The sequence below is a fragment of the Uliginosibacterium gangwonense DSM 18521 genome (assembly GCF_000373965.1).
GTDB lineage: Bacteria > Pseudomonadota > Gammaproteobacteria > Burkholderiales > Rhodocyclaceae > Uliginosibacterium > Uliginosibacterium gangwonense.
This window is the reverse complement of the sequence record NZ_KB892868.1, coordinates 54903-112313: the sequence shown is the minus strand read 5'-3', so window position 1 is coordinate 112313 and position 57411 is coordinate 54903. Positions and strand designations below refer to the sequence as shown.

Here is a 57411-nt window from a genome sequence, read left to right as displayed (position 1 = left end):
TGCAAAGTGATGTCCAAGATGGGCATCTCTACCTATATGTCCTACTGTGGTGCGCAGATTTTTGAAGCCATTGGTCTGAACAAGGCGCTGATCGACAAGTATTTCTCCGGCACCCCCTCGAATGTCGAAGGCATCGGCATCTTTGAAGTGGCTGAAGAAGCCCTGCGTCTGCACGCTGATGCATTCGGTGCCTCCCCCCTGTTGGCCGATGCGCTTGATGCGGGTGGCGAGTACGCCTTCCGTATCCGTGGCGAAGAGCATATGTGGACGCCGGACGCGATTGCTAAGCTGCAACACTCCACCCGCACCGGTAACTTCCAGAACTACAAGGAATATGCTCAGATCATCAATGATCAGGGCAAGCGTCACATGACGCTGCGCGGCCTGTTCGAATTCAAGATCGACCCGGCCCGTGCGATTCCCCTGGATGAAGTCGAATCCGCCAAGGATATCGTCAAGCGCTTTGCCACCGGGGCCATGTCGCTGGGGTCTATTTCTACCGAAGCCCACTCGACCCTGGCCATTGCGATGAACCGCATTGGCGGCAAGTCCAACACCGGTGAAGGTGGCGAAGACCCGAATCGTTACAAGAAGGAGATGCAGGGCATTTTCATCAAGAAGGGTGAAATGCTCTCCAGCATCATCGGCAAGGATCGCATTGAGCGTGATATCGAGCTGAAGGAAGGCGACTCCCTGCGCTCCAAGATCAAGCAGGTGGCATCTGGCCGTTTCGGTGTAACCACCGAATACCTCACCTCTGCCGACCAGATCCAGATCAAGATGGCGCAGGGCGCCAAGCCTGGTGAAGGTGGTCAGTTGCCCGGGGGCAAGGTCTCCGAGTACATCGGCATGCTGCGCTTCTCGGTGCCGGGCGTCGGCCTGATCTCGCCCCCGCCGCACCACGACATCTATTCGATTGAGGATCTGGCCCAGCTGATCCACGATCTAAAGAACGTCAACCCGAAGGCTTCCATCTCCGTGAAGCTGGTGTCCGAAGTCGGCGTCGGCACGGTGGCAGCAGGTGTGGCCAAGTGTAAGGCTGACCACGTGGTGATCGCCGGGCATGACGGTGGCACGGGCGCGTCGCCCCTGTCTTCGATCAAGCACGCCGGTTCGCCGTGGGAACTCGGTCTGGCTGAAACCCAGCAGACCCTCATGATGAACGGCCTGCGTAGCCGGATCGTGGTGCAGGCTGACGGCCAGATGAAGACCGGTCGTGACGTTGTCATCGCAGCACTCCTCGGTGCCGATGAAATGGGCTTTGCCACGGCGCCGCTGGTGGTGGAAGGCTGCATCATGATGCGTAAATGCCACCTGAATACCTGCCCGGTCGGTGTGGCCACGCAAGACCCCGTGTTGCGCGCCCGCTTCTCCGGCCAGCCGGAACATGTGGTGAACTACTTCTTCTTCGTGGCTGAAGAAGTGCGCGAACTGATGGCCCAACTGGGTATCCGCAAGTTTGAAGACCTGATCGGTCGTGCTGACCTGCTCGACAAGAAGCGTGCGATTGAACACTGGAAGGCTCAAGGGCTGGACTTCTCCCGCGTCTTCCATGTGCCGCAAGTGGACTCGCCGCGTCGTGTGGTGGACGTACAAGATCATATGCTGCAAAAGTCGCTCGACAATAAGTTGATCGAGAAGGCACAACCGGCACTGGAAAAGGGCGAGCGCGTCTCCTTCATCCAGCCGATCATCAACGTCAACCGCTCAGTGGGGGCGATGCTCTCCGGTGAAGTCGCCAAGCGTTATGGCTTCGCAGGTTTGCCGGATGACACCATCCACGTGCAATTGACCGGTACGGCCGGGCAGAGCTTCGGCGCCTTTCTGGCTCACGGCGTGACCCTGGATCTGGTGGGCGACGGTAACGACTACGTTGGCAAGGGCCTGTCCGGTGGCCGTGTGATCGTGCGCAGCCCCAACGATTTCCGTGGTTTCGGCCCGGAACACATCATCGTCGGCAACACCGTACTGTTCGGCGCGATTGCGGGTGAAGCCTACTTCAATGGTGTAGGGGGCGAGCGTTTCGCGGTGCGCAACTCTGGCGCGGCAGCGGTGGTGGAAGGCGTGGGTGACCACGGCTGCGAATACATGACCGGTGGTACGGTGGTGGTGCTTGGCGAGACGGGGCGCAACTATGCAGCAGGGATGTCGGGTGGTGTGAGCTACGTGTATGACCCGAAGGGCCAATTCCCGGCACGCGCCAACACCACGATGGTGGATCTGGAGCCAGTGCTGTCCGCAGCCGAGCAGGCCGAGAAAATCCACCGTGACGAGTGGCATGCCGTAACGCGTGGCAGCGTGGGCGAGGCCGATGAGGTGATCCTCAAGCAGCTGATCGAAAACCACTTCCGCCATACCGGCAGCATGCGTGCCAAAATTCTGCTGGAGAGCTGGGGGGAAACCCGCCGCGCCTTCGTCAAAGTAATGCCGAAGGAATACCGCCGCGCATTGAAGGAATTGGCAGCCGCCGCACGCGCCAAGTCTGAAACCGTTGCAGCCTGAGCCTGCGGAACTGAGCGAGGAATTACTGAAATGGGAAAAGTAACAGGCTTTCTTGAGTTTGAGCGTCAGGAAGAGGGCTACGAAGCGCCCGAATCGCGCAAGAAGCACTACAAAGAGTTCGTCATGCATCTGACGGACGAGCAGGCCAAGATTCAGGGCGCACGCTGCATGGATTGCGGCATTCCGTTCTGCAACAACGGCTGCCCGGTCAACAACATCATTCCGGACTGGAACGATCTGGTCTACAAAAACAGGTGGCGTGAAGCCATTGATGTGCTGCATTCGACCAATAACTTCCCGGAGTTTACCGGGCGTATTTGTCCGGCTCCGTGTGAGGCTGCATGCACCTTGGGTATCAATGCGCCGCCAGTGGGCATCAAGTCCATCGAGCACGCCATCATCGACAAGGCCTGGGAAAGTGGCTGGGTGATCCCCAAGCCCGCTGCCCAGAAAACGGGTAAGAAGATTGCTGTGGTCGGCTCGGGCCCCTCCGGTCTGGCCGCTGCCCAGCAGCTGGCCCGCGCGGGTCATGACGTAACGGTTTTTGAAAAGCGTGACCGCCTTGGTGGCTTGCTGCGTTATGGCATCCCCGACTTCAAGCTCGACAAGGGTTTGATCGACCGTCGCGTCAAGCAGATGGAAGCCGAAGGCGTGGTCTTCAAGACCAGCGTCTATATCGGTGAGGCTGATCTGCCCAAGGGCGTGGGGACGGATGCCAAGGAAAAGATCACGCCGAAGAAGCTGCTCAAGGATTTTGATGCGGTCGTCATCTGTGCAGGTTCCGAAACCCCGCGTGATCTGCCGATCCCCGGCCGGGAACTGGAAGGCGTGTATTTCGCCATGGAGTTCCTGCCCCAGCAGAACAAGGTCAATGCCGGTGACAAGCTGCGTGACCAGATCAAGGTAAGTGGTAAGAATGTTGTTGTCATCGGTGGCGGCGATACGGGTTCTGACTGCGTGGGCACCTCCAACCGCCAGGGTGCGAAGAGCATCCTGCAAATCGAATTGCTCTCCAAGCCCCCGGTGCAGGAAAACAAGTCGGTGACTTGGCCGTACTGGCCTAATAAGCTGCGTACCTCCTCGTCGCATGACGAAGGTTGCAGCCGCGAATGGTCGGTGACCACCAAGGAATTCCGGGGTGAGAACGGCAAGCTCAAGTCGATGGTGACGGCGCAAGTCGAGTGGAAGCGCGACGAGAAAACCGGCCAGATGAAGATGAGCGAAGTTGCGGGCTCCGAGCGCGAAGTCCCCGCAGAAGCCGTGTTCTTGGCGATGGGCTTTGTCAATCCGGTGGCAAGCTTGTTGGAGAGCTTCGGCGTCGAGAAGGATGCGCGTGGCAACGCCAAGGCAACGACCGATGGCGTGGGCTGCTATGCCTCCAACGTGGCAAAGGTTTTTGTCGCAGGCGATACCCGTCGTGGCCAATCGCTGGTGGTATGGGCGATCCGCGAAGGGCGTCAGGCCGCACGTGAGGTGGATGCGTTCCTGATGGGGGCAAGTGTGCTGCCGCGCTAATAATCTGTCCTGATCTTACGCTACAGATCAGAAACAGGTTCTAAAAGGTGTGTGTTGTGTCTGACGGGAAAGGCGCCTTCGGGCGTCTTTTTCGTTAACCCGGCCGATCATTGTTCAAGTCTTGAATACGCTGACTTCGTTTTGCAGACGGGCGGACATGGATTCGAGTTCCTTGATCTGTTCGCTCACGGCTGTAACGCGTTGGCTGGCTTGTTCGATGCGGCTACTCATGTCATCAATGATCTGGGCAATCTGCTGGCTGGCGGTGCTTTGCTCCTTGATGGCAGCATGAATGCCGCTGATAAAGCCTGCGACCTCGGCGGATGATTCGTCGATACGCGCGACCGCCTCACCCGCCAGACGTGCGTGTGCCACGCCTGCCTGGGCTTCAGCGCTGACTACGGCAATGGTCTCCACGGTTTCCTGCGTCTGCCTTTGCACCGTGCCAATCATCTCGCCGATCTGCAAAATGCTTTGCGTGGTGCGTTCAGCCAGTTTGCGCACCTCATCGGCCACCACCGCAAAGCCACGCCCCTGTTCTCCGGCACGGGCCGCTTCAATGGCGGCATTCAATGCCAGCAGGTTGGTCTGATCGGCAATCTCACGGATCACATTCAGGATTTCAGAAATCCGTTGCGACTGCTCGCCCAATGCCTGCACGGCAGTGGTGGCGGCGGTGATACGGTCTGCCATGTCATTCATGGCACTCACGGCTTCATCGACCTTGGTGCAGCCTTCCAGCACCAGACTTTGAGTGGATTTTGAGCGCGCATCCACCTCCTGCACGTTAGACGCGATCGAATCGATCGATACGCTGATCTCCTCAATTGTCGCCGCTACCGACTGCGACTGCGAGCTTTGCGCATGCGACGAGGATTCGATATCACGCACATGATCGGCAAGTGTCACAACGGCATGATTGACCACGCCTGACTCATGCACCACCCCTTCGACAACTGCGGACAGATTGGTCAGCATCTGCTGGAAGGCGTGGCTGATGTCTTGAATCTCCCTGCTGCCTTCCATTGGGACGGCGACCCGCAGATTGCCTGTCGTGGAGACTCCGGCCATGATGCTGCGCAGCCGCTCCAGCGGTCCGGTGATGACGCGGGCAATAAACAGCGTCGCCACTGTCAGGATGACGCAGGCGATCACGATCATGATCGCAGCTTGGCCAACATTCTTGCGGTAGGCCGTATCTACGTCATCCACATACAGGCCGCTGCCAACCACCCAGCCCCAGGGGGCGTACAGTTTGGAATAGGCGATCTTGGGCAGCGCTTCCTTGCCGTTGGGTTTGGGCCACAGGTATTCCACAAATTCGCCCTTGCCCCGCTGTGCGGCTGCAACCAATTCCTTGACCATGAAGACGCCATTGGGGTCCTGGAGCTGGGACTGATCCTTTCCGTTCATTTCAGCCTTGATTGGATGCTGGACCATATAGGCGCGGGTGTCGTAGAGCGAGAAGTAGTTGGTCCCCTCGTCGTAGCGCATCGCACCCACCCCCGTTTTGGCGGCTTTTTGTGCGTCGGCCACGCTCATGGCGCCTGATGCAGCTTGCTTGCCGTAATACTCGATGACCGAGTAGGCGTTATCGATGGCGACACGCGTGGCGTGCTGCCGATCCACCAGCATCTGGCTGCGCATATTGGCTAGAAAGTAGCCGGTGATGCCAATGATGGAAAGCATCATCAGCCCGATCAGAAGATAGATCCTGCTTTTGACGGTTGTAGCCATGGTCTGCTCTTTGGATATCCCAACTCTGCATGTTGGTATACCGGGCAGGCACAGGCATCAAAAACAGACTTTTGTCTGTCAGGCCAAATCGGGCAGGGTCATCACAGGGACGTGGCGTCTAAACCTCGCCGATTTCTTCCAGTTCGCTCTGGATTTCCAGCCAGCGTTCCTCTGCGGTATCGATCTGTTGCGCCAGTTCCCCCTGGCGTTTGAGCAGCGCCTGCACGCGGGTACTATCACCACTGGCATAAAGATCCGGATCAGCGACTTCGTCGTCGATCTGTTTTTTATCCTTCTGCCAAGTAGCCAGCCGACCCTCCAGTTGCTCCAGTTCCTTGAGCAAGGGGCGGCGGCGGGTAAGCTTGGCTTGCCGCTCTGCCTTATCGGCTTCGCGGGCAGCTATACGGGCAGCCTTGTCGTCCAGTGCCTGGGTATCCTGGCGGGCGTCGGCCTCGCGGCTGCGGCGTGCTTCCAGCCAGAGCAGGTAATCGTCCACATCGCCATCAAAAGGCATGGCGACCCCATCGGCCACCAGCAGGAAGTCATCGCAGACGGTGCGGAGTAGCGCCCGGTCGTGACTCACCAGTACCATACTGCCGTCGTATTCCGAGAGCGCCTTGGTCAATGCATGGCGCATTTCCAGATCAAGGTGGTTGGTCGGCTCGTCGAGCAAAAGCAGATTGGGTTTGTGACGGATCAAGAGCGCCAGAGCCAGTCGGGATTTTTCCCCACCGGAGAAGGGGCCGACAGGGGTATCGACCATGTTGCCCCGGAAGTCGAAACCACCCAGGTAATCGCGCAAGTCCTGCTCACGGGTCAGCGGCTCCTGGCGAACCAAATGCTGTAGCGGAGACTCGTCCGGGCGCAGCTGTTCAAGCTGATGCTGTGCAAAGTAGCCCAGCACCACGCCTTTGCCGAGCAGGGAGCTGCCTTGCTGGGGCGCCAGATCACCGGCCAGATGTTTGATCAGGGTGGACTTCCCGGCCCCGTTCGGCCCAAGCAAGCCCAGACGCGCGCCAGGGCGCAGTTCGAGCTTCACATTGCGCAGGATGGTCTTGTCTTCGTAACCCAGTTGTAGGTCTTTGAGTGTGACCAGCGGATCAGGGGCGCGATCTGGCTCCGGGAAGGAGAAATCGAAGGGGGTATCAACGTGAGCGGCAGCGATCCGCTCCATGCGATCCAGTGCCTTGATGCGGCTTTGTGCCTGCCGGGCCTTGGTGGCTTTGGCGCGGAAGCGGTCGATATATTTTTGCAGGTGGGCCACTTCGCGCTGCTGCTTGTCAAACAGCGCCTGCTGCTGCGCCAATTGGGCGGCGTGCTGATCCTCGAAGGCGTCGTAGTTGCCGGTGTAGAGCGTGAGCTTTTGCTGATCCAGGTGGGCGATGTGGGTGACGCAGGCATCCAGAAAATCGCGGTCATGCGAAATCAGCAGTAGCGTGCCACGATAGGCCGCCAGCCATTTTTCCAGCCACACCACGGCATCCAGATCGAGGTGGTTGGTGGGCTCATCCAGCAACAGCAGGTCAGAGCGGCACATCAGCGCCTGGGCCAGATTCAGGCGCATGCGCCAGCCGCCGGAAAAATCCGATACCGGGCGGTTGAAGTCCGCATCCCCAAACCCCAGGCCGTGCAGCAGGGTGCTCGCCCGGGCGGTGGCCGAGTAGCCATCGATTTCCTGCAGCCGGGTGTGCAAATCGCCGATCAGATGCCCATCGTGTGCGGTTTCGGCCTCGTCCAGACGGCGCTGGATGGTGCGCAGTTCAACGTCTCCATCCAGCACGTAATCTAGTGCCGAGCAGGGCAGCGCGGGGGTTTCCTGGGCAACGTGGGCGATGCTCCAGGTGGACGGAATGTCCAAATCCCCCGTATCCTGATGGAGTTCTCCACGCAGCAGGGCAAACAGGCTGGACTTGCCTGTGCCGTTCGCCCCCACGACGCCGAGGCGCCAGCCGGGGTGGATTTGCAGGGAAAGATTGTCGATCAGGCGACGGGCGCCACGCGCAAGGCTGAGGGAGCGGAACTGAATCAAGGCAAAAGAAGTCAGAAAAGTGGGAAAATCCGGTGCGTATTCTACGCATCTTGAACAACCTTGGCTGGATAGCACATGAAATCGATGATCTTTGCCCTCCTTTTGGCTGCTTTAAGCCCGGCTGTATGGGCTGCAGATACGCAGGCAATGGAAGTGGGTTTGTTGGCACAGCGGGAGCATGCCGAGCAGTTGCGCAATGAAGCTGGGGAGATCCGCCATCGCGCCGAGACGGCCTACGTGCAGGAGGACGCGGGATGCATGCGCAAGATTCTGGTGAATGCCTGCCGGGACAGTGCGCGGGAACACTATCTGAAGGATATCGCCCAGGCCCGCAAGAAAGAGATCGAAGCCAACCGTATCGATACGGAGGCCAAAACCGGCTTGAACCGGTTGCATGAGTCAGAGCTGAAGGCCAAGCGGGCCAACCAGGCATCCATCCACATGAATTCCCCCAGATCGGCACCGAAGCCCGCGGCGTCTGAGGCTGCCGCTGCCGCCTCTGAGCCCGTGCGGATCGCCCCGCCGGCGCTGTCTGCCGAAAAAACGGCCAAATTTGAAGCCCAAAAGCAGCAGCGCAGGCAGGAGGCCGACGCTCGCCACGCCAAGGAGGCGGAGCAAGCCAAGATCCGAGCCGACAAGGCAAAAGCAGATGCGGCCAAATACGAGGTACGCGCTCGTGAGGTGGCCGAACGCAAGGCCAAGCGGGCTGAGCAGTCGTCGCCCGCTCCGCATTCATTGGCCCGATAGGCGTCCGTCAGTCAATCTTGTGAGTTGCTGCGACAATAATGCGGATTGGATTTTCCGCAATCGCCTATTGGGGGGCGTTGATTAGCGGTGCTAATTGGCGGAGTTATCCAGTAGCGTCCCAGCCGAGTCACCCCTTACGTTCGATCCGCATCGGGTCGGATTCGCACAAGGGCCGCTCCAGCCCAGCCTGTGCTTCCAAACTTCCGCGCCATCTCAAGCTACCCAGTGATCTGTATTGATCAGGCGGGGCCGCAGCCTACAGTACCGTATTCAGAACCTGTGCATAATTCTTACTGGGAGGCCGTGATCGGGGCTCATGCGTTGTTCTCCATACCGCTGACGTTTTTCCGCGACAGATTCTGAACAGGTTTTCAGGTTTGAAAATGATTGTCACGTTTCTGTCTGAAGGCGGTACTCAGATTATTCCTATGGCTATTTTCATCATCGTCCTACATCTAACCATATTGTTGGTGAGGATAATGTTTGTCCATACGGGAAGTCTGCCTTAAAACCAAACACGCCAGTCATGTCTTTATATAGGCTGTCTGCCTGTGTGGGTCCGTCATTCGGTTACAGAACTGGCTATCCATGAAATCGTTTATTGCGGTATTGCTCCGTCTGCTGGTCTGCCTGTGGTTCATAGGAGGGGGAGCATTTGCGCATGCCGAAAATTCTGGCCCTACCCCCGAGGCATTAGAGAAGGCACGCAAAATCAACGAGCAGTGCTTTGCCTGTCATGCGCCCGAAGCGCTGCAACATCCGCCCCAAGCAGGTCTGGATCTGGCCAAGCTGCGCCAGGTGATCGTGGACCCAGATGTTTTCAAGAATGCCGATCACGGTCGTCTGGCCTGCACAAAGTGCCACAACGAGGGCTATGACGATTTCCCTCATGCGCCGGATGCGAAAGACTCCACCGGCACCTGCGAGGATTGCCACTCCAAGAAAGTGGCAAAGATCGAGCCTGAATTCAATCGTTCGGTGCATGCCAAGCACATGGCCGACAAATTCACCTGCACCACATGTCATAACCCGCACGTGATGCGTAACGCTGCCAAGCAGACCGATGCGGGTAAGCTGGTGGCGCAGGACAATCGGATTTGCCTGGGGTGTCACGATTCGGATCAAACCTTTGCCAAATTCGCGCCGGAGAAGAAAACCCGTCCGCCGATTGACGACATCCACTCCTGGCTGCCCAATACCCGCTTGCACTGGCAGTCGGTACGCTGTGTGGAATGCCATACGCCGCTGAGTTCGGACATGCTCTCGCACGAGATTGTGAACAAGGATAAGGCCGAACGTAAATGCGTGACCTGCCATAGTGTGAACACACAGTTGAACCTGCGGCTGTACCGCTATCTTGCCAAGGACGAGCATCAAAAGTATGGCTTCGTCAATAGCGTGATTTTGGGCAAGTCTTACGTGATTGGCGCAACGCGGAATCCGATATTAGATTCCATCCTGATCGGCTTGGCCGCATTGACTGTGTTAGGGGTAGCCATTCACGGCCTGTTGCGCATTGTGGCTGCAGCCTTGCGGCGGAGAAAGTAGCATGACTGAACGCATTTATCTGTTGCCGCTATGGTTGCGCCTCTGGCATTGGACGAACGCAGCCTTGATCATTACGCTGGGCATTACAGGCATCAGTATTCATTTTGCAAGCCCCAGTACTGTTCTGGTTGAATTCTCGCTGGCGGTGCGTATCCATAGCATTGCCGGGACCCTCCTTGTCGCCTTGTATGCGTTCTTCGTGGTGGCCAATGCCATCAGCGGGAATTGGTGGCAATTTGTACCCAAGCCACCGGGCATTTTGGCGCGATGCTGGGTACAGATTCAGTATTATTGCTGGGGTGTTTTCAAAGGTGAGCCTGAACCCTTCCCGGTAACCAAGGAAGCCAACTTCAATGCGTTGCAGGCGCTCACCTACTGGTTCATTATTTATATGGTGTTACCTGTTACGGTGCTCACCGGCCTGATCTTTCTCTATCCGCAGTTTGCGCCAAGCCGCATTTTCGGGGTGGATGGCCTGCTCCCGGTGGCGGTGCTGCACTATTTGTCTGCAGCATGCATTCTGCTTTTTGCGGTGGCCCATATCTATCTAGGCACAATGGGGAAGACCGTGACCAGCTTGTTTAAAACGATGATTACAGGTTGGCATGAACATTGAGCCGGTATTTCTCATACGATCAAGTATTTTTCGGAGCAACATGATGAAAATGAAAGCCACTACCCATATCGCCGCCGCACTGTGTATGGCGGCCCTGGCGTATTCGCAGTGTGCATCGGCCGCTGTCGACGCATCCGCTGCAGAGGCTTTGGCTAAAAAAGAAGGGTGTTTGAAGTGCCATGGCATTGATAAGGCGAAGGAAGCCAAGTCCTTTAAGGAAATTGCCACAAAGTTCAAGGGCAAGCCGGATGCTGAAACAAATGCCAAAATCCTTACCCACTTGACCACCGGCCCCAAGGTCAAGCTGGAAGATGGCACTGAAGAAGACCACAAGATCCTGAAAACCAAGGACAAGGCCGAAATTGACAATCTGATTGCCTGGTTGCGCGCACAGGCCAAATGATTTTGCTGGGAGCCGTATGAAGCCGGGCCATGTGCCCGGCTTTGTGCGTTGACGTCGTGGCACATCGATTATCCGCTCTGAGGACTGTACGCCGAGGCGTAAACCGGGCAAGCTCACAGCGTTTGAACATGTCGGATAAGGCTTGGCTGCCGTGAAGATGGATATTATTCGGTGGAAGACCCGTCCTGCCTATGCCGTGGGCGTTTTGGCGACGCTGACTATTTCGGCGATCGTGATCTCGACGGCCTTCTGGCTGTGGGACTTGCGCAAGCGGGAGCTGGCGCATGCCAGCCTGGAGGCGGTCAGCGTGACCCGCATGTTTATGGAGGCGACCGAACAGAGCCTGGACAGCACGGACGTTTTGCTGAAAAGCGTTCAGGAGCGCCTGCAACACCCCTATGGGCGGCAGCTGGCTTTGGATAGTGCCCCCATCCATCTTTTGCTCAATACCCGCGTATTCGGGGTCCGTCACCTCAATTCCTTGTTTATTGTTGATGCGAATGGGATCGTTGTAAATTCATCCCGGGAAATCCCCCAGACAAAACTTTCTGTTGCGGATCGTGACTATTTCAAAGCACTGGCACATCAGAAAGACGATACGCTTTATATCGACAAGCCCGTGATGAGCCGCAAAAGCCAGGAGTGGACGTTACATATTGCACGGCGCTTCAGTGATCCAGACGGAAATTTCAAAGGGGCGATCGTGGCGGGAATGAACACGCCTTATATTGAGGATCTCTACGCGCTGCTCAAGCTGGATTACGTTCGGCCAGTCGCGCTGTATCTGATCGATGGAACGCTGGTCGCCAGCCAGCCCAGGCGTGATACTGTGCTGGGGCAGCGCGCGCCTGAAATCGTTTCGATGAAATTGCCCGTGCAGCGCAATGAGGTTGTGTTCGGACGCCATCGCAATGAGAAGGGGTTGGAGGAATCGTTTGCGCTGGGGCGGGTGTATGGCTTTCCGTTCCTGATCAGCGTGACCAACGAGCAGGGCGAGGCGTTGGCTTCGTGGCGCGAGACGGCTATCCCGATTGCCCTGGGCGCCAGTCTGATCATCCTGTTCATTGCGGCTGTGGCCACGTTTCTGATGAAGGAACTGGTGCGTGAGGAAGGTTTGGCTCGGGCCTTGAACGAAGCAAACGAGCGCTACCATCAGACCGTTGTATCCATGATGGATGCAATTATTGCGGTGGATGAATCTTTTCGCGTGCTGTTGTTTAACCCTGCGGCTGAACAGATGCTGGGCCTGAAAGCCCAGGATGTGCTTGGGCACGCTTTGCCTGCGAGTCTGCCTGCGCAGTTGCACGAGATTTTTCGGCAACTGGCGCAAAATGCCGAATCGGAATTGGATTTGCAGCCACAAATCATCGGGCATCGGGCAGATGGGACAGAGTTTCCGATTGAGTCAACGGTGTCCTATGCTTTGATTGGTGGCCGCCCGCAACTGACGGCGGTGTTGCGGGACGTGACCGAGCAACGGCGCACCGAGTATCAGCTGCGCGAGGTGAATCAACAGTTGCGTGGTTTGTCCGTTTCATTGCAGGAGGTGCGCGAGCAGGAAAGAACGCGCATTGCACATGAATTGCATGACGAGTTGGGGCAGCAGCTGACCGGGCTCAAACTGGATTTGTCTTGGCTGAGTCGTCGCACCAAGGAAGACCGCCCTGTTTCAGCTACCAAAGTGGATGAAATGCGGGGGATGCTGGATGTTGCGATTGCCTCCGTACGTCGGATATCTACAGAGCTGCGCCCCCCTGTATTGGATGATCTGGGCTTTGGCGATGCGGTGGCTTGGCAAGCCAGGGAGTTTGCCAAGCGTAGCGATCTGGCGATTGAGCTGGAGCTGGAGGCCGCCAGACAGGTTACGGATGAAGCTACGGCGACCGCTCTTTACCGGATTGTGCAGGAATCTCTGACCAACATCATGCGCCATGCGCAAGCGAGCCGGGTGGTTATTCGCCTGACTGCGGAGGATGGGCAATTGGTGCTCTGCATTCATGACGATGGCAAAGGCGTGAATCTGGAACAGCCGTCGCATGGTTTCGGCTTGGTCAGCATGCGGGAGAGGGCGAATGCGCTGGGGGGGCAATTTTGCATCACGAGCCAGCCAGGTGATGGGACGCGCGTGGAGGTGACACTCCCACTGGACAGCACATGTATTCAGGAAGAGGCAGTATGAAAATCGAAGTGTTGGTCGCAGATGATCATGCCATTATCCGGGATGGCTTGAAAAAAATCCTTGATGACACGGATGATCTGGTTGTTGCGGGTGAGGCCAGCGATGGCAATCAGACTTTGGACAAGGTCCGGGAACGAGAGTGGGGCCTGCTGATTCTGGATTTGTCGATGCAGGGGCGCAACGGCCTGGATTTGATCAAACGGATCAGGGTTGAGCGCCCGAAGCTGCCGATTCTGATTTTCAGCATGCACCCCGAGGAACAATATGCCTTAAGAGCCCTGCGCTGTGGGGCATCGGGTTATCTCTCCAAGGAGGCGGATGGTGATCTGCTCCTGCCCGTCATGCGCAAGGTGGCAGGGGGCGGAACCTATTTCAGCAACAAGGTGGCGGAGTTGCTGTTATTGGAAGCTTCACGCGATGTTAACCGCCCTCCGCATCTGACCTTGTCTGACCGGGAATATGAAATCTTTACCCGCATTGTGCAAGGGACGAGTCTGACCGAGATTGCCGCAGAGCTTTCTTTGAGTATCAAGACAGTGAGTACGCATAAATCGCATATCCTGGGCAAGATGGGGATGTCGAACCACGTGGACTTGGTTCGTTATGCCATTGAACATCATCTGCTGGAAGTCTCCAGGAATTAGCCGCTCAATGCAGAGCCAGAACTGAGCCCCGGCTTGATGGATAGGAAGGCCATAGGAAAAATCCTATGGCCTTTTTCATCATCGTCCTACAGCGCAAAAGGCCTGTACAACAGATAATCAAATCGTTGCGCTATATAAGCCCCCTATGAGGGGCGAACATCAAGAAGCGCCCCAATCCCAAACAGAGACATATCCGCATTCGCTGCCTGAACGATGGCATATAGACCATAGTGCAGTGTTTGTTATGAAGCATCCTGGTTGTTGTATATCTATACTTGGATGCTTTTGCTTGCCTGCCGCAGCCTGATGGCAGGTTGTGATGCGTTATTTGGGGATGGGAGACTGTATGAGCATAATCCGAAAATTGCTCGTGGCCTGCATGTTGGTGGCTGGTGTCAGTGGTGCGCCGTTAGTGTGGGCGGCTGACAATATCCAATTGCCAGATCTGAGTCCGGCAAAATCCAAAGCCGAGCTTGCGCAAGATACGCTGAAGAAAGACGCGATCTGTACGCGCTGCCACGATGAAACCGAGCCCGCCCCTGTGCTCTCCATCTATCAGACCAAGCATGGCATGCGTGGAGACGCGCGCTCCCCAAGCTGCCAATCCTGCCATGGAGACAGCGACAAACACGTCAAAGGAGAGGCGAACGTCAAAGGTCGGCCTGCTCCCGACGTCGTCTTCAAGAAAGGCAGCTATGCCCGCTCGGGGGACGACACACGTACCGCCCAGTGCCTGAGCTGCCATAAAAACAGCGTCAAGCATAATAATTGGGATGGCAGCCAACACCAGGTGAATGGTGTGGCGTGCAACGATTGCCACGTTACACACACGCCGCATGACAAGGTGTTGAGCAAACCGACCCAGGCCGAGGTCTGCTTCGCTTGCCACAAGGAACAGCGTGCGGATACGCACAAGATTTCAACCCACCCGATTGCTGCTGGCAAGGTTGCATGTTCGGATTGCCATAACGCGCACGGTTCGGTTGGCATCAAGCTGCTGAAGAAGAACACCTTGAATGAAACCTGCTATCAATGCCATGCGGATAAGCGTGGTCCCGTGCTGTTTGAACATCAGCCGGTGGTGGAAGATTGTTCGAACTGCCATACGGCACACGGCTCGAATATCGCCTCCTTGCTGAAGTCCCGCCCGCCCTTCCTCTGCGACGAGTGCCACGATGCCCCGCACGCAAGTCGTAGTCCTGCAGGCCCGAATTCGGCTGGCAAACAAGGCGGCTTTACAGGTGCGTCTGTCAGTGCAAGCTATACCGGTCGCGCATGCACAAACTGTCATAGTCAGGTGCATGGTTCGAATAGCCCCGCAGGCGGTTATTTCCTGCGCTGATACGTGGAAGGAGAACTGTTATGATGAATCGTCAAGATGCGATGAAGCTCAGCACTCTTGCCATGGCTGTTGTGGGTGCCCTCTTTAGCATGCAGGCTCATGCCGACAATGACGAAGAGACCGCTTTGAAGCAGCCCACCAACTTTGTATCCCTGGGCCTGATTGCGACTTCGCGGGATTCCGCCAAATTCGGTGAATATAGCGGGCTGACCAAGCAGGGGGGCTACCTTAACCTTAATTTCAGTGTCCGTGGCGGCAGCGGCTACACCGACAATGCCAATGGGAAGACGTTGCGCTGGTCGATCTCCGGGACGGATCTGGGCCTGACTTCCCGTTCGGCTCAGGCCTCCGTCAGTGATCAGGGCGTATGGAATCTGGGTGTCAGTTACGATGAGTTGCGCCACACCACGAGTGACACCTATCGAACTGTTTACTCCGGGGCCATGGGGGGCAACCAGTTTGTGCTGCCCACCGGGTTTGGTACTGCGTCCAATACCAATACGCTCACGGCAGCACAACAAGCCGCTTATCACGACCAGGATATTTACAATACCCGCCAGAATACGGCCTTTACGGCAGGCTACAAATTCTCGCCTGCGCTTGCCCTGAATTTTGAGTTCAATCACCTCGATCAAAGCGGAGGCAAGCTGATGGCCTTTGGCTCTGCCGCCAAGGCTGGTTCCGTAACGGGTGAGGCGATTTCGATTCTCCCCATGCCAACCTATTACCAGACCGAGACTTTCAATGTGGCGCTGAATTGGTCGGGAGAAAAAGGGCATCTGGCCACCTCTTACTACGGCTCGTTCTTCAATGATCGTTTTAACAGCGTGAAATTCCAGACCTTTGCGGGCGGCAATGTCATGCAGACCATGGTCACGGCACCGAGCAACCAGTTCCATCAGTTGAATCTTGATGGCAACTATGCGATCACGCCCAAGACACGTGTCATAGGTGATCTGTCCTATGGCTTGAATACGCAAAATGATGCTTATGTGGTTGACGCGGGCATGATGAATGCGGCCTTGCCCAGTAATTCTCTACATGGCAAAGTCGTATCTGAAAATGCCAATCTGAAGCTCACCAACCAGAGCATCAAGAATCTGACCTTGGCGACAAGCTTCAAATACAGCCTGCGCGACAATCGTACAAGCTCGGACATCTATCGTTTCAATGCCCTGGATACCACGAATAACGCGGCTTATCCGAATACGCCCCTGAGCTTTGAAAAGATTCTCTATGATGTATCGGGGGATTATCGCATCACCCATGCGCAAGCCCTGCATTTGGCTGCCACCCACGAAGGCATCAACCGTTGGTGCAATCACTATGCGACCAGTGCCACCTATCCGGATGGCACCAATTGCGTGGTGGCGACCAGCAGCCGTGAAGATAAGTTGGAAACAAGCTATCGGCTCCAGGCAACAGATGATATAGACATGCGTGTGGGCTATGTTTATGGCCATCGCCGCACCGACTCCGATCAATACGCCAAGGCGGCTTTTTCCGGCAACAACAGTGGTCTTGGGGCCGGGATCAATGGGGGGGACTTCCTGGGCTATTACCCCTTCTTTGATGCTTCGCGCCGCCAGCAGCAAGTCAAGGCCAATGCGAATTGGCAGATTACGGAAAAGGTTTCGCTCGGCCTGGGTGGCAAACATAGCTACGACAGCTATGATGATTCCACTTACGGGGTACAGAATGGGCGCAACTGGAGCCTGAATCTGGATGTCGCTTACGCGTATAGCGACAACGGCGCGGTTGGCTTGTATGTCACCGAGCAGCGCAAGAAGCGCGATCTGAAGAGCGTGAACAGTCTGGCGACCAATTCGATTTGGACCAACGAGTTGGAAGACCGGGATTTCACCATCGGGATGAATGTCAAGCACAGCAATTTGCTTGGGGATAAACTGGATCTGACTGCCGATCTGAGCTATGTATTTGGCAAGACATCCTACAGCACGCAGGTCCCGTATCTGAGTACCTGCGGTGCGACGGCAACCTATACGTGTGGAGATCTACCCAAGATCAATAACAGAAGCATGTTGTTCAAGTTGGGCGCAAATTATAAGCTTGCCAAGCAATCTATTTTGGGTATGCAATACATTCACAGCCGCCTCAGTGTGATTGACTATTATTACAATGCGCTTCAATACGGTTATACGCCGAATGCTTTGTTGGCAACCAACCAGCAACCCGGAAGTTACGCGCAAAATGCAGTCATCCTGACCTACAAGCAGGAGTTTTGATTTCTCTTTGGGGCCTGATATCCGGGTGACCAAGGAGCGACGCAGTAAAAAGGCCACGACATTTTCGTGGCCTTTTTTATGGGTAGGGGGGCGCAATAACCGCCAGCCCCTGCTCCTGGCTCACAAGCCCAGTAGCGAGCGATGTACCTTGATCACGATTTTACGCAGCGCGGTGGTCTGGCTTACGTTGCAGCAGGGGCGGTGGAATTCACCAGGGTAGAAGATGGTGAACATGCCTGAAGCAAGATCGACAAAGGATTCATTCGCCGGGTCGGGATAGAAGGCGATGTCCTTCTCTTCCAGGCGGTCTTCGGTGGGGGCGAGCGTTCCATCCGGTGGGGCCACGCCGTAGCGCTCGGGGCCGTTGAGCACGATCTGCACATCGGCATATTGCCGGTGGGCCTCGGAGCGGGTGTCCTCCAGCTTCTTGCTGTTCATTTCCTGAATCATGAAAAACATCTGACTGCCGTCGATTTCATAACGCCCGGCGGCCAGCTTGGCGAGGTCTTGGCTGCGTACCGCGTCGACCGCCGTGACGATGGCGGCAGGCAACACCTTCTTGTGTTCGGCCCAGTGGGCCAGGGTACCGATAAACATGAGTTTTCCCTTCTGGATCACGAATGGCGGAGCACTGCACATTTGATGCAGCGCTCCGCAAAGCGGGGATTATGCAGGAAGCTTGGCGATCTTGGCGCGATAATGCTCGGTGCCGTCGATCAGCTTGTCGAGGATCACGTCCAGCGCCCAGAATTTCTCGCGGATATCATAGTTGATGACCCGGCAGCGGATTGAGCCGAAGGTGCCGATGCGCTGGTGGTAGAGCTTGGCGAATGCCGGGTAGCCCTGAGTTTCGGCCACGGCGGCCAGCACCAGGAAATTTGCCAGTTCGCGGGCCAGATCAGGGTGTTTGGCACCCGCCACCAGCAGCCACTTGTAAAGATCGGGGTGGATGTTGGCGAAAACGCCGTTGAAGCCGGGCGCACCTGCTTGCATGGCATCCCAGGCGATGGCCGCGTTGGCATTGAGAATGCGCAACGGGGTGTTGGCTGTCAGTGCCAGACGCCGCTTGACGGTGGGCAGATCGCAGCTGACATCTTTGAGCATGATGAAGCGGCCAGATTCGGCACACCACTTGAGTTCCTCGTCGGTAATCAGGCGGCGATAGGGGGCTGGGCATTCGTAGAGGCCAAGAGGCATGTCTTTGGGCAAGCGCTCTAGCAGCACCTTGAGTGTTGCCATGAAGGTCTCGGTGCCGGTGTTCTTCGGATCCAGGTGATTGGTGACCAGGATGAGCGCATCAGCGCCTACCTCGCTCATCGCGGCGAGCTCCTCAACCTGTTTGTCCACGTCATCGCTGATGTGGCCGGAGACCACCACCGGCACACGCCCCTTGACCTTGCCGACGACAAAGCGGCCAAGCTGGAGGCGTTCTTCCAGCGAGAGGAACATCATCTCACTTGATTGGCATACTGCGAACAGGGCATCTGCACCGTGGGCGAGATACCACTCGATCAGGTTCTCCAGCCCGGGATAGTCGATCTGGCCGTCGTCCTTGAACGGCGTGAGCATGACCGGAATGATGCCTTGGATGGGTGAAGCAGACTTTGTCATAATATTCTCTATCTATTTAGAATTATCTGGAATGGCGCGAGTGACCAGGAACAGGTAGCTCATCGCGCCACAGAAGGCGATGGCTGCCCCGGTCAGCAGGGCCGGTACGAAGGAAAACGATTGGGCGATGAAGCCGGTGGCAATCGGAGCCAGTGCGCCGCCGATGAAGCCGCCAAAGTTCTGCAGCGAGCCCAGCGAGGCAATCCGGTTTGAAGGCGCCACGGCTGTAGCCAGCGCCCAGGAGCAGGCCGACGCGGCATTGGCAAGGAAGATCACCACCGAGATGCAGGCGATGGCAACCGTGTTGCTCTCGGCCAGTGCAGCGGGAACGGTGAAGATCGCCATGCCCAGCATGGCGATCACGACCGGGATGCGACGCCCTTTGACGGGGGAGCCGATGGTGCGTTTGGTCACCTGATCGGAGAACCAGCCTGCCAGCAGGCAGCCCAGGAAGCCGCAGAAGAAGGGAACGGAGGCCATTACGCCGGTGCGAGCAAGGCTCATGTGGCGCTCGTTGACCAGATAGGCAGGCAGCCAGCTCAGATAGACCCAGTTCAGATAAACCGAGCCGAAGTAGCCCAGAATCATGCCCCAGGTGGAGCGGAACGAGAACAGGCCGACCCAGTCCTGAAAGGTGACTTTGACCTTGGGTTTGTCTTCTGCCTCTCCTGTCAGATAGGTGGTTTCCTCGGCAGAGAGTTTGAGGTCGACAGGATCACGATACAGCGCGAACCAGATAACAGCGGCCAGAATCCCGAGGGCGCCGGTGAGGATGAACATCCAGCGCCAGTCCAGAATCAGGATCAGTTGGGTTAGGATCAGCGGCGCCAGGGCGGTGCCCAGGGGCGAGGCGGAATTGAAGATCCCTGTCGGCGTGCCGCGCTTGCTCACCGGGAACCAGTTGCTGACGACGCGTGCGGCAGAGGGGAATTGTGGCGCTTCGCCAATCCCCAGGCAGATCCGTGCAGTGATGAATTGGAAGAAATTGCTGACCAGCCCGCCTGCCGCCTGCGCAAGCGACCAGGCGACAAGCCCGACGCCAAGGAGGCGGCGTGGCCCCACGCGGTCGACCAGACCACCGGTGGGCAACTGCGCCAGGGCGTAACTCCAAGAGAAGGCAGAGAGCAGCAGGCCCATTTGCCCGAGTGACAGGCCAAGTTCCTTGGCGATGCTCTGATTGGCCACGGCCAGCGTGCCACGGTCCATGTAGTTGATGACTCCGGTGAGAATCAACAGAGCCAATGAAGTGATCTGGGCACGACGCACCCGTGGGGGAACTGCGGCATCTAGGGGTGCTGCGAATGTGGGCGGGGGCGTTTCCGCCTTGGATAGGGACATGTCAGCCATGGGTGCTCCTCCTTGTTGTGACGTGTGTGAACATCGTTATTGGTTTTGCAATGTTTCATCTCATTGATCCCCTTGCTCTTCTGAAATGCTGGTGGGATCTAATGTCTGGCTTTCGTCAAAGTGGCCAACGCTCAGCGAGCGGCGGCGCGAGCTATGCAGGTGGGTGCGTAGCGCCAGGGCCGCGGCGGCGTGGTCACGGCGCAGCAGGGCAGAGAGCACCGCATCGTGCTCGCGGATGGCCACGGGGAGGCGCTCGGCGGGCAGGCCGATGCGCTCACCCAGAATCATGCGGATGCGGATGGAATTGACCCGGTGCAGATCGGCAATCAGCTGGTTATTGAGTGCGGCGACAAAGGTGTCGTGCATCTGCCAGTCTGCGTCCTGGGCTTCCTTGAGGAAACTCTCGGTGATCGCCCCTGTTTCGGCCTGCTGCTTGATGCGCTGCAAACGGTCGTAGAGGGCCTGGATTTCTCCATCCGAAGTGCGGCGGGAGAATTCCGCCAAGCCAGTGAGTTCAAGCATTTCGCGCAACTGGAAGGCTTCAACCACCATCTTCAGATCAATATGCACGATCTGTAAGCCACGCTGGCTGATGGCCTTGATCAGCCCTTCGGCTTCCAGCCGGGGGATCATCTCGCGGATGGCTCCGAGCGACATCGAAGTCAGCTCTGCCAGCTCACGTTGGCTGACAAACTGGCCGGGCACCAGTTGCCGGTTCAGAAGGTGTTGGGCGAAGGCATCGTAGGCCTGATCGCGGAGTTTGATATGCGCCATGGAGCGTGTTCCCTTGTTTAACATGAAGGTGACATGTTAGTGGGTTCGCACGGATTTGGTAATGGGTGCAAATCAGGGGATTACAACTCTGAGCCGTGGGGAAGGTCTGCCATCACCAAGGAGCGTGCTGTGTGGCGGTGTCCGGTGTGCATTTGATTGGCCAATTCGCTCATCTCGATCCCCTTCAATGAAGCCGTGCAGCCATCCAGAAACGGATTGCCTGCATCTAATCAATCAGTGTTTACAAACTAACATGTTAGTTTGCTGCCGCGTATAGGTAGGAACCCTGAGAGGGGCGTGGAAGCTGCATGCAGAGTCTCGGTGTTAGGCGAGGGGTGGCGCGAGTTCGCTTGTGTACTGGATCACCTTGTCCTGGGCCTCCAGCGGGGCGACTTCTATGCGGAGGCCCGTGCCGAATAATTTCAGCAAAGCCTCTCTCGCAGCGGTGGCCTGTTCTGTGCTGCGCAGCCTAAGCGTCAGCCCCAGGTCGGCATGCTGATGCAGTGTGTATTGCGGCAAGGCGAAGGGGGCAAGGCAGTGGCTGACATCGACATTGTTGAGCCATTGCCCCGCAAGTGTTTGGAAGCGCACTGGCGGGCGGCCATGAAAATCGCGCAGCAAGGGGCCTTGCGGAGTCATCGCCAGTTCCGCCCAGTCTCCTGTACGATAGCGCAGCAGCGGCAGGTAGAAATTGAAGCCGCCGCTGAGGGTGATTTCGCCACGTTCGCCAGGGGCAGCAGGGCACCCGTCTGGCAAAAGTGTCTCGACATACAGGCGATTTTGCAGCAGCAGATGTCCGCCCGCTTCGGGTAGGTAGACCGCAATCGGCCCGGCCTCGTTCATCGAATAGATATCCAGCACCGGGCAGCCGAAGCGGGCCTGTAATTGCGCGCGCATCCCGTCGCTCATGGCCATGGATGTCGACAGTAGGGCACGCGGGATATGCTGCATGGGTAGCTGTGCCAACTCGGACAGAGAGAGCGGATCGCCGGTTATCAACTCAGGCGCCAGCGCATCAAGGTAACGCGCCCGGTCGTCGGGGTGATGCCAGTCGGCGGGATGCAGATTGATTTTTGCCAGACCTGCTTCATCCAGCAAAGGGGTGACTGAGACATAGGTGAAACAGCGGCGCTGGAATCCGGCGAGTACGACGCTGACATCCCCTTTGCTCGCTTTCAACTCAATGCCGAAGTGGGCCAGCGCACGCCGATGGAATGCCAGATAGCTGGCGGCAATGCGCGGGTGTGAGGGCAGCTTGAGGGGGTGCCCGGTGGTCGCGCTGGTGGAGTATTCGATCAGGCGGTCCAGTGGAAGATCATCGGGTACAAAGCGCGTGATGTTGCGGCTCAGGTCTGCCCGCGAAATGGTCGGAATGTCCGTGAAGCGCGCAGGCACCGGGCCGCGTGCCCGGTAGCCCGGCACACGCTGGTAGGCATCCGTCACAAAGTCGGCTAGCCAGTCGGGCGCATTGTGCCAGCCCAGGCGCGCAGCCAGCACTTCGGCCGTGAAATCGCGCAGGAGGGGGATATCCTCAGCGACAAGGCGGTGGCCACTGCGGTTGCGGTAGATTGGCGCAGCAGGGTGCTCACAGAGGCGGGCCAGCATGGCCCGCCCAGCTTCACTGAGCAAGGGGAACAGACGCTCATCGGGGCGGATGCCATCCCGGCTCATGGTTTATTCCCGGGTGTATTTGTCGGCGGCCTCGGCGGCAGCCTTCTTGATGAGCGCTTCACGGATTTCGCGGGCGCGTTTTTCCGCCTCGCGTGCCGCTGCAATGATCCGCCGCCGTTCCGTGCTGCTCAACGCCTGCAGGCGATCCTGCGCCTGCGCCGCGGTCTCACCTGCCGGTAGTAGGCCCAGATCGGCCAAGGTGATGCGTACCAGTTCCTCGCGCCGCTCGGGGTCGAGAAGGTAGCGCTCCGCCTTGTATTCCGCCGCCAATGCCTGCAAGGTCTGCCCGAGAAACGGCAATAGGCGGGGTTTGCTGATGCGCCCCTGCAGTGTATCGTCGCTCAATAGCCAACAGGCGATTGCACAAAGCGTCATCCCGTTGGCATCTGTACCGGAGAGCGTCCGCAATTCAGCTTCCGTGAAGGGCTGGCCGATCTGGTGGCTGAGGTCGAATATCAACGCACTGACATGCAATTGTCCTGACTTGCCGGTGCGTGGCGCGTCAAGAAAATCCTGGGGCGTTTCCGCCAGGCGCCGCAACAGGATTTCGAGCGATGGGCCTGCGTGAGTCATCGGGTCTGCCTCTGAGTGGATGCCGCGATATGTCCGTCCCGGTGGCGACGGCTGAAATCATGCGCAAAGGCCATGAGCTGCTCCCAATCCGTAATCTTGTGCAAGGCCCAGCCTTGTGTCTGCACGGCCTTGTTGATCGCATTCATCGAGCTTGTCATATAACTGGAAGTATAGTTTGGCAGGTTCAGGGCCAAGGTGCCCCCCGCGCCTGCGCGCCGGAGTGCCTGAGCGGCAATATCCCAACCGGAATTGCCCTTTTCGTCGTCGGCGAACATGGTGTCGATCCCATCGTCCGAGATCATCAGGATATGCGTGGGCCGCTCGCGGCCCGCCGGTTCCGCATAGGTCTCGCGCAGACAATGAATCGGGAATGCTGTGCCGCCGCCAAAAAAGTCTGTCAGCACAGCAAGAATCTGTTGGGGCTGACGAATGAATCCTGGCGTCTGCCGCACCTCCTGCGTGCCACTCCAGAGCGTGACCTGCACCTTGGCACCCGCCCGCAGTGCCGAGAGCGCGATGATGGCTCCAGCCAGCGTGAGCCAGGATGTAGAGTATTGCGGATTGGGCATGGAGCCGGAACTGTCGACATAGATGTCCAGATCAATCGGCTCATGTACCGGCATTTCGCCGGGCTGCTCGCCGTACAGGCGTTTGACGGTTGTCATGCCAGGGGCAACACGCGGGGATTGCAGCACGCTCTGCAACCAATCCAGTTCATCAAGCGGATCACCGCAGTCCCAAGGCTCCAGCCCTTCCAGCAAGGGTTCTGTGCCGGAAGGCGCTTTTTTGCGCGGGTAGGGAATCAGGTGGGGGAGTGCCCGTTCCTGATAGTAACGAATGGCGATGTCATGCTCACTCAATTGCACACCGGAAGCGCGCAGGATTTCGCCATACTCGAAAGGCTCGCGCGTTTGTCCAGCGCTACGTTCCGTGCTTTGGGCATCGAGCGGAATGGCGTTGTTGCCAGCGGTGCGGGCAACCTGTTTGTCATCTTCGCCTGTGATCAAAGGGTCTTCTGCCGGGTGGATGGCACCTTCCAGCTCGCCTGCTTCAATCTCACCGATGCCACCCGTCACACAATCGCGCCCAGCCGATGCTGTGTCATGCAACCAGCGGAGGTGGTGTTTGTAGGCTTCATCATCATCCACGATATAGGGCAGCATCAGGGCCGCAAAGCGCCCCGCGCCATCCAGCCAGTCGCGTGCATAGACGCGGATGACGCGTGCACCCAGCCAGGCATCCGTCTCCCCTCGCACATCCAGCGAGCCTGCGCCCAGGCTGCCTTTTTCAAGCTGCCAGAGCTGCTCGTAGATACGCATGTATAGCGCCCATACCTTGCTGGGTGGGGCATCCTTTGGGGTGTCTGGCTGGGTAGCCAGTTTGCGGTAGATGTCTGCCAGCCGCAAACCGGATTGGCGTTGCAGCCGATCGTTGATGAGCAGATCGGTGTACAGATTCGCCAGCATGGGCGCGTGTTGCGTCAGCGTAGGTAATGCCTGACGCATACGGGCGAGGAGCCGCAGGTTGTCCGTTGCATTGGCAGGGGCCAGTACATGGTGGCCGATCTCATGGGCGAGGACTTCCAGTGCGTAATCTTCCAGCCCAAGTTGGGTGATGGTTTGCAGATCAATGACCACCCGCTGGTCCACGAAGCGGATCATCGCAAAACTGCCGTCCAGCCCTTCCGCCTGGGCAGCTTCGAGTGTGGAACACAGCAGGGCTGGTTGCAGGCGGGTGAAGCGGCTCCAGGTTGCCAGCGCCTCAGTCCATGCCGCCTGCCATCTGTCATGAAGCGGCTGTGCTTGTACATTGCTCATGACAGCGCCAATAAGCGGATGAAATGTGAATAGGGAGAGCAGATCGCCGCCGTGGTCGGGCCGCATACCATCTGCAAGCCCTCGGCGGGCAGGTCCAGATCGCAATGCTGCGCGTCGAGTTGAAGTTGATTGCCGCGCATCGTCAGTCGGCCATTGTCTGGAGAGCCGGCCGCAAACTCTTCAGCAGAGCCTGCATGCAGGGCGGTTCCAAAAGCGTCTGCGCTCAGATACCAGTAGCGCTCTGCACTGCGCACAACAAATCCATCGGCATATACACGGACTTCCGGCGGGCAGCTAAACGGCCCACCAAAACCGCTGAACCCCCCGACTTCATGAACCACGCGCAAACCTGTTTGCGTCGGTTGGGCGGGGTTGAACCAGATATTCGCCTCCATCTCGCCCAGTGTAGCGGTGAGGTCTTTTCCCGGAGGAATCGCCAAGGCGTCAGCCGCCAGTTCCGCAGGCAGGCTGCGTACGATGCCCAAGGCACTGGCGCGAAAGTGGGCCAGCCCGCAACGCCAGGCCAGCACTTGCCCGAGGCTGCGCAGATTGGCAAGATTGGCACAGCGGCCCACCAGCCGGGCCATCTCTCGTGCCCAAAGTGCCTGTCTGCTACTGTCCAAGGTATGCAAATTGAGTGCGGCGTTGAACAGGCTGCCCAGGGTGTCACGTGGTTGTAGCAGGGCCAGTGGCAGGCATGCTGGCAGAACATGCTGCCAGATCAGTCGGGTGAGTGGCAACTCGGCCTTGCCGCGCAGTTGCAGCGTGAGGCCAATATCAAAAGCACACAGGATGAAGCTGTTTGTTCGGTCTGCATCGATGTTGCAGGCATACTCGGCCAATGGGTTCAAAGTGCCGTGCAACAGGTTTTGCACCGCCTGGGTGTCGAAGCCGGGTTGCGCCCGGCTGGCCTCGGCTACGCGGGCATTGAATTGGCTGCGCCCGGCTTGCAGTGCCCGGATCAGGGCGGGGGACAGCGCGTGGGTACTCATGCCTGCGCTCGCAACCAATGGAGGTAGTTGGTGTAGCGTTGATGCAGGTACTTGAGCTTGAGCAGATCGTCATACAGGTGGCCGTAGAGTTTGCGGCCCTTGACGCGTTCGCTGATCAGTCGCTCGATGGTGGCAAGGCGCGTACGGGTGTCGCGCTCGCTGATGCCATCCAGTCCCTTGGCGAAATCGGCCTCAAGTGCAGCAAGTGGGTCTTCGCGGTCAAGGTTCAGGCGCTCGTATTCATCGCAGGCCAGATCGAAGAGATGGCGCAGCCAACTGATGCGGTCTGCCTTGAAGGGGATGTTCTCCGGCAGGTTGAAGAAGGGGGAATCCAGATCGGGTTGCAGTTTGTCATGCAAAACGAATGGCAGGGTCTGGCGCAGGTCTTCCAGCTCCACTTCGCCATTGCCACGGAAATAGGCCAGTGCTTTGGCATACAGCAGAATGGTCATTAGATTGCGCACGGAGACGCCATTGAGCGTCTGGCAGCCAATATCCTTGAGGCGATCCCGTCCGTTGTCTGCGGCCACTAGTTCATGCCATTCGACTCCGGCCAGGCGCGCAGTGTCTTTGGTGAGGTACTCAAACTGGGCGCCAGCCGTTTCAAACAATTCAAACTGGCTGGTGAAGAATTCAATGCGGCGGCGGACTTCGCGTGGCACGGCAATCGCACGGATTTCTTCGACCATGCGGTCGACTTCTTGCTCCGTGAAGATGATTTCCGCCGGTACGCATTCTTCCGGGCGCATGTTTTCCTCGATGCGCAGGAGCAGGTCATCGAGAAAACGCGGGTTGAAGGCCAGGGCCTGCACCACCACATCGATACGGTCGCGCAAGGCCTCCACCACCGCATAGGTGCCACCGCCCCGGTCGTCGTTGGCCGTCATGTACCAGGCCGATTCCGGGCATTCGTAGATGTGGTTGAGGATTTCCGCATAGTTGTCCCCCATCACGGTCAGCAATGCACTCTGGGTACGCGTGGGGATGCGGTTGTATTCATCGACGATCTTGACCCGCATGCCCAGCCAGTTACGCCATGCGATACGGATTTCCTTCATGTCCTGGGCGCCGACCAGATCGGCGGGCAGGGGGTTGCCGAGCAGGTCGGCAATCGTCATCTGCGGGTGGCCATGCTGCATGGCCCGGCGCACTTCCTTGATCGAATAGCCTGCCAGCACCCCCATCAAGATTGCGCTGGCCGTCTTGCCGCGGCCTGGGCCACCCACAAACAGGCACTTGCGCCGGGTGGCAAAGGTCAGCAGCGGCAGCAGGACGAAGCTGGAATAACTCTGTGCCGAGGGCAGGGTCAGCGTGCGTTTGCTGTCGCCAACCTGATAGCGCTGGGTGGGGCCATCGTTGTACTCGATGTCGTAATGCGGACTGATGATTGCCGTATTAACGATCCAGAAATAGGCCTGCCGCAGCTTTTCGTCCAGGGCCACGGCTTCACCGGAGGCTGCATCACTTGTCTGCAAGGGGCCTGCGTACAGGTCGGCCACGTCGAACTGGCGGGGGCGGACAATCGGCTTGGGATTGGTGGGGGACTTGGACAGGCGCTGGAAAAAGTTCAGAGGTGGCATGTCTGATTCCGTCAGGCGGGTTGTTGTTCAAGGGGCGGCGCAAATTGCCATGCGCCACGCAGCAGATCATCGACGGCCACCAGGGCCGCCCGGCAGCGCGCCTCGCGGGTGCCGTGCAGCTCCAGCCAGGGGATGGGTTGTGCGGTCAGCTCTTCGCGGAAGCGTCCGGTCATCCATTCACGCAGATGCTCGCCATCACGCAGACCATCGTCCTCGAAGGGTACGCCCTCATGGCGGGTCAACAGATACAGGGCGCGAGGCGGCATGTTGGCGGCGATCCTGGCTACTTCCGGGCTGGGGCGGTTCATGTAGCGCTCATGCCAGATGCGGGTTGCCATGGCGTCGGTATCGCAGATCAGCACCGGGCTGCCGTGGCGGGCGGCCAGATCCTCCTGGCGGCATTGCTCGGTGGCCACCATGGTGAAATCCTCACTGTGCCAGACGATGTCTTCCGCCCGTGCCGTGGGCGATTTGGCGCGCGCTAGGGCAAGCAGGTTGGCGCTGTATTCGCGGCCATATTCGGCGACCCAGCCTGTGCGTGCCCAGATGCCACCACGCTGGCGCAAAGCCAGTGCGAGATCACGTGACAAGGTGGTGGTGCCGGTTGATTCCGCTCCCACCAGTACCACGCGCAGCGCCAGCCCGGCCTGAACCGCCGGGGAGAGCAAATCCCACTGATCGCACGGGTTGAAACGCACCGCCGTGCCGGAGACCGGGTAGAGGCTGCGGCTCTGGCCCAGGCAGACATGCTCGGCAGCAAAGCGGCGCGCCAGCTCCTCGCCATAGGCTTCAGAGGTGAATACCGCGTCAATGGCCGGGGCTGGGCCGTAGTCACGATTGGCCCGTGCCACGGCCTGACGCATCACATCCACATGCGCCTCCCAGATCGCCGGGTCTTCGTAATCGATGGGAACGTCATCCAGCTCGACCACGATGCGTACATGGGGCAGGGCCGCGAAGGATTCGCGTAACCAGTCGGCGCGATGCTGCATCGGAATCGTCTCCACGCTGGAACCGAGCACCCCTACCGTGACCCGGCGGCAGTGCGCCGCTGCGGTGCGGATCAGGTATTCGTGGCCCAGATGCGGCGGGTAGAACTTGCCGATGACAAGGCCATGCTCATACAGAATCCGGCTCATGCGCGGACCTCCGCCAGACGCGTCTGCGTGAGGCTGCGCCAATGCCACCAGCCTTTCAGGCAGATGAGCAGGAATGCCACGTAGAGCCCGGCAATCAGGGGCAAACCACGATACCAGTACAGGGGCACGGAAATCAGATCAACCGCAATCCACCATGCCCAGTTCGAGAGCTTGCGGGTATTGAGCTGCCATTGCGCGCACAGGCTCAGTGCCGTGATCAGGGCATCAACAGGCGGGCAGGCGCCCTTGAGCCAGACCAGCACTTGCCACAGGAGCAGCGTGGTGAGGGCTGCAATGGCGATCAGGGTGACTTGTTCCCTTTGCGAAGTGGCAAAGACCGGCGAGGATTCCTGCGCATGGTGGCGGGATAACCACTCCCACCAGCCCATTGCGGAGAGCACGATGAACACGATCTGTAGCGAGGCATCGGCAAACAGCCTTTGCTGCAGGAACACCAGCCCGAGGATCAGGCTGTTGAGAATCCCGGTCGGGAAATTCCAGACATTGGCCCGCGCTGTGAGCCAGACGCAGATCACACCGGTTAGGAAGCCAAGAATGTCGCCTGCTGACATCGGCATGCTGGCAACAACGAACAAGGGGGCAGTTAGCGGCGCGAGAACTTCCATGCGAAATATGGCGATAGCAGTGAAAGAGTGATCATGCCACGATCAAGGCTGACTGCCCACGCACGCACAGCGGCTGGGGGAATCCGCTGATGGCCTCATTGGCAGAGTCGTGCGTGATCTTGATCTGTATCGGCGCCACTCCATCCAGATGGCGGATGCAGCAAGGCATTGTGGCGATCGTTGTGGCAATGTATGCCTTTGCGTTATCGGCGTATGCATTGGATTAAGGTGGAAACTAGTTCCAAAGAGCTAGTGCCAAAACGCAGGATTTGTATAAAGTGTAGCTTGTTGTCTGAAGTATCTTGCAGGTAAAAAATCCCCCGCCCCACAGAGGGTTGTTCTGATATGGCCAAAAAATTTCCACTTCATCCCGCCCACCCCGAGCGTATCTGCTGGGGTTGTGACAAATACTGCCCGACAGATGACATGGGCTGCGGCAACGGTGCCGAGCGAACCCTGCACCCCAGCGAAATGTTGGGTGAAGATTGGTACCAGTATGGCGACTGGGGCATTGAGGTGCCAGAGCCCGCGAAATGAAAAAGCCCACGGCATGCCGTGGGCTTTTTGCTGGGCGGTGAGGCACTTGTCCCCGATTAATTACTTCTGGCGATAGTCGTCGTGGCAGCCCTTGCAGGTTTTGCCCAGGTTGCCCAGCGCAGCTTGCAGGCTTTTCTGGTCGACTGCGGCGGCGGGCATGGCCTTGGCTGCCTGAATGAACTTGTCATAGCCAGCCTTGAACTTGTCGGCCTCGCTCCAGACCTTCGGGTCTGCCTTGGTGGGGGCGCCCTTGTCGGTGCCGGGGCCAAAGGCGCCAGCCGTAAGTGGCAGATCGCTGATGGAGGCGATCAGTGCAGCGTGCTGTTGGGCGACATCCTTGTTGAAGGGAATGTCCCCCTTGGCCATGGCGGACAGGACGCCGACGCTGCGCGCCGTCACCGTCATGGCTGACTGGCGGTATTCGATCTGCTGTTCTGGTTTGGCTTGTGCGTAGGCGAGTGCCGACATCAGGGAGGCGGCAACGGCAAGTGCGGCGATTCGATAGGCTTTCATGGTTCCCTCTGCGGTAGAAAAGTTGAAATGCACTGTGCTACAGGCAGGGTCTGTGCCCCGTTTATTCAATGGCGAAAATCTGTTTGATCGTCAGTGTGCCACCTGCGTCGTTGATTTGGAGCAGGCGATCAATATTCGGATGCTTGCCAGGGTTGGCGCGAGCGTCCTCGGTATGTTCGGCATACAGTTCTAGCCCCTTGGTGGCTGCCTCGGGTGTGATTGCACCGTAGAACTGGGCGAGGTGATTGTAAAGGGTGAGTGAGCCAATCTGCCCTTGTTTGTGTTCGATGCATGCAACTTGAGTGCCTTCGGCATCAAAAAGCTGCAATGCTGCAAGGTGGGAAACCCCGGGAAGCTGCTTGAGGTTGTCTGCAAATGCCATGTCAAAATACCTGCGTAAAACGGTTGTGATCCGCTTATTCTAATCGACTCTGCCGCATTGGCCATGTTGAGCCAGTGCCCAAGCCACGTGTTCGCGCACCAGGGCGGAGGTATCCTCCCGGCGGGACTCCAGGGCGGCCAGCACTTCCGGGCTGCCCGGTGCATTGCCCAGCCCCACGGCGATGTTGCGTAACCAGCGCTCATGGCCGATGCGGTAGATGGGCGAGCCTGCCATGCGGGCGTTGAAGGTGGCTTCATCCCAGGCGAAGAGTTCCACCAGCCTTGCGCGATCCAGTCCGTTGCGCACGGCAAAGTCTGCTTCGGTGGACAGTTGGGCGAAGCGGTTCCACGGGCAGGCAAGCTGGCAGTCGTCACAGCCATACACACGGTTGCCGATCAGGGGGCGCAATTCTTCCGGGATGCTGCCTGCATGTTCGATGGTGAGGTAAGAGATGCAGCGCCGTGCATCCAACCGGTAAGGGGCTACGATGGCGCGGGTGGGGCACACCTCGATGCAGCGCGTGCAACGCCCGCAGTGCGCTTGCTGTGGCGCATCGGGCGGCAAGGCGATATCCACGTAGATTTCACCCAGAAAGAAGAACGAGCCAGCGTCCCGATTGAGTAGCAGGGTATGCTTGCCGCGCCAGCCCAGTCCGGCACGTGTGGCCAGTTCCACCTCTAGCACCGGGGCGGAATCAACGAAAACGCGTGCGCCAAGGGCGCCAGTCTGCTCCTGCAGGTAGTCCGCCAGACGTTGCAGGTGGTTGCGCATCACCTTGTGATAATCGCGCCCATGCGCGTATCGGGCAATGGCGGCACGCGCTGGGTCCTCTTCCCAAAGCGGGGCTTGCGTCAGATAATCCATGCGCACGCAAATCACGCTGACCGTGCCCGGCACAAGTTCTGCCGGACGGGCGCGTTTCAGGCCGTGGCGCGCCATATAATCCATGCCGCCGTGGAAGCCGGCGGCCAGCCAGTCGAGCAGGCCTTGCTCGGCATCCGCCAAGTCGACGCCAGCGATGGCTAGGGCGGCAAAACCCAGCTCCCGGCTGCGTTCGCGCAGGTCCTGCACAAGCTGCCGGGGCTCGGAAATCGAAGGAATTGAATGTCTGTCTTGAATCACGATGCAGATGATAGTGCTTTTGCTCCAGAGGTGTACCTAGCGGATGAAACCGCCACCGAAGCATTCGGTGCCGCCTTGGCTGGCGCACTCGAAGCCGGGCTGGTGATCTGGCTCACCGGCGAGCTGGGGGCGGGCAAGACCACCCTGACCCGGGGATTGCTGCGCGCGCTAGGGCATGAGGGCAATGTGAAGAGTCCGACCTATACTCTTGTTGAACCTTATGCTATTTCTAGATTTTCGCTGTATCATTTTGATTTTTATAGGTTCAACTCTTCAGAAGAGTTTCTCGATGCAGGTTTGGAAGAGTATTTCGGCACAACAGGCGTCTGCTTGGTTGAGTGGGCTGAGAAAGCCGCGCCTTACGTCCCACAACCCGATCTTGAAGTGCGCCTGGAAGTTTCAGGCGCTGGGCGCATGCTGCGCTGCCAGCCGCATAACGAGAGGGGGGCTGCATGTCTGACGCGCATTCAAAAGCCACGGTGAATCTCTCACGCCGCCGCCTGCTGCAAGCCGGGGGCGCCTTGATGACGCTGCTGGTCACACCCGTTGGCATGGCCCAAAGCCAGGCCCGTATTCTGGCGGTGCGCGTATGGCCCGCCAAGGACTACACCCGGATCACCCTTGAAGGGGCAGAGAGCCTGAAGTTCTCCCACCAGATCGTGAAGAATCCGGAGCGGCTGGTGGTTGACCTCGAAGGGGTTGAATTCAATAGTGTGCTGCAGAGCCTGCCGGACAAGATTTCCGAGACCGACCCTTATATCAAGCTCATCCGTGCCGGGCGCAACCGCCCCGGCGTGGTGCGGCTGGTGGTGGAACTCAAAAGTGAAGTCGCCCCACAGATTTTCACCCTGGCGCCGGTAGGCAACTACGGCCATCGTTTGGTGCTGGACCTCTACCCGACCGAGCCGGTCGACCCCCTGATGGCGCTCCTGGAAAAGAGGACGCCGGAGGAAGGCGCTGCCTCAACCGGTAGCCAGACCGCCATTGCCAGCAATCCCCAGGAATTGCCGCAGATCAGCAGCCCCGCCAGCGCAGAGAAGAAGCCGGCGGCCGAAGAGCCTGTACGTACCGCCCGGAACGACGCCGCGCGCGGAGCCGACAAACCTGCCAAGCCTGGGCGCGGCGCGAAGTCGGAAATCAATCGCCTCATCACGATTGCCATCGACCCTGGGCATGGGGGCGAAGACCCCGGCGCAGTAGGTCACAATGGCACTTTCGAGAAGACGGTGACGCTGGCTGTGGGCAAGCTGCTTCGGGAACGTATCAATGCAGAGCCGAACATGCGTGCCATGCTTACGCGGGATGCGGACTTCTTTGTTCCGCTCGGGCAGCGGGTGGAAAAGGCCCGCCGTGTGCAGGCCGACCTGTTCGTCTCGATTCATGCGGATGCCTTCATCCGCCCGGATGCTCGCGGCAGCTCGGTGTTTATCCTCTCGGATCGTAGCGCCAGTTCTACCGCTGCACGCTGGTTGGCGCAGAAGGAAAACGCGGCTGACTTGATCGGTGGGGTCAACATCGGCGTCAAAGACAGCCATTTGGCCAAGACCTTGCTGGACCTCTCGCAAACCGCCACGCTGAACGACAGCCTGAAAGTCGCCAAGGCGGTGCTCGGGGAGTTGGGTGGCATCAATCAGCTCCACAAGGGCGAGGTGGAACAGGCGGGCTTCGCGGTGCTCAAGGCGCCCGATATCCCCTCGATGCTGGTCGAGACGGCTTTCATCTCCAATCCGGATGAAGAAAAACGCCTTATCACCGAGGCCTATCAGGAGAAACTGGCAGAAGCGATGTTACGTGGCATCAAGCGCTACTTTGCCAAGAATCCCCCGCTGGCCAAGACCAACAAGATCGCATTGCTGGATTGATGGCAAGAATGGAGGGCACGCGCCCTCCCTCTTGTTGAGGCTTAATGCGTGGCAGCGTTGTTTTCTGCCTGATATGTCTCCAGCTTCTCCAGCACAGGGCGGATTGCCTGGCCCTCCGCCATCTGCGGTTCAGAGTGCTTCAGGTCTTCCTTGGCCTCGCGTTGGGTCACGGCCTTGTTAGCCATGGCAAAAGCCTGTTCAAAAGAATGCGTCTGGCGTAGCGCCTCGTTGAAGTAGGCGTTGCCAAAGAAGGTCCATTCCGCCTCATGACTGCAACCGTGGGAATTGCGATCCTCGCGTGAGGCGGACATGACAAGCGTGTTGTCGTTGGCCAGCAGCTTGACGAAACCGCCTGAATAGCAGGCAGAAACCAGGATGACCCGGTTTTTGATGCCCGCGTCATCGAGCATGCCGCGTAGCGTTTGGGGCGTCAGCTCACCAAATTTGTACGGCCACAAGTCCAGCGAGAAGTGGAAGTCCTCCGCGCCATGCGAAGTCATGAACAGGAACAGCACATCCTCTTCCTTGTTCATCTTGCTGCCAATGGCGGCAAGTGACTTGCGCAACGCGATGGTGCTGGCAAGCGGATATTCCTGCGTTGTGGCAGGGTTGTTGATCAGCGTGATGCTGTGGCCTTCCGTGTCGAAACGTTCCTTGAAAAGCTGGGTGACGCTGCGCGCTTCACGCAGGAATACATCCTGCCCGCCATAGCCCCCCAAGGCGAGCAGATAGAGTTCCGGCACCCCGGGCTTGCCTTTTTGCACGGCATTGATGGCCTGGTCCAGCAAGGCGGGCTGCGCATACAGCACGGCTTCTTGCGTGGCCTGTTCCCATGTGTGTTGGGTACCTGCGGCGGTTTCGTCATCATAGTTGGGTATCCACACGCCTGACGAGTCCTCATCATGCAGCCAAGCGGGCACGGCCAATAGAAAGCTCACCCCCAGCACAGCAATGAGCCGCTGCCCCATCAGTAGATGCAGACTGCGTACCAGGGATACGATAATGGCAAGCCACGCCCAAGCATATGTGAGCCAGATCAACTGATAGGACAATGTCGGGGCTATCCCCTTGGTCATGCACAGACTCAGCAGCAGGCCTACCGCCTGGGTGATCAACAACGGGGTCTGGATAGCCAACATGGCAGTGGGAATTCGCTCTGGCTGCGAAGTCTGGCGCGTGATCGCCCAGGCACTGAGCAAGGAACACAGCAGGCATACGAATAGCCCAGGCAAGGCAGGCCAATAAAACTGCCCCTTCAAGCCCACCGTAATGAGCATAAAGCCAATACCAAGCAGGGCACTGGCAAAAGCAAACAGGACAATTTGAAGGACTGAGACGCGCAGGCGCTGTGCCCCAGCAGGGTAGAACAGCGCAAAGAGCAAACCGGCGTAGAGGTTGTTGCCAAAATCCGCCCATATTTTCCGGCCTCTGTGCTCTGGCACCTCATGAGCAACAGGGCGCGCCGCCACTGCCTGCTGACCGCTGAATTGTTCCAGTTGTGAGATCCATTCGTCTTTGGCTGCAGTATCAGCGAAACATCGCGTGGGAACCCACAAAATACGATAGCCCTTCAGGTAGATCAGAATGGCTTCAGGGCGTAGTTCAATCGCCTCAACTGCAGACCAAGGGTAAATGGCATGGGTGATTTCGGAGTCATCCTCAAGCCCCTGGGTTTGGATCCGCAGACGGTATTGATGCGAAAAGCTCTGTACAACCCTGAGTAGGTGTTTTCGCGTGGATAACCAACCCACCGTTATTGTGAAGACAAAACCAGCAAGAAAAGAGAGCCCGTTGATATCTGCCAAAGGTGTGTAGGGCAACACCACTCCACCCAAGATACTCAAAACCAGCCAGATGCCAAATATCTTGAGCCATGCACTCCGTTTCTGTGTGTGCCCGGCGCGGGGGCGAGAACGGTAGGCCGCGCTGGCGGCAAGCCACTCCGCGTCTGTGATCTCGACTTCCAGCCAGTTTTTTTCTTCGTGTTCGTTGCACATGACAATCTTTACTCAGGCCGAACGTACGGCCTCGACAATATTCAGACGCGCCGCCCGCCATGCGGGGAGCACGCCGCCCAGAAATCCCATGCCAAGCGAGAATGCCAAGCTACTTACAGCAATCTGTGGCGTGAGGCGGAAACTGAAAGCCAACTCGGCAAAGGTCTGCCAGTTCATCGTGGATACCGACAAGGTTTGCATCAACGAGGCGCAACCCAGCCCGGCTAGCCCACCCAATAAAGCCAACAGCATGGATTCTGCCAGAAAGGCGATCAGTATATTCCGCCGGTGAAAACCGATGGCGCGCAGGGTGCCGATTTCCGCCGTGCGGCTGGCAACCGCTGCGTACATGGTAATCATGGCACCGATGATGGCACCGATCGAAAAAATGATGGACAGGGTCATCCCAAGAATGCGGATAAAGGTAGCCAGGAATTTTGATTGATCCGCATAAAACTGGTTTTCGCGTTTGGCTTCTACGGTCAGGCGCTTGTCGGCCATGATCAGGGTATGCACGGCATCGAAGTTCGCACCGCTATCAAGGCGAAAGGCCAGCGAGGAATAGATCGGGCGGCGAAAGGCCTGCTTCATCTGCGCCACGTCGCCCCAGATCTCAGAGCTGAATGCGGTCTTGCCAGCGTCAAAGATGCCCACCACCAGCCAGTCCCGCCGGGCAAAGCTCAAGGTCTGCCCCAACTCCACCCCCGCAAAATTCTTGGCCAACCCCGCACCTACAACGATCTCATTGCTATCCGGGCGGAATATACGTCCTGCTATCAATTTGATCTGTGGGCGCAGTGCGATACCTTGCGCAGAGCTGCCACGGATGGTGACATTGCTGGGTATCCCCGTTGATTTCTTGACCAGTGAATACAGTACCACGCATTCCTTGGCTATCATTGCGCGCCCGGCGTTGTCGGTAGCAATATGGGGCAGGGTTTCAAGTGCGGCCACCTGATCCTGCTCCAATGCACTCTGGATTTCGGTTTCCGACCCGGCCCGGATCACCACCACATTATCAGAGCGGCCTGTATCCACGAGGGTGGCCTTCAGGCCCGCCTCCAGCATCAACACGGTGGCAAACACAAACACCACCAGCCCCATGCCGCCAGCGGTTAATACCGTCGTCAGCCGCCGGGTGACAAGGTTGCGCCAGATATAGTTGAATGGGATGCGCTGGATCATGCCAGGCTCCTCAAGCCTTCAATAATCTTCACCTGCATGGCCCGCCGCGCCGGAAAAGCCGCCGCCACGCAAGCCACCACAATGGCCGCCAGCCATTGCAGGCGCACGGTCTGTGCTGCAACCTGAAAAGTCGGGAAGATGTTATCCAGTTGTGTGCCAATGGCATGGGCCGCCGGGCCGGTGGCCCAGATGCCGATGGCAGCGCCCACAAGCGCCAGCGTTAGTGATTCGGCATAAACCAATGCGGCCCCCACCCAGGGGCGGAACCCCAGCGCCTTGAGCGTGGCATATTCGGCAGTGCGTTCGCGCGAAGCCATCGCCATCGTATTGGCCATCACGGCCATGATGATCACGATGATCACCCAGGAGACGATCTGGATCGCCTGCACGATAGTTCCTGTCATGGCCACGAAGCTGAGTTGAAAGGCCTTTTCTGTTTCAGTGAGTGTTTCTGCAATCGAATTGTGAAACAAGGTATCAATGCGCTGCGAGACGGCTGCCGCCTCCCGTCCATCACGGATACCAACGATATAGATGCCCGCCTGATTCTCAGCGCCTGGGTAGATCTGCTTGATCCGCTCATTGAGAAAATCCCAGTGCAGCATGAACTGATTCTCATCGGTACTGCTGCGTGCACCGCTGTAGATGGCCCGCAACACCAATTGATAATCACCGGGGAAAATCGTGCCCTTGAGCGGGATCACATCGCCCACCTTCCAACCAAAGCGCTGCGCGAGCTTGTGCCCGGCCACCGCGCCACGCCTGTCACGCAGGAATTCCAGGTACTGATCCGGCGGAATCACGAATTCCGGGTACAGGCGGAAATAGCTGGGGGCATCCACTGCAAACTGCGGGAAGAAATTGCGCTGATCGATATAGACCCCGCCAAACCAATTCGACCAGGTGATGTCATTCACCCCCTCTACCGCGCGAACTCTTTCTGCATAGGCCAGAGGCATTGAAAATGTCATGGATATCGAGTTGCGCACAACCAGACGCTTGTCGGACGCCGCATCTGCCCCCGCATACCACGCCGTGACCACCGTGCTGAGCAGCCCGAACGACAGAATCGCCACCACGATCCCGGCTACCGTCAGGCTGCTCCGCAGCTTGTGCCGCCAGGGGTTGCGCAAGGCAATGCGGAGGATCAGGGTTAGCATGATTGTGCCGTAGTGCTTGTATGCTGAAGGAAATCCAGCGCGCTGTTGCGCCTCTCCTCTGTACTCTGATCGCCCTCCAGTCTCAGTACCGGGCATTGCCGCGCCGCCAGCCAGCGCTCGTGTATCGCCCGGCTGCGGCCGCGCAAGCGCCCCTCGTCATATTGAGCCGCCCAATCTAGGAACGCGGGGTCTGCGTAGCCAAAACCTTGGGTTTCCCGCTGGGCAAGGCGCTCAACGCGAATCTTGGCGTCCAGGCTGAGGAAAATGATATGCGTATAGCCATTCTCCAATGCATCTCCCCAGGTGTCTGGCGATCCCGCCATGATGCAGCAGCGATTCGAATGTAAGGCGGCCAATGCCATGCACAGGCGTTCCAGGTGGGGGCGTTTGCTGGTAAATGCAGGGGTGGAGCAGAGCCAGTAAAAATCGTCCAGATCATAAAACGGGCAGCCCAGATGCGCCGCCATTGCCCGTCCCAGCGTGCTGGTACCTGAGCCGGAGGCCCCGATCACTAGTACGCGAAGGGTTTGAGGAAGCGAATTCATGGCTGGAGTAGTGTGTGGTTCCTTGGCGCCAACAGTCTTTATTGTCTCTGGTAAAAGTGTTCAAGCAGGGTTTTTCCTGCAGCTTCAGCTTCTGCACGAATCTTGTCGGAGATGCAATATTTGCGGTAATAGGCCACGTCGCTTAATTGCTCCTGGTCTTGATGCACACATGTGCCAAAATGCTTGGCAAGCTGAATCAGGTCAGTCCCCTTGCGTGCATAAATGTATAGCGTCAGATGGGACGCTGGTGGATCTTGCGAGTCTGCGCCGATGAAGGCGATGGAGCGATCCGCACTAGGGATTTCAACACTTGGTACATGGACAAGAAAAGTGCTTACAAATCCGGTCTGTGCAATGCGGGTGTTGGTGATTTCCTTGCCTAAATGCGGTTGTCGCTCAAAAAACTTCTCGAATGCCCTGCATACTTTGCGTTCAGATGCCCTTTTGCAGAGCCTGCGATTGCTGATTGCCATGTATTCCCAGTCGTCATCTTTGCCTCTGTAATACATTACCGAGGGTGGCAATTCCTCGCCTTCTCCATCCCCGTCATGGTAGATGATGGAGGTGCGTGTGAAACCTTCGGTGTTCGCCGGGGCAGTCTTGATGACCTGAAACAGGAAGGGCAGTGCAGCATCCTGTGGTGCAGCCAAGGCTTGATTCGCACTGATGGCAAAGAGTGCAAGCGATAATATGTGCGTGAGGGTATGTGATTTCATTTTTCTCTTTCGCTATGTCAAGAGCTGTTCTTGCTTGTCGGGTGTCCAGGCACCATCATCCCACCAGTAGTTGGCAAGAATCGTCTTGACATGATAGTCGCCACTAGATTCCTCGAAAATTGGTATATGTAGTGCCTGTGAAAATGCTTCGTCGTATGCTCTGAAATGTTCGAGCAATTCAGGGCTGGTGTTCAAGGGGTAAACATAAAAGCATATCAGGCGATCCTGTTCGTCAATTGCCAGCAACTGTCGGGCAATAACCTTTCCATTCTGGTCTCTGGCATAGACCACCTGTTTGTTGCCATCGAGCAGGCAGGCTATCGCAGAATCATCACATAATCCGCCCAGGCCCAGGCATGTGCCCGTGTAGGAACCCAGCATCAGGACTTCGAGCGGATCTGTTTCCAACGCAAGGCAGATCTCCCCGTGCTGGTGGCGTATGCCTTGGCGCGCCCACAAGTGAACATCCAGCTTGGGATGTGCCTTGAACCATGCTTGATTGAGTGGGTGTTCCAGATGTGCAAATCGATCACCACTCCGGCTATAGGCTTGCATAAAACGCCGGAATACTTTGCGGTTGTCGCGTACCGAGGCATGGAAGCGAACGGCATGATTGGCCTGTCGGGAGTGGTGGCGCAAGGAAAATGGTGCGTCAATCAACCGCCAGACTTCCTCTTCCAAGCCCAGTAACTGGGTTGGCAGCAGCCTTTGCAGGGTGAGCCTGCTATGGCGGTCGATCTGCTGCTCGCGCAAGGTGATCTTGCCTTCAATATGCTCGCGCAGGCGGCGGGGAAGGGGGCTGTCAAGATGGCTTTGTTGGCATCGCTGCAGAATGCGACGACACGCTTCTAGCGGTTCGAGTGCCTGCCAGTTTTCGCTGAACCATGCAGATGTGCTGAAAAAGCTGTTCACTACTTGACGTCGCTGGTCGTAGCCCAGGCAACCCAGCAGATGCGCTGTCTCAATCAGGCGTTTGGGGGCGGCTAGCAAGGCTTGAACGGTGAGTTCCGGTTTGGCTTGGGCCAGTGCGTAAAGTCCTCTGGTGATCAGGCTTTCGTCATTATCGCGTCGGCAGGCCCGCTCCAGTGTCAGCCATACCTTGTCATCTGCCTCAAGCAACGCGAGCCAGCCAGATTCACTTTGGGGCTGCGCGAGGTTTCCCAATGCGGGGCCACAGTGATAATCCTGTAAATACGGTGTGCTGCAAAGCCTTCGCATCAGCGCAAGCAGATGGCTGAGGCTGTCCACCATCGTGTCGAGCGCTTCCCAACTGAGATATACCCAGCGAACCAATATAATGTGCTTTTCTTGCCAAGGACCGGGCGTGGTGAGTATCGAGTCATGCCAGGCACGATAGCAACGCTGTATGACCTGCCATCTGGCTGCGGTCTGTTTGGGGTGTTCTTCCCAATCCATGCGGGCAAAAATGTCTATCCAGTCATAGGCTGTCTGGGCGGAGAGTTGTTCCCATTTCGTGTCTCGTAGCACATCAGAAAACCCCGGATACTGGCTACAAAAAATCCAGCTCAGCTTGATCCAGAACGCATTGTCGGGCCCGACAGCGCTGACCATGCGCAGAATGTCAGCGACTGGCACATCTTCGCAATCTTTTTCTGCCAGCAGGCTTGGTGCGTCTCTGCTGCGCAGAAAGGGGTGGTTGGCAAGATGGCATCCACATAGTGTGTATTCTTCACTGACCCCGCGCGTCAGATTGCTCAGAATGGCCTCGAAGTAGTGGAGAAACCGTTCGTCATTCTCCGTTTCAGCAGAAAGCGCGGTGATTGCTTCTGCCTGCAAGGCATCACAAGGCAGGCTGAACGCTTTGTATTTGAGGATGGCCCGCAAGATGTCTTCCTGGCGGCTGGGGGCCACGCACAGGGCCAATTTACTCCATGCATGAGCTGATGTTTGCAGTGCACACAGGCGGGCCAGCAGCATCAATGTCTGCCCATGTTCGGGGCTGTTCAGCCCTTGCCAGATCCTGAGCCATGCGATCCATTCTGTAACCGGGCGCAGGCGAAGGCTCCACAGGAAATGTCTGCGGAATGTTTCAGGCAGTTTCGGGGGCGTGATTGCAGTGTGGCTGCCGACACGGACCATCAACATTTGCGAGCTTGGTGAGGCTGAGGACAGCCCCAGATCCATTGGCTTTTCATCCGGGCCAATGATGGGGTGTTGGGCAAGATCGATTTGTGCGAGGAATCCATCCAGCAGGCGATCATCGGCTAGCCATGCCTGAAGCATGAGTTTTTGGATGCCCGGCTTGGGCGGCTGGTACTTGGTGCCCTTGAATGCGCGCGGATGTGCAGCGGTAGGCTTCGGGACCGGGGTGGGGTTGAGTTTGGCCGGAATGGGGGTGGGGGAGTTTTCTGGATTCTCAGCAAGGCTCGCCCAGAACACCCGCCAGAATGCGCTCTGTACAGATTGCATATCGCGTGCGTCGGCTAGGCTGTGCCAGTCATGCAAAAGCCTTGTGCTGTGCGGATAGGTGCGTGATGACAGCTCAGACAGGGGGCAGGTGCTCAGTGTCAGGGTGCCATCCTCTGCCATGTGGCTGAGCCAGACCGTAATGCCGGTCTGGCTGCGTTGCAGGTTGATGAGGATGGGCGATTCTTTTGTCATGATGAGGTGGTTTAAACGTTTGTTGCGGTGTTCCAGGTCCGATTTTCTACCAATCCGGAGAGTTCGCCTTTCTCCAAGTGCCGAACGGCGCGCGCTGCGTTGGCGGCGTGTTGGTCGTGGGTGACCATGACGATGGTCTTGCCGAGTTCGCGGTTCAGGCGATCGAGCAGACTTAGGACTTCTTCGCCGGATTTGCGGTCGAGGTCGCCAGTGGGTTCGTCGGCTACGATGACGGTGGGGTCGCTGACGATGGCGCGCGCAATGGCTACCCGCTGGAGTTGGCCGCCGGAGAGTTCGGCGGGGTAGTGTTTGACGCGATCCGAGAGATTGACCAGTGCGAGTGCGGCCAAGGCCCGTTCCCGGCGTTCCCGGCGCGACAGGTGCGTGAGTTGGAGCGGGAGTTCCACGTTTTCCAGTGCTGTGAGCACCGGCATAAGGTTGTAGAACTGGAAGATGAAGCCGATGTTGGCGGCGCGCCAGTCGGCCAGTGCGGCATCCCCCAGCTGGCTGATGTCGACTTGATCAATGATGATGCTCCCGGCATTGGGTTGGTCCAGCCCGGCGATGAGGTTGAGCAGGGTGGATTTGCCGGAACCGGAGGGGCCCATCAGTGCGAGGTATTCGCCCTGGGCGATGTCGAAGTGAATGTCATATAGCACCGGCACTTCTTCGCGCCCACGGCGGTAGGATTTGCTCACATGCTCGATGCAAATCAGAGGCGTGCTCACTGTTTCTTCTCCACCGCCTTGGCGCCATCTTTGAGATGGGCGTCGGGTTTGAGGACAAGGACATCGCCTACCGCAACGCCGGATATCACTTCAATCAGGTCCCCAAGTTTTGCGCCCAGTTTCACAGGGCGTTGATGCGTAATGCCATCGGCAAGAACGAAGACTTGGCCGTCGCGCACAGCTTGTGGATTGATGCCGATGCGCGGGCTGCGTTCATCTGGTTTGAGGGCGCGCTCCAGGAAGGCGATTTTGACGCTCATGTCCGGCAGGGCACGCTCGTCGTGTTCGTCGAACTGGATCTTGAATTTGACGCTGGCCTTGCTCCGATCCACGGTGGGGACGATACGGGCGACGTGCCCTACCAAGCGCAGGTCGGGCAGGGCGTCGAACTGGATTTCCACGGCTTGTTTGAGGTGGGCTTTGGCGAGGCTGGTTTCGGATACATCCGCCTCGATTTCCAGTGTATCCAGGTCTGCCATGGTGACCACGGCGCCCTTGGAGTTGGCGGCTGCGTTCAGTGGGGTGACCACGTCGCCCACGTCGGCCTGCTTGGTGAGGACTACGCCACTGAAGGGGGCGCGGATCAAGGTGTTGTCGTAGCTGACTTTGAGTTCGGTGACCGCCGCCTGGGCGGCACGCACGGCGGCTTCTTGTGCAGCCTGGGCAGCGCGGGCTTGACGGGCTCTGTTCTGTGCGGAGTCAACGGAAGCCTGGGCGACAAAGCCTTGTGCCTTGAGGTCTTGCTGGCGCTTGAGGTTGAAATCGGCATCGACGACCTCTGCCTGTGCCTGCTGGACGCGTGCGCGTGCGGCTTCCACATTGGCCGCAGCCTGGGCAAGCTGGGCGCGGATGTCGGAATTCTCGATCCGCGCGATGATTTGGCCCGCCTTGACCGATGAGCCCTCGCTGACTCCCAACCATTCCAGCCGCCCGGTGGCCTTGGAGGCAACCGATGCCTTGGTTGCCGCGACCACGTAGCCGCTGGCATTGACCTGGGTGAGCCCCTGGGCGGGCCACGCGCGCGCGGCCAGGGTGGTGCTGACTTCCTGTGGCCGGTTGCGTTGCAGGACGAAGCCAGCGCCCAGTAGCACCAGGATGGCCAGGCCGAAAATCCAGATGCGTGCTGACACCCAGGGCTTGCGTGGTGGCGGGAGACTGTTGCGGTCGATCTTTAACGCGGCGAGCGTATCTTGCGACATGGCAGGGACTCCGATCATGATGCTGGAATTGTAAAGGATTGTGGCGCTCTCTGCGCGAAATGGCCCTATGCCCATAGTATGGGAGTAGGTTTTGATTGCCCCTAAGGGCAAAATTGGCTCTTTGGTGGGTGGATGTGGTGCTTGTTGTGATCGCTGCTGTGTTATCCACGTAATTTGAGTGGTGTATATCACGGTTGGTTGACCGTTGGTTGGCACGGCTCTTGCGGCGTTTTGTGTACCGCAAGGCCTTTTTACTGAGTGATTGCATATGCTTCACGTTCTGGATTTGCGTACCTTGGTGTTTGCCCACGGAGTGCTGCTGCTGTCGGCCTCGGTAGGGTTCGTGATAGCGACCCGTTATTTGCAACGTTTTTCAGCATTGCCGTACTGGAGCCTTTCCAGCATGTTGATGGGGGTTGGCTCCATACTGCTGGCCGCACGAGGGTATGTTTCGGCTGAAAGCAGCATCCTGCTTGCTAATCTGCTGATGAGCCTGGCGATTACGATCAAGGTGAAGGCCTTGTCACGTGATTTTGAGCACCCCGTTCCCTTCCTTCCATTGTGCCTGGCATTGGTAGTATCGATGGGGGGGATGCTCTGGGGGTTTTATGTAGAACACAGCACGAGTGTGCGTTTTGCTTTTGGCGCAGGGGTCAACGGCGCGTTGCTGTTGTGGGGCGCGTGGATTGCGTGGTGCTATCTGCGCAGGTCCGATAGCCTACGGGTGGTGGTCGGGATCCTTATTCCACTGGTTGTGCAGGGGCTATGCGGAGTGATCGCGGGCGCCACCGGGTTGGCGGATTATCTGTCGGGCCGAATCGTTGTCGAAGCCTATCCGGGGGCGGCCATCTACGAATTCAGCATGGTGCACTTTTCCATGGGCATGCTGGCGATTTTGTCATCGCTGGGGCTGTATTTTTCTGTCATTTTATTTGTGGCCATGCGCCTGAATGTGGCGCTGACCCAGCAGGCGCATCATGATGCGCTCACCGGGCTGTATAACCGCCACATGTTCTACGAGCTGGTGGAGCGCGAACTGGCGATGGATCTGCGGCGCGGGGTGACTTCTTCTTTGCTCTTCATTGATATCGACCATTTCAAGTGCATCAACGATAGCTATGGCCATGCGGCAGGGGATCACATGTTGCGCCAGTTTGCGGCGTTTTTGTGTCAGCAGTGCCGCCAAAGCGATGTGATCGCCCGCTTTGGCGGAGAAGAGTTTTGTGTGTTGATGCCAACCATCGATGCAGAGGGTGCGCGTCAGGCTGCCGAACGTTTGTGTCAGGAGGTGCGGCAACTGGAAATTCTCTGGGAAGGGCGGTGCTTGCCGTTGACCTTGAGTATCGGGGTGACCGAACGGTGTAATTTCAGCGAAGGCATCGATACCTTGATCCATCGGGCCGATCTTGCCATGTACGAGGCCAAGCAGTCTGGCCGCAACCGGGTGGTGCTCAATGCTGCATGAAGCAGGCCGGATTGCACTAGAATTGTGCTTGTCTGTCACCTGCCTGTTATTGCCTGATAATCTGCCATGCCGCTTGATGATCGTGCCCGCAGTTTTCTCCAGATGCTTCATCGCATCGATGCGCCTCGCCTGAGCGAGCTGCCAATCGATGTCGCGCGCCGCAATTATGCCAAGATGCTGTATCTGTACCGCACCGAGCCTTGCGCGGAAGTTCTGGTACAGGACTGCCACATTGCGCGTCGTGAGCATGAAGGGGGGCCGCTTTCCGCCCGACTTTATCGCCCGATGCGGGCAGGTGATGCCGCGTTGCCTGTGCTATTGTGGTTGCATGGCGGGGGCTGGACCCTGGGGGATCTGGCGGGTTATGACCCATTGTGTCGAGCCATTGCCAATGCCTCTGGCATTGCTGTGTTCACGCTGGATTATCGGCTTGCGCCAGAGAACCGTTTCCCCGCCGCGTTGGATGACGCTTGGCAGACGTTATGCTGGTTGCAGCGCCACGGCGGTGGGTATGGTCTGGATACTGCGAAGTTGGCCGTTGGCGGGGATTCTGCCGGAGGCAATCTTGCAGCGGTGCTGGCCTTGCTGGCAAGGGATGCGGGTATGGTGCTGGCGCAGCAGTTGTTGATTTATCCGGTGGTGAATCTGGCTTCGGATTGGAAGGCTGATGCGCCGTATCAGGCGGGCCATTTCCTGGATGCCGAAGGCATGCGTTGGTTTATGTATAACTATCTGGATACTGAGGCAGACCGGTTGGATTGGCGGGCTTCTCCCGCGTTGGCAAAGAGCCATGTCGGGCTGGCGCCTGCGCTTATCCTGAGTGCCGAGTGTGATCCGCTTACTCCCGGTGTGGCAGCCTATGCCCAGCAAATGCGGGCTGCCGGGGTGCCGGTACGCTACCATGATTATGCTGGGGCAATTCATGGTTTTTTGACTTTTCCCCGTATATTTTTGGCGGCCGACGATGCAGTGTCGCTGATCGGGCGTTGTTTGCGCGAAGATTTCGGGTTGGAGGAGGTAAAATGACGAAGGAATTTACGCCGGAGCAGTCCTTGCTGGGGCGGGCAACCGAGTACCGTAGCAACTATGCCCCAGAACTGTTGTTCCCTATTCTGCGCCAGCAAAAGCGTGACGAGTTGGGAATCGCGTCTGGTGCCTTACCCTTTGTAGGCGAGGATTTGTGGAATGCCTACGAGATTTCCTGGCTCAACCTGCGTGGCAAACCCCAGGTTGCGCTGGGGGTCTTCCGCATCCCCGCTACCTCACCCTACCTGATTGAATCCAAGTCGCTCAAGCTCTATCTCAATTCTTTCAATCAGACGGGTTTTGCCGATGTGGTCGCAGTGCGTGAGTGTGTGCGCCGTGATCTGTCGGCGGCTGCGGGGGCGTCTGTTGCGGTGGAGATCCATAGCTTGGACGAACAACCCATCCGGCATTATGCCTATCCGAATGGGGCGTGTGTGGATGGGCTGGATGTAGAGATCAACTGCTATCAACCAACGCCTGCCTTGCTGCGGACCGTGTCGGGGCATGAGGTGGAAGATGAGTTGCTGTACTCCCATCTGCTCAAATCGAACTGTCTGGTAACCGGCCAGCCCGATTGGGGAACGGTGATGATCCGTTACAGTGGGGCCGCACTGGATCGGGAAGCCTTGTTGCGTTATGTGGTGTCATTCCGTGAGCATAACGAGTTTCACGAGCAGTGCGTGGAGCGGATTTATACCGATATCATGGCGCAGTGTGCGCCGCGCAAACTTGCAGTGTGGGCACGCTATACACGGCGTGGTGGGCTGGATATCAACCCCTTTCGTGCCAGCGAGGCGGGGTGGGGGCCGGATAATGTGTTTGAAGTGCGCCAGTAACTGGCCCGTCTGTCTATCGTCACAGAGCGGTCACAAAACTTTCATGAGCATGTCTGAGGGGCAGGGCATCCTGTAGGGGCTTTTCCCTTATGGTGATGTGCCATGCTTGCTGATGATTTTGTGCCAAAAAGAACGTCGCAGGGCGACGATGGTTTGAGTCTGGGGGACGCCCGCGTGAATGGCCGACAGCGTCAATTGTTGCGGCTGGTGGATGGCTCTCGCAGTCTTGTGCAGATCGGAGCCATGTTGCCGGGGCGTGATTTACGGGCTGAGTTGATTGCGTTAATGGCTGCGGGGCTGCTTGCCGCACCTGTGAAAACAATGGCGCCTGCTGTGGCGGCGGATACGCTGCCAACGGGGTGGGCAGATGCCATGCAATTCATGAAGCACAGGGCGACGGAAAGTCTGGGCGTCATGGCGCATTCCATCATTTTGTTGTTGGAAAAGGTGTGTGATTCGGCGGCGGCCAAAAGCGCCGTGGCACGTTGGCATATGGCCTTGCGCGAATCCCGCAGTGGGCGCGCAGAGGCCGATGCCCATCTGCAGGTGGTCACCACCATGCTCGGGCTTTGAGTTTGTTATGCCGATGGCAATTCGTGCCAAGCCAGTTTTTCATGCAGGCTGACTACGCTGCCGATAATCAGCAGCGCTGGCGGCTTGATGCCTTGCTCGTGCACGATTCTGGGCAAGTCGGCAATGGTGCCGATCACCGTTTTTTGTTCAGGTAGCGAGGCGCGCCGCACGCAGGCGGCCGGGGTATCTGCGGCCATGCCATGTGCAATGAGCTGGCGGCTGATCTCTGGCAGCGAGGTCAGGCCCATGTAGATCACCAGGGTCTGGCCGGGGCGGGCCAGGGTGGGCCAGTCCAGATCGCAGCTTTCATCCTTGAGGTGGCCGGTGACCAGAAAGCAGGATTGGGCATGATCTCGATGCGTCAGGGGGATGCCCGCATAGGCAGCGGCACCCGCTGCGGCGGTGACGCCGGGTACAACCTCAAAGGGGATGCCCGCCTCCCAGAGCGCTTCGGCTTCTTCACCGCCGCGCCCGAAAATGTAGGGGTCGCCCCCTTTGAGGCGCACCACGCATTTGCCCTTGCGGGCCAGTTCAATCAGCAGGCTGTTGATATCAATTTGTGGCAGGCTGTGGTTGCCCGCTTTTTTGCCGACATAGATGCGTTCGGCCTGCTCGTGAGCGTGTGCAAGGACGGCGGCGCTGACCAGATTGTCATACACCACGGTATCGGCCTGTGCCAGCAGCCGTGCCGCCTTGAGGGTCAGCAGTTCGGGGTCGCCAGGGCCACCGCCGACAAGAAAGACCTTACCGACGCAATGGGAATCAGGGGAGAGGGAAGCAGTCATGATGCATGTCAAACCGTAACAAAAGGCCTCGTGAGTGTAACCGGGTCTGGCGCAAATGCCGAATCGGTTGTGGTGCTTGGGGTGTTGTAAGAATGCCTTTGAAAACTGCATTCCGGGTATTTTGCCAATAGGGTTTTGTTGTGTCCGCGCTGCAGCGGTGGTAGCGTCGCGCGATTCTGCATCGCAAAAAGGCATTTCTTTGCGCTGTTTGTTGGCGGAGCCTTGATCTGCCTTGCTCAAGCATTTGAGGATATAGATGTCGCAACATGATTTGCAGTCTGGCGGACATGCAGGCCAAGCCTCGGGGTCGCGCCTGGCCGCGTTGACGCTGGCAGCGGTTGGGGTGGTGTATGGGGATATTGGCACCAGTCCGCTGTATACAATGAAGGAAGTGTTTGGCGTGCACGGCGTGGTGCCCAGCCACGACAACGTGCTGGGCATTCTGTCGCTGGTGTTCTGGTCGTTGATGCTGATTGTTTCGCTCAAGTATGTCGTCTTCATCATGCGTGCCGACAACCGTGGCGAAGGCGGCATCATGGCGCTCACAGCCCAGGCCCAGCGCGCTGCGCACGACTCCCCCCGCTTGATGATCGCGCTGACGATGCTGGGTATGTTTGGCGCGGCCCTGTTTTATGGGGATGGCGTCATTACGCCAGCGATGTCGGTTCTCTCTGCCGTGGAGGGGTTGGAGGTGGCGACCCCGACGCTTAAGCCCTTTGTTGTCCCCATCACGATTGTGGTGCTGGTGGGCTTGTTCTGGATGCAGAGCAAGGGGACTGCCAGTGTGGGGGCGCTGTTCGGGCCGGTGATGGTGCTGTGGTTCCTGACGCTGGGCGTGCTCGGGGTGGCCCATGTGGTCAATTACCCCAGCGTGTTGGCAGCGGTCAATCCGTGGTACGGCCTGGAATTTTTTGTAACGTACCGGTTACATGGCTTTCTCGCCCTGGGTTCAGTGGTGCTGGCGGTTACAGGGGGTGAAGCGCTGTATGCCGATATGGGGCACTTCGGGCGTCGCCCGATCAAACTTGCGTGGTTTGGTCTCGTCTTGCCTTGTATCTTTCTGAATTATTTGGGGCAGGGGGCGCTGGTGCTGGCCGAGCCGGAAGCGATCCGCAATCCCTTCTACCTGATGGCGCCGGATTGGGCCTTGTACCCTATGGTGGGTTTGTCGACGATGGCAACCATCATTGCTTCGCAGGCGGTGATCTCCGGTGCTTTCTCGTTGACCCGGCAGGCCACCCAGTTGGGTTACTGCCCACGGATTGCCTACATTCATACTTCGGCCAAGGAAATCGGCCAGATCTATGTGCCGGGGATCAACTGGGCCTTGTTGCTGGCGGTGGTTGCCCTGGTGCTGGGCTTTCGCTCGTCAAGCAATCTGGCCTCTGCCTATGGCATTGCGGTGACTTTCACCATGATGATCGACACCATCCTCGCTTTCGTGGTGGTGCAGCATTTGTGGAACTGGTCGGGCTGGAAGAGTTCGATCTTCCTGATTGGTTTTCTGATTGTCGATCTGTCCTTCGTTCTGGCCTGTTCGGTGAAGGTGATTGATGGCGGCTGGTTCCCCCTGGCTTTGGGCGGCGGGGTGTATGCGCTGCTGTCAACCTGGAAACGGGGTCGTGGGCTGCTCACCGAGCGGACCCGCATGGAAACCATGCCGCTGGAACTCTTCCTGCAATCCTTGCAGCATGCGCCGCCCCATCGTGTTGAAGGGCTGGGCGTGTTCATGACCTCCAACCCCGATGGGGTGCCGCGTTCCTTGTTGCACAACCTGCTGCACAACAAGGTGTTGCATGAGCGGGTGGTATTGTTGACCGTCAATACGGAAGACGTGCCCCATGTACCGGATATTGATCGTATCGAGGTTGAGCAGCTGGATTATGGCTTCTACCGCGCTACGGTACGCTATGGCTTCAAGGACGAGCCGGATATTCCCGAGGCGCTGCGGATGGCCAGCGAGGCCAACAGTCTGGGCTTCCGCATGATGGAGACGACTTTCTTCCTTGGGCGCGAGCGGCTGGTGTCTCATGTCAAACCTGGGATGGTCATATGGCGTGAGCGGCTGTTTTTCTTCATGTTCCGCAACGCCAGCAGTGCTGCGGATTTCTTCAAGATCCCGGCCAACCGGGTGGTGGAGTTTGGCACGCAGGTCGAAATTTGAATCGCGTGTGGTAAATGCGGATTTTCCGACGGCGCCGCTTGCGTCCCGGCGGCGCCTGGCGCATGCTCCCAGCCTGTCTGAATAAGTGGTAGCTGGATGTCTTCTATGAGTACGATTGCGGTTGTGGGCCTGGGTTACGTTGGCTTGCCCCTGGCGGTTGAGTTCGGTAAGAAGTACCGGACGATTGGTTTTGATCTCTCCCAGGCCAAGGTGGACGCGTATGCCCGCCATGTAGACCCGACCGGCGAGGTGCCGGGTGATGAACTGCGCGCCGCCCACCTGCTGCGCTGTACGACTGATCCAGCCGCGCTGGCAGAGGCTGATTTCATCGTGGTGGCGGTGCCCACCCCGGTCGATGAGGCGCATCAACCGGATTTCACCCCGCTCATCAAGAGTTCCGAGAGCGTGGGTAAGTACCTCAAGCGTGGGGCGACTGTGGTGTTTGAATCCACGGTGTATCCGGGGGCCACGGAAGAAGTGTGCATCCCGGTGATCGAGCGTCACTCGGGCTTGAAGTGGCGTGAGGATTTCTTTGTGGGGTATAGCCCCGAACGCATCAATCCGGGCGACCGTGAACGCACGCTGACCAAGATCACCAAGATTGTTTCAGGCGATAGCCCGGAAACCCTGGAGCGTGTGGCGCAGGTCTATGGCGCCATCATCACTGCCGGGGTGTATCGCGCCAGCAGCATCAAGGTGGCCGAGGCCGCCAAGGTGATTGAGAACACCCAGCGTGACCTGAACATTGCCTTGATGAATGAACTGGCAGTGATCTTCCATCGTCTGGGTATCGATACACTGGAAGTGCTGCAGGCGGCAGGCACCAAGTGGAATTTCCTGCCTTTCCGCCCCGGTCTGGTGGGCGGGCATTGCATTGGCGTGGACCCCTATTACCTGACCCATAAGGCCGAGATGTTGGGCTACCACCCGGATGTGATTCTGGCCGGGCGCCGCATCAACGATGGCATGGGCAAGTATGTGGCCGAGCAGACCGTCAAGCAGATGATTGCTCGCGATTTGCCCGTCAAGGGCGGCAAGGTGATCGTGTTGGGCATGACGTTCAAGGAAAACTGCCCTGATTTGCGCAACAGCAAGGTGATTGATGTGGTTCGTGAATTGCAGAGCTATGGCATTGAAGTGCTGGTGCACGACCCGATTGCCGATGGTGCCGAATGCAAACATGAATATGGCATTGGTTTGACAGCCTGGGATGCCCTGCCTCAAGCATCCGCCCTGGTGGCGGCGGTCTCCCACAAGCACTATCTGGATATGGGGAGCCGGAAATTGGCCGAACGCTTGCTGCCCGGTGGTGTGTTTGTAGATGTCAAGAGCATTCACGATCAAGTAGCGTTGCAGGCGGCAGGCTATTCTGTCTGGCGACTCTAGCAGGGGATTCTCACGATTGGGGGCCGCAATGGACGAAGTGCAGCAGGCGCAGAGTGTATTGGGCTATAGCGAATTGCGCCGGTTGGAGCACACCCATGCGCATTGCACCCCCTCCTTGATGGAACGTGCAGGCTGTGCCGCCGCGCAGTATGCCTTGGAACTGCTGGCAAGCCATGCCGGCTGCGTACTGGTGTTGGCCGGGCCGGGTAACAATGGCGGGGACGCCTATGTCCTGGCCCGCGAATTGTTGCAGCGCGGCGTCAACGTTGTTCTGGCCAGCCTTGCTGAGCCCGCCAGCCTGCCGTCCGATGCGGCGCAGGCGCATGCCTCCTGGCTGGCTGCGGGCGGGCAGGTGTTCCCCGATTTCATTGGCAGACAGTGGTCCCTGGTGGTGGATGGGCTGTTCGGTATTGGCCTGAAGCGCCCCATCGAAGGGATGTATGCCGAATGGATTGCCCGTGTCAACGCCATGACTTGCCCGGTGTTGGCACTCGATGTTCCCTCCGGGCTGGATGCCGAAAACGGGCGTGTGGTGGGGCCCGTCGTGCAGGCCAGCCATACGGCCAGCTTCATTGCACTCAAGCCGGGTTTGCTCACATTGGATGGGCCGGACCATTGCGGTGAGCTTCGGCTCTTTGATCTGGGCTTGAAGACCGAAGGCTTGGGTGGGCAAACCATCGCGCCAGCCTGTTTTGCCAAAAGCCTTCAGCCCCGTCCACACAATGTGCACAAGGGGAGTTTTGGCTCTGCCGGTATCATCGGTGGGGCGGCAGGCATGACGGGAGCTGGGATTCTGGCCGCCCGTGCGGCGCTGCGCCTGGGGGCCGGGAAGGTACTCCTGGGCTTGCTGGAGGCACCGGGTTTCACGTTTGACCCGCAGTATCCCGAACTGATGCTGCGCCAACCGGGAGACCTGCATCTCTTGGCCACAGCGCTGGCCATTGGCCCAGGTTTGGGCGTGTCTGACGCGGCCAGTCAGCACCTACGGCGCGCCATGGCATTTTCCGGCCCGGTAGTTCTGGATGCCGATGCCTTGAATCTGCTTGCTGAGAATCCGGCCCTGCAGACCCTGCTGACTCAACGCCAGCCCGGTAGCGTGATGACGCCTCATCCTGCTGAGGCTGCAAGGCTGGCCCGTACTTCGGTGGCCGAGGTGCAGGCCGATCGCGTGGATTGCGCGGTGGAGTTGGCTGCCCGCTTCAAAGCCTGTGTGGTGCTCAAAGGCTGCGGTTCCATCGTTGCTACGCCAGAGGGGCGCTGGTACATCAATACCAGTGGCAACAGTGGCATGGCCACTGCAGGCATGGGGGACGTGCTGACTGGGCTGATCCTGGCCTTGCTGGCTCAGCGCTGGACGCCCGCCCAGGCGACCCTGGCGGCGGTGCACCTGCATGGTGTGGCCGCAGATCGTCTGGTTGCCACCGGGCAAGGCCCTGTGGGCCTGTGTGCGGGAGAAACCATTGATGCTGCCCGTGCTGTGTTCAACACCTGGCTGAAGTCCTGATTGGGCGCATCGCGGCGTGGGTACTCCTGACAGGGGGCCACCCTTGTTGCGTCGCACCGCCTGGCGCTGCATCCCGCAGCACATGAGTATGACTGGCGAGGTAATTGTGAACAGGCCCTGGGTTCTGGAGGATAATGCAAGGCTGCATTTGTCAGACAACCCCCATGAGCGACTCATCCCCTGCATTATCTGGACGCCACCCTTTCCGGGGGGTGATGCTTTTCATCTGTGCCCTGCTGCTGTTCTCCTGCCTGGATGTTACAGTCAAGTATCTGGCGACCCGCTATAACGTCCCCTTGGTGGTGGCGATGCGCTACATCGTGCATTGCCTGCTGATGGTGGTGATCCTGGCGCCCCGCCAGGGCAAGCGCCTGATCCGCACGCATCGGACCGGCTTGGTGCTGTTGCGGGCGGTCTGCCTGATGGTGGTGTCTCTCTTCGTCAGCCTGGCGCTGCGGCGTATCCCAGTGGCCGAGGTGACTTCCATCCAGTTCCTGGCGCCCATGTTGGTGGTATTGCTCGCCGGGCCTGTATTGGGGGAGAAGATCGGTGCGCTGGGCTGGGTTGCCGCCATTCTCGGCTTTGCTGGCGTGCTGCTTGTGGCGCGCCCAGGGGGCGGGCTTGAGCCGCTGGGGGTCTTCTACGTGCTGTGCGGGGTGGCGGCGGGTGTCGTCTATCAATTGCTGTCCCGCATCCTGATCAGTTCCGAGCGCCCCATTACCATGCTCTTCTATACCGCTTCGACGGGGGCTGTGTGTTTTGGCGCCCTGTTGCCGTGGTTCTGGACAAAGGTACTGCCTTCGCCTTTTGAGTTGCTGCTGTTCTTCAGCATGGGGGTGACTGGTGGCCTGGGGCACTACCTGTTCACCCTGGCTTACCGCGATGCGCCTGCTTCTTTGCTGGCGCCAGTGAATTATTTGCAGATGCTGTGGGCAGGCTTGCTGGGCTGGCTGGTGTTTGCCCACGTACCGGATGGTCTGAGTATCCTGGGCATGGTCATCATTGCCGTTTCCGGCGGTATGGTGGCCCTGAAGTCCCGTTTCTCCAAGCCCGCCTGAGCCTTTTGCTTGCCATGGCATGCCGACGATGGGGTAGGGCATGCCACGCTGCGGGGGTTTCTGAGTAATGTCATGAGCAGCCTGCACATATCATGCTGGCAGGGGTTGATTGTGAGTGGTAGTGACGGCGCCATCCATGCTTACATTTCCCCCTTCCAGGCCATGTACAATCAGCCTTCCTGATGCCTGGGCTGTTGAGCGGGTGATGATAGATTGCAAGGAATGGGAAACATGACTGGTTTGAGCGAACAACTGCGGATTGAGATTCAACGTGCTGTGGCGCATGCCTTGGCAGAGGATGTGGGGACGGGGGACCTGACCGCCCAATTGATTCCGGCCAATGCTTCTGCCCAGGGGCGGGTGATTACCCGCCAAGACGCAGTGTTGTGTGGCGCCCCCTGGTTTGAGGCGGTCTTCCAGATGCTGGACCCGGATTCCAGCATCGTCTGGCACGCCAAGGATGGCGACCGTGTGACGGCTAACCAGACGCTGTGCGATATTTTCGCCAGCGCCCGTGCCTTGCTGACGGCCGAGCGCACGGCCTTGAACTTCCTGCAACTGCTCTCGGGCACTGCAACGGCGACCGCCCGGCATATCAAGGCCGTGGCAGGTACCAAGGCCCATATTGTGGATACGCGCAAGACCCTGCCGGGGCTGCGGCTGGCGCAGAAATATGCGGTCAAGATCGCCGGTGGGGTGAATCACCGGATTGGGTTGTATGATGGCATCCTGATCAAGGAAAATCACATCATTGCTGCCGGCGGTGTGGCGCAGGCCTTGCAGAAGGCACAGGCGTTGGCGCCGTCGAACGCGTTCATCGAAATTGAGGTGGAAAACCTGGGGCAGTTGGAAGAGGCGCTGCAAAACGGCGCCAAGCTCATTCTGCTTGATAACCTGAGCGTGCCGGACATGGCCGAGGCCGTGCGCATCACAGCCGGGCGGGCCAAGCTGGAGGCCTCTGGCGGGGTGAGCCTGGAGCGGGTGCGAGAAATTGCTGAGACGGGTGTGGACCGCATTTCCATTGGTGCGCTGACCAAGGACGTGCAGGCTGTGGATCTGTCGCTACGCCATATTGAAGATTGAAAGACTTGCCTGACCTGACTCCCCAAGAACCTGTTGAAGCCTTTGTTGCAAGGCCGCCGGCAGGTTCCGCAGAGCCGGGCGTTTATGTGCTGACAGGAGTCTGGGTATGCTGTTCGTTTTATATTATGTTGTGGCCATTGTGATTTTGATCATGCATTTCACCGGCTTTCTGGCCCGGAATAATGCTGAATGGTTGATCTACATCTTGGCACTGACAGTGTTTCCCGCAGTGCTGTATCTGTAGGGAGAACAGAAGAGCAAGGCAAGCCTTGCCCTGTAGCAAAACAGCATGACTACGCTGCTTTGGCGTGGTCATGCTGTTTTTTTATGGTGGGCTCGGGGGCTTTTACCAGATTCCCAGTTCGCCCAGTTGCTTGGTGGCTGCTTCTGCCCAGCCACGATTGGCTGCCGGGCTGGCCGGGCTGGGGTGCAATACTCGGCCATATTTGACGGGTAGCCCCGCGCAAGCCTGACGAGCGCGTTGCTCTGACCACGCACCGATGCCGATCACCCATTCCGCTTTGGTGGCTTCGACCAGCGCGCGCAGGTGGCGGTCGCAGGCCGCCAGCAAGGGCGCCTGTTCCGCAGCTGGGAGTTTGTCCGGCGTGACGTTGCGTTTGCCTTCAAAGAAAGCCAGTGGACAGTAGTTGGCCACGAAGTGTTCGGCGAAAAAGGTTTCTGGGGCGCCAAAGCGTTCGGCAAACAAGCCCCACAGGCGGCGTCCGCTGACCTCGGAGCGTGGGCAATCCCAGCCCTCGATGGGGCGATCCAGCGTTTCGCTGGCCGGTTTCTTCACTGGAGCGGAGAGCCCCATCCAATCCCGTGCCGAAGCAATTTCACCGAAGGGCACACCGATCTGCACCATGCCGAAGGGGCCGGGATTCATGCCGATGAACACTACCTTTTTACGCCCTTTGCCAAAGCGTTTGAGGTATTCCTCGTGTGGTGCCCAAGCGTAGTCGAGCGGATTGTAGGTATGGGTGACGGGGGCCGCAAAGCGCATCGTGGCGACTTCGTCAGACAGGATGCGGGCGGCCTCGATCAATTTGGCACTCATTGTTGTTCCTTGATGGCATTGGTGTCACCGCCAGACCACGGTGCCACCTTGAAAAGCAGAAGCATACCCGGCACGGCCAGCACCGCACAGAGCAGAAAGAAATCAAACCATCCCAGCGATTCAACCAACCAGCCGACTCCGGCACTGATGAGCGTGCGCGGGATGACCATCAGACTGGTGAAGAGCGCCAACTGGGTGGCGGTGTAGGCAGGGTGGGTGGTTCGGGCGATGTAGGCGACGAAAGCGGTGGTCCCCAGGCCGACGCCTG

51 protein-coding genes (2 of these 51 running past the window's edge) are annotated in these 57411 nt (G+C 58.3%); 23 read left to right on the top strand and 28 right to left on the bottom strand.

Features of this window, described 5'->3' with window-relative positions:
* Nucleotides 1–2502, top strand: partial view of a glutamate synthase-related protein gene (locus B145_RS0123205; protein WP_018610602.1) — the 3' portion only. 2178 nt of this gene lie to the left of the window's left edge; only the last 2502 of its 4680 coding nucleotides appear in the window; its start codon lies beyond the left edge, outside the window; the stop codon is at nt 2500–2502.
* A gap of 30 nt (nt 2503–2532) precedes the next feature.
* Entirely contained in the window at nt 2533–4017 is a 1485-nt protein-coding gene (locus B145_RS0123200) for a glutamate synthase subunit beta (protein WP_018610600.1), read from the top strand.
* Nucleotides 4018–4131: 114 nt separating this feature from the next.
* Here the strand turns inward: B145_RS0123200 and B145_RS0123195 are convergent, their stop codons facing one another.
* Both B145_RS0123195 and B145_RS0123190 read right to left on the bottom strand, forming a co-directional pair.
* Complete coding sequence (locus B145_RS0123195) at nt 4132–5754, bottom strand: methyl-accepting chemotaxis protein (RefSeq protein WP_018610598.1); 1623 nt, start codon at nt 5752–5754, stop codon at nt 4132–4134.
* 118 nt (nt 5755–5872) lie between these two features.
* Nucleotides 5873–7783: an ATP-binding cassette domain-containing protein gene (locus tag B145_RS0123190; RefSeq protein WP_026259428.1), complete on the bottom strand. Its 1911-nt coding sequence runs from the start codon at nt 7781–7783 to the stop codon at nt 5873–5875.
* Nucleotides 7784–7858: 75 nt separating this feature from the next.
* Here B145_RS0123190 and B145_RS0123185 point away from each other — a divergent pair, with 75 nt between their 5' ends.
* The 8 genes from B145_RS0123185 (at nt 7859) to B145_RS0123145 (ending at nt 17508) form a co-directional block, all read left to right on the top strand.
* The gene (locus B145_RS0123185) at nt 7859–8530 is read left to right on the top strand and encodes a hypothetical protein (RefSeq protein WP_018610593.1); all 672 of its coding nucleotides are present in this window, start codon (nt 7859–7861) and stop codon (nt 8528–8530) included.
* 588 nt (nt 8531–9118) lie between these two features.
* Entirely contained in the window at nt 9119–10078 is a 960-nt protein-coding gene (locus B145_RS0123175) for a cytochrome c3 family protein (RefSeq protein WP_018610590.1), read from the top strand.
* 1 nt (nt 10079) lies between these two features.
* Entirely contained in the window at nt 10080–10694 is a 615-nt protein-coding gene (locus B145_RS26825; protein ID WP_018610589.1) for a cytochrome b/b6 domain-containing protein, read from the top strand.
* 40 nt (nt 10695–10734) lie between these two features.
* The gene (locus B145_RS0123165; protein WP_245541907.1) at nt 10735–11097 is read left to right on the top strand and encodes a c-type cytochrome; all 363 of its coding nucleotides are present in this window, start codon (nt 10735–10737) and stop codon (nt 11095–11097) included.
* 157 nt (nt 11098–11254) lie between these two features.
* Nucleotides 11255–13276 (top strand): PAS domain S-box protein, encoded by a 2022-nt coding sequence (locus B145_RS27915; RefSeq protein ID WP_018610587.1) that lies wholly within the window; start codon nt 11255–11257, stop codon nt 13274–13276.
* Nucleotides 13273–13920: a response regulator gene (locus B145_RS0123155; RefSeq protein ID WP_018610586.1), complete on the top strand. Its 648-nt coding sequence runs from the start codon at nt 13273–13275 to the stop codon at nt 13918–13920. Before B145_RS27915 ends, B145_RS0123155 begins: the two co-directional genes overlap by 4 nt.
* Before the next feature lie 346 nt (nt 13921–14266).
* The gene (locus B145_RS0123150; protein ID WP_033407990.1) at nt 14267–15262 is read left to right on the top strand and encodes a DmsE family decaheme c-type cytochrome; all 996 of its coding nucleotides are present in this window, start codon (nt 14267–14269) and stop codon (nt 15260–15262) included.
* A gap of 20 nt (nt 15263–15282) precedes the next feature.
* Nucleotides 15283–17508 (top strand): MtrB/PioB family decaheme-associated outer membrane protein, encoded by a 2226-nt coding sequence (locus B145_RS0123145; protein ID WP_018610584.1) that lies wholly within the window; start codon nt 15283–15285, stop codon nt 17506–17508.
* 120 nt (nt 17509–17628) lie between these two features.
* Here the strand turns inward: B145_RS0123145 and B145_RS0123140 are convergent, their stop codons facing one another.
* From B145_RS0123140 to B145_RS28915, 12 genes are all read right to left on the bottom strand, one after another.
* Nucleotides 17629–18105: a NanQ anomerase/TabA/YiaL family protein gene (locus B145_RS0123140; RefSeq protein WP_018610583.1), complete on the bottom strand. Its 477-nt coding sequence runs from the start codon at nt 18103–18105 to the stop codon at nt 17629–17631.
* A 69-nt stretch (nt 18106–18174) separates the two neighbouring features.
* The gene (locus B145_RS0123135) at nt 18175–19119 is read right to left on the bottom strand and encodes a dihydrodipicolinate synthase family protein (protein ID WP_018610582.1); all 945 of its coding nucleotides are present in this window, start codon (nt 19117–19119) and stop codon (nt 18175–18177) included.
* A gap of 12 nt (nt 19120–19131) precedes the next feature.
* Nucleotides 19132–20466, bottom strand: a complete 1335-nt coding sequence (locus tag B145_RS0123130) for an MFS transporter (RefSeq protein ID WP_018610581.1) — start codon at nt 20464–20466, stop codon at nt 19132–19134.
* Between the two features lie 60 nt (nt 20467–20526).
* Nucleotides 20527–21240: a GntR family transcriptional regulator gene (locus B145_RS26815; RefSeq protein WP_018610579.1), complete on the bottom strand. Its 714-nt coding sequence runs from the start codon at nt 21238–21240 to the stop codon at nt 20527–20529.
* Nucleotides 21241–21564: 324 nt separating this feature from the next.
* Nucleotides 21565–22911, bottom strand: a complete 1347-nt coding sequence (locus B145_RS0123120; protein ID WP_018610578.1) for a phenylacetate--CoA ligase family protein — start codon at nt 22909–22911, stop codon at nt 21565–21567.
* 3 nt (nt 22912–22914) lie between these two features.
* Nucleotides 22915–23484: a hypothetical protein gene (locus B145_RS0123115; protein WP_018610576.1), complete on the bottom strand. Its 570-nt coding sequence runs from the start codon at nt 23482–23484 to the stop codon at nt 22915–22917.
* Nucleotides 23481–25301 (bottom strand): vWA domain-containing protein, encoded by a 1821-nt coding sequence (locus tag B145_RS0123110; RefSeq protein ID WP_018610574.1) that lies wholly within the window; start codon nt 25299–25301, stop codon nt 23481–23483. Before B145_RS0123110 ends, B145_RS0123115 begins: the two co-directional genes overlap by 4 nt.
* The gene (locus B145_RS0123105; protein WP_018610572.1) at nt 25298–26293 is read right to left on the bottom strand and encodes a hypothetical protein; all 996 of its coding nucleotides are present in this window, start codon (nt 26291–26293) and stop codon (nt 25298–25300) included. The genes B145_RS0123110 and B145_RS0123105 overlap by 4 nt, the downstream gene beginning before the upstream one ends.
* A complete protein-coding gene (locus B145_RS0123100) occupies nt 26290–27873 on the bottom strand; it encodes an AAA family ATPase (protein WP_018610570.1) in 1584 nt (527 codons plus the stop codon). The genes B145_RS0123105 and B145_RS0123100 overlap by 4 nt, the downstream gene beginning before the upstream one ends.
* Before the next feature lie 11 nt (nt 27874–27884).
* Nucleotides 27885–29012, bottom strand: coding sequence for an AAA family ATPase (locus tag B145_RS0123095; protein ID WP_018610568.1), 1128 nt, complete (start codon nt 29010–29012; stop codon nt 27885–27887).
* A complete protein-coding gene (pnuC, locus tag B145_RS26810) occupies nt 29009–29638 on the bottom strand; it encodes a nicotinamide riboside transporter PnuC (RefSeq protein ID WP_018610567.1) in 630 nt (209 codons plus the stop codon). The genes B145_RS0123095 and pnuC overlap by 4 nt, the downstream gene beginning before the upstream one ends.
* Before the next feature lie 31 nt (nt 29639–29669).
* Nucleotides 29670–29807 (bottom strand): hypothetical protein, encoded by a 138-nt coding sequence (locus tag B145_RS28915; RefSeq protein ID WP_018610565.1) that lies wholly within the window; start codon nt 29805–29807, stop codon nt 29670–29672.
* 176 nt (nt 29808–29983) lie between these two features.
* On the opposite strand from B145_RS28915, the gene B145_RS26805 reads away from it, so the two are divergent.
* Nucleotides 29984–30175 carry a DUF3079 domain-containing protein gene (locus B145_RS26805; RefSeq protein WP_018610563.1) on the top strand — a complete coding sequence of 64 codons (192 nt, stop codon included), beginning with the start codon at nt 29984–29986 and terminating at the stop codon, nt 30173–30175.
* Nucleotides 30176–30235: 60 nt separating this feature from the next.
* Here B145_RS26805 and B145_RS0123080 read toward each other — a convergent pair whose 3' ends face one another.
* The 3 genes from B145_RS0123080 to queG form a co-directional block, all read right to left on the bottom strand.
* A complete protein-coding gene (locus B145_RS0123080) occupies nt 30236–30688 on the bottom strand; it encodes a c-type cytochrome (RefSeq protein ID WP_018610562.1) in 453 nt (150 codons plus the stop codon).
* A gap of 61 nt (nt 30689–30749) precedes the next feature.
* A complete protein-coding gene (locus tag B145_RS0123075) occupies nt 30750–31070 on the bottom strand; it encodes a DUF2322 family protein (RefSeq protein WP_018610561.1) in 321 nt (106 codons plus the stop codon).
* A 39-nt stretch (nt 31071–31109) separates the two neighbouring features.
* On the bottom strand, nt 31110–32192 hold the full coding sequence (gene queG, locus B145_RS0123070; RefSeq protein WP_245541906.1) for a tRNA epoxyqueuosine(34) reductase QueG: 1083 nt from the start codon (nt 32190–32192) through the stop codon (nt 31110–31112).
* Between queG and tsaE the strand changes: the two genes are divergently transcribed.
* Together tsaE and B145_RS0123060 are read left to right on the top strand one after the other, a co-directional pair.
* Nucleotides 32175–32675 carry a tRNA (adenosine(37)-N6)-threonylcarbamoyltransferase complex ATPase subunit type 1 TsaE gene (gene tsaE, locus B145_RS0123065; protein WP_018610559.1) on the top strand — a complete coding sequence of 167 codons (501 nt, stop codon included), beginning with the start codon at nt 32175–32177 and terminating at the stop codon, nt 32673–32675. The two genes, queG and tsaE, sit on opposite strands and share 18 nt — an antisense overlap.
* The gene (locus B145_RS0123060; protein ID WP_026259425.1) at nt 32645–34054 is read left to right on the top strand and encodes an N-acetylmuramoyl-L-alanine amidase; all 1410 of its coding nucleotides are present in this window, start codon (nt 32645–32647) and stop codon (nt 34052–34054) included. Before tsaE ends, B145_RS0123060 begins: the two co-directional genes overlap by 31 nt.
* Nucleotides 34055–34095: 41 nt before the next feature.
* On the opposite strand, the gene B145_RS26800 is transcribed toward B145_RS0123060, so the two are convergent.
* From B145_RS26800 to B145_RS0123020, 8 genes are read right to left on the bottom strand one after another with little or no spacing between them, the layout of a single operon-like run.
* Nucleotides 34096–36051, bottom strand: a complete 1956-nt coding sequence (locus tag B145_RS26800; RefSeq protein ID WP_018610557.1) for a C13 family peptidase — start codon at nt 36049–36051, stop codon at nt 34096–34098.
* A 12-nt stretch (nt 36052–36063) separates the two neighbouring features.
* On the bottom strand, nt 36064–37236 hold the full coding sequence (locus B145_RS0123050) for an ABC transporter permease (RefSeq protein ID WP_018610556.1): 1173 nt from the start codon (nt 37234–37236) through the stop codon (nt 36064–36066).
* On the bottom strand, nt 37233–38396 hold the full coding sequence (locus tag B145_RS0123045; RefSeq protein WP_018610555.1) for an ABC transporter permease: 1164 nt from the start codon (nt 38394–38396) through the stop codon (nt 37233–37235). The genes B145_RS0123050 and B145_RS0123045 overlap by 4 nt, the downstream gene beginning before the upstream one ends.
* On the bottom strand, nt 38390–38941 hold the full coding sequence (locus tag B145_RS26795) for a P-loop NTPase family protein (protein ID WP_033407987.1): 552 nt from the start codon (nt 38939–38941) through the stop codon (nt 38390–38392). The genes B145_RS0123045 and B145_RS26795 overlap by 7 nt, the downstream gene beginning before the upstream one ends.
* Before the next feature lie 38 nt (nt 38942–38979).
* Nucleotides 38980–39657: a hypothetical protein gene (locus B145_RS0123035; RefSeq protein WP_018610553.1), complete on the bottom strand. Its 678-nt coding sequence runs from the start codon at nt 39655–39657 to the stop codon at nt 38980–38982.
* A gap of 12 nt (nt 39658–39669) precedes the next feature.
* Nucleotides 39670–42279, bottom strand: coding sequence for a hypothetical protein (locus B145_RS0123030; protein ID WP_018610552.1), 2610 nt, complete (start codon nt 42277–42279; stop codon nt 39670–39672).
* Nucleotides 42280–42290: 11 nt separating this feature from the next.
* On the bottom strand, nt 42291–43007 hold the full coding sequence (locus B145_RS26790; RefSeq protein ID WP_018610551.1) for an ABC transporter ATP-binding protein: 717 nt from the start codon (nt 43005–43007) through the stop codon (nt 42291–42293).
* Nucleotides 43004–44206, bottom strand: coding sequence for an efflux RND transporter periplasmic adaptor subunit (locus B145_RS0123020; RefSeq protein WP_026259424.1), 1203 nt, complete (start codon nt 44204–44206; stop codon nt 43004–43006). Before B145_RS0123020 ends, B145_RS26790 begins: the two co-directional genes overlap by 4 nt.
* Nucleotides 44207–44474: 268 nt before the next feature.
* Between B145_RS0123020 and B145_RS27910 the strand changes: the two genes are divergently transcribed.
* The 4 genes from B145_RS27910 to B145_RS0123000 all read left to right on the top strand — a co-directional run bounded on the left by B145_RS27910 (nt 44475) and on the right by B145_RS0123000 (nt 48106).
* On the top strand, nt 44475–45671 hold the full coding sequence (locus B145_RS27910; protein WP_018610549.1) for a GGDEF domain-containing protein: 1197 nt from the start codon (nt 44475–44477) through the stop codon (nt 45669–45671).
* A gap of 66 nt (nt 45672–45737) precedes the next feature.
* Complete coding sequence (locus B145_RS26780) at nt 45738–46697, top strand: alpha/beta hydrolase (protein WP_018610548.1); 960 nt, start codon at nt 45738–45740, stop codon at nt 46695–46697.
* Nucleotides 46694–47533, top strand: a complete 840-nt coding sequence (queF, locus tag B145_RS0123005; RefSeq protein WP_018610547.1) for an NADPH-dependent 7-cyano-7-deazaguanine reductase QueF — start codon at nt 46694–46696, stop codon at nt 47531–47533. Before B145_RS26780 ends, queF begins: the two co-directional genes overlap by 4 nt.
* Nucleotides 47534–47635: 102 nt before the next feature.
* Nucleotides 47636–48106, top strand: coding sequence for a hypothetical protein (locus tag B145_RS0123000; RefSeq protein WP_018610546.1), 471 nt, complete (start codon nt 47636–47638; stop codon nt 48104–48106).
* A 5-nt stretch (nt 48107–48111) separates the two neighbouring features.
* Here B145_RS0123000 and cobA read toward each other — a convergent pair whose 3' ends face one another.
* Nucleotides 48112–48891 (bottom strand): uroporphyrinogen-III C-methyltransferase, encoded by a 780-nt coding sequence (cobA, locus tag B145_RS0122995; protein ID WP_157288600.1) that lies wholly within the window; start codon nt 48889–48891, stop codon nt 48112–48114.
* A gap of 256 nt (nt 48892–49147) precedes the next feature.
* Here cobA and B145_RS0122990 point away from each other — a divergent pair, with 256 nt between their 5' ends.
* The 6 genes from B145_RS0122990 to B145_RS28970 all read left to right on the top strand — a co-directional run bounded on the left by B145_RS0122990 (nt 49148) and on the right by B145_RS28970 (nt 56330).
* Nucleotides 49148–51055, top strand: a complete 1908-nt coding sequence (locus B145_RS0122990) for a potassium transporter Kup (protein WP_018610543.1) — start codon at nt 49148–49150, stop codon at nt 51053–51055.
* A 105-nt stretch (nt 51056–51160) separates the two neighbouring features.
* Complete coding sequence (locus B145_RS0122985; RefSeq protein ID WP_018610541.1) at nt 51161–52441, top strand: nucleotide sugar dehydrogenase; 1281 nt, start codon at nt 51161–51163, stop codon at nt 52439–52441.
* 28 nt (nt 52442–52469) lie between these two features.
* A complete protein-coding gene (locus B145_RS0122980) occupies nt 52470–53945 on the top strand; it encodes a bifunctional ADP-dependent NAD(P)H-hydrate dehydratase/NAD(P)H-hydrate epimerase (RefSeq protein ID WP_018610539.1) in 1476 nt (491 codons plus the stop codon).
* Between the two features lie 164 nt (nt 53946–54109).
* Nucleotides 54110–55003: a DMT family transporter gene (locus B145_RS0122975; protein WP_157288599.1), complete on the top strand. Its 894-nt coding sequence runs from the start codon at nt 54110–54112 to the stop codon at nt 55001–55003.
* A 231-nt stretch (nt 55004–55234) separates the two neighbouring features.
* Nucleotides 55235–56086: a carboxylating nicotinate-nucleotide diphosphorylase gene (gene nadC / locus B145_RS0122970; RefSeq protein ID WP_018610537.1), complete on the top strand. Its 852-nt coding sequence runs from the start codon at nt 55235–55237 to the stop codon at nt 56084–56086.
* 106 nt (nt 56087–56192) lie between these two features.
* Nucleotides 56193–56330 carry a hypothetical protein gene (locus B145_RS28970; protein ID WP_018610536.1) on the top strand — a complete coding sequence of 46 codons (138 nt, stop codon included), beginning with the start codon at nt 56193–56195 and terminating at the stop codon, nt 56328–56330.
* A gap of 102 nt (nt 56331–56432) precedes the next feature.
* Here B145_RS28970 and B145_RS0122960 read toward each other — a convergent pair whose 3' ends face one another.
* Complete coding sequence (locus B145_RS0122960; RefSeq protein WP_018610535.1) at nt 56433–57143, bottom strand: uracil-DNA glycosylase family protein; 711 nt, start codon at nt 57141–57143, stop codon at nt 56433–56435.
* Nucleotides 57140–57411 carry the final stretch of an AmpG family muropeptide MFS transporter gene (locus B145_RS0122955; protein WP_033407985.1) on the bottom strand. It continues 1015 nt past the right edge of the window, so 272 of the gene's 1287 nt are visible here — the last part of the coding sequence; the start codon falls outside the window, past its right edge; the stop codon is at nt 57140–57142. The genes B145_RS0122960 and B145_RS0122955 overlap by 4 nt, the downstream gene beginning before the upstream one ends.

What these genes read in the sequence shown, in the direction of transcription:
- B145_RS0122990 (WP_018610543.1), top strand. Translation starts at nt 49,148, where the DNA reads ATGTCGCAACATGATTTGCAGTCTGGCGGACATGCAGGCCAAGCCTCG.
- B145_RS26795 (WP_033407987.1), bottom strand. Translation starts at nt 38,941, where the DNA reads ATGAATTCGCTTCCTCAAACCCTTCGCGTACTAGTGATCGGGGCCTCC.
- B145_RS0123165 (WP_245541907.1), top strand. Translation starts at nt 10,735, where the DNA reads ATGATGAAAATGAAAGCCACTACCCATATCGCCGCCGCACTGTGTATG.
- B145_RS28970 (WP_018610536.1), top strand. Translation starts at nt 56,193, where the DNA reads ATGCTGTTCGTTTTATATTATGTTGTGGCCATTGTGATTTTGATCATG.
- B145_RS26815 (WP_018610579.1), bottom strand. Translation starts at nt 21,240, where the DNA reads ATGGCGCATATCAAACTCCGCGATCAGGCCTACGATGCCTTCGCCCAA.
- B145_RS26800 (WP_018610557.1), bottom strand. Translation starts at nt 36,051, where the DNA reads ATGTGCAACGAACACGAAGAAAAAAACTGGCTGGAAGTCGAGATCACA.
- B145_RS26825 (WP_018610589.1), top strand. Translation starts at nt 10,080, where the DNA reads ATGACTGAACGCATTTATCTGTTGCCGCTATGGTTGCGCCTCTGGCAT.
- B145_RS0123080 (WP_018610562.1), bottom strand. Translation starts at nt 30,688, where the DNA reads ATGAAAGCCTATCGAATCGCCGCACTTGCCGTTGCCGCCTCCCTGATG.
- B145_RS0123155 (WP_018610586.1), top strand. Translation starts at nt 13,273, where the DNA reads ATGAAAATCGAAGTGTTGGTCGCAGATGATCATGCCATTATCCGGGAT.
- B145_RS0123095 (WP_018610568.1), bottom strand. Translation starts at nt 29,012, where the DNA reads ATGAGCCGGATTCTGTATGAGCATGGCCTTGTCATCGGCAAGTTCTAC.
- B145_RS0123030 (WP_018610552.1), bottom strand. Translation starts at nt 42,279, where the DNA reads ATGACAAAAGAATCGCCCATCCTCATCAACCTGCAACGCAGCCAGACC.
- B145_RS0122975 (WP_157288599.1), top strand. Translation starts at nt 54,110, where the DNA reads ATGAGCGACTCATCCCCTGCATTATCTGGACGCCACCCTTTCCGGGGG.
- B145_RS0123175 (WP_018610590.1), top strand. Translation starts at nt 9,119, where the DNA reads ATGAAATCGTTTATTGCGGTATTGCTCCGTCTGCTGGTCTGCCTGTGG.
- tsaE (WP_018610559.1), top strand. Translation starts at nt 32,175, where the DNA reads ATGTCTGTCTTGAATCACGATGCAGATGATAGTGCTTTTGCTCCAGAG.
- B145_RS0123050 (WP_018610556.1), bottom strand. Translation starts at nt 37,236, where the DNA reads ATGATCCAGCGCATCCCATTCAACTATATCTGGCGCAACCTTGTCACC.
- B145_RS26805 (WP_018610563.1), top strand. Translation starts at nt 29,984, where the DNA reads ATGGCCAAAAAATTTCCACTTCATCCCGCCCACCCCGAGCGTATCTGC.
- B145_RS0123105 (WP_018610572.1), bottom strand. Translation starts at nt 26,293, where the DNA reads ATGAGTACCCACGCGCTGTCCCCCGCCCTGATCCGGGCACTGCAAGCC.
- B145_RS0123035 (WP_018610553.1), bottom strand. Translation starts at nt 39,657, where the DNA reads ATGAAATCACATACCCTCACGCACATATTATCGCTTGCACTCTTTGCC.
- B145_RS0123200 (WP_018610600.1), top strand. Translation starts at nt 2,533, where the DNA reads ATGGGAAAAGTAACAGGCTTTCTTGAGTTTGAGCGTCAGGAAGAGGGC.
- B145_RS27915 (WP_018610587.1), top strand. Translation starts at nt 11,255, where the DNA reads ATGGATATTATTCGGTGGAAGACCCGTCCTGCCTATGCCGTGGGCGTT.
- cobA (WP_157288600.1), bottom strand. Translation starts at nt 48,891, where the DNA reads ATGACTGCTTCCCTCTCCCCTGATTCCCATTGCGTCGGTAAGGTCTTT.
- B145_RS28915 (WP_018610565.1), bottom strand. Translation starts at nt 29,807, where the DNA reads ATGCCTTGCTGCATCCGCCATCTGGATGGAGTGGCGCCGATACAGATC.
- B145_RS0123135 (WP_018610582.1), bottom strand. Translation starts at nt 19,119, where the DNA reads ATGACAAAGTCTGCTTCACCCATCCAAGGCATCATTCCGGTCATGCTC.
- queF (WP_018610547.1), top strand. Translation starts at nt 46,694, where the DNA reads ATGACGAAGGAATTTACGCCGGAGCAGTCCTTGCTGGGGCGGGCAACC.
- B145_RS0123075 (WP_018610561.1), bottom strand. Translation starts at nt 31,070, where the DNA reads ATGGCATTTGCAGACAACCTCAAGCAGCTTCCCGGGGTTTCCCACCTT.
- B145_RS0123110 (WP_018610574.1), bottom strand. Translation starts at nt 25,301, where the DNA reads ATGAGCAATGTACAAGCACAGCCGCTTCATGACAGATGGCAGGCGGCA.
- B145_RS27910 (WP_018610549.1), top strand. Translation starts at nt 44,475, where the DNA reads ATGCTTCACGTTCTGGATTTGCGTACCTTGGTGTTTGCCCACGGAGTG.
- nadC (WP_018610537.1), top strand. Translation starts at nt 55,235, where the DNA reads ATGACTGGTTTGAGCGAACAACTGCGGATTGAGATTCAACGTGCTGTG.
- B145_RS0123000 (WP_018610546.1), top strand. Translation starts at nt 47,636, where the DNA reads ATGCTTGCTGATGATTTTGTGCCAAAAAGAACGTCGCAGGGCGACGAT.
- B145_RS0123130 (WP_018610581.1), bottom strand. Translation starts at nt 20,466, where the DNA reads ATGGCTGACATGTCCCTATCCAAGGCGGAAACGCCCCCGCCCACATTC.
- B145_RS0123045 (WP_018610555.1), bottom strand. Translation starts at nt 38,396, where the DNA reads ATGCTAACCCTGATCCTCCGCATTGCCTTGCGCAACCCCTGGCGGCAC.
- B145_RS0123100 (WP_018610570.1), bottom strand. Translation starts at nt 27,873, where the DNA reads ATGCCACCTCTGAACTTTTTCCAGCGCCTGTCCAAGTCCCCCACCAAT.
- B145_RS0123115 (WP_018610576.1), bottom strand. Translation starts at nt 23,484, where the DNA reads ATGACTCACGCAGGCCCATCGCTCGAAATCCTGTTGCGGCGCCTGGCG.
- B145_RS0122985 (WP_018610541.1), top strand. Translation starts at nt 51,161, where the DNA reads ATGAGTACGATTGCGGTTGTGGGCCTGGGTTACGTTGGCTTGCCCCTG.
- pnuC (WP_018610567.1), bottom strand. Translation starts at nt 29,638, where the DNA reads ATGGAAGTTCTCGCGCCGCTAACTGCCCCCTTGTTCGTTGTTGCCAGC.
- B145_RS0123150 (WP_033407990.1), top strand. Translation starts at nt 14,267, where the DNA reads ATGAGCATAATCCGAAAATTGCTCGTGGCCTGCATGTTGGTGGCTGGT.
- B145_RS26780 (WP_018610548.1), top strand. Translation starts at nt 45,738, where the DNA reads ATGCCGCTTGATGATCGTGCCCGCAGTTTTCTCCAGATGCTTCATCGC.
- B145_RS0123195 (WP_018610598.1), bottom strand. Translation starts at nt 5,754, where the DNA reads ATGGCTACAACCGTCAAAAGCAGGATCTATCTTCTGATCGGGCTGATG.
- B145_RS0123060 (WP_026259425.1), top strand. Translation starts at nt 32,645, where the DNA reads ATGTCTGACGCGCATTCAAAAGCCACGGTGAATCTCTCACGCCGCCGC.
- B145_RS0123020 (WP_026259424.1), bottom strand. Translation starts at nt 44,206, where the DNA reads ATGTCGCAAGATACGCTCGCCGCGTTAAAGATCGACCGCAACAGTCTC.
- B145_RS0123120 (WP_018610578.1), bottom strand. Translation starts at nt 22,911, where the DNA reads ATGAGCCGGGATGGCATCCGCCCCGATGAGCGTCTGTTCCCCTTGCTC.
- B145_RS0122960 (WP_018610535.1), bottom strand. Translation starts at nt 57,143, where the DNA reads ATGAGTGCCAAATTGATCGAGGCCGCCCGCATCCTGTCTGACGAAGTC.
- B145_RS0123140 (WP_018610583.1), bottom strand. Translation starts at nt 18,105, where the DNA reads ATGTTTATCGGTACCCTGGCCCACTGGGCCGAACACAAGAAGGTGTTG.
- B145_RS0123145 (WP_018610584.1), top strand. Translation starts at nt 15,283, where the DNA reads ATGATGAATCGTCAAGATGCGATGAAGCTCAGCACTCTTGCCATGGCT.
- B145_RS0123185 (WP_018610593.1), top strand. Translation starts at nt 7,859, where the DNA reads ATGAAATCGATGATCTTTGCCCTCCTTTTGGCTGCTTTAAGCCCGGCT.
- B145_RS0122980 (WP_018610539.1), top strand. Translation starts at nt 52,470, where the DNA reads ATGGACGAAGTGCAGCAGGCGCAGAGTGTATTGGGCTATAGCGAATTG.